At 50.7% G+C, this 57,671-nt stretch carries 58 protein-coding genes, 1 tRNA gene, 1 other RNA gene and 1 riboswitch (1 of these 61 running past the window's edge); of the genes, 38 read left to right on the top strand and 22 right to left on the bottom strand.

Annotation, left to right across the window (positions count from 1 at the left end; genetic code table 11):
* From AC1DF0_RS29085 to AC1DF0_RS29060, 6 genes are all read right to left on the bottom strand, one after another.
* Positions 1-65, bottom strand: partial view of a YhjD family protein gene (locus tag AC1DF0_RS29085; RefSeq protein WP_477576868.1) — the start only. Its footprint begins 274 nt before the window's first position; 65 of the gene's 339 nt are visible here — the first part of the coding sequence; its start codon is at positions 63-65; its stop codon lies off the left edge, out of view.
* 312 nt (positions 66-377) lie between these two features.
* Positions 378-455 (bottom strand) — tRNA-Arg (locus AC1DF0_RS29080).
* On the bottom strand, positions 446-811 hold the full coding sequence (locus AC1DF0_RS29075) for a hypothetical protein (RefSeq protein WP_477576866.1): 366 nt from the start codon (positions 809-811) through the stop codon (positions 446-448). Before AC1DF0_RS29075 ends, AC1DF0_RS29080 begins: the two co-directional genes overlap by 10 nt.
* A gap of 328 nt (positions 812-1,139) precedes the next feature.
* Positions 1,140-1,856: a cysteate racemase gene (cuyB, locus tag AC1DF0_RS29070; protein WP_477576864.1), complete on the bottom strand. Its 717-nt coding sequence runs from the start codon at positions 1,854-1,856 to the stop codon at positions 1,140-1,142.
* Between the two features lie 44 nt (positions 1,857-1,900).
* Positions 1,901-3,394 carry a Mur ligase family protein gene (locus AC1DF0_RS29065; RefSeq protein ID WP_477576862.1) on the bottom strand — a complete coding sequence of 498 codons (1,494 nt, stop codon included), beginning with the start codon at positions 3,392-3,394 and terminating at the stop codon, positions 1,901-1,903.
* Between the two features lie 28 nt (positions 3,395-3,422).
* Positions 3,423-4,598 carry a carboxylate--amine ligase gene (locus AC1DF0_RS29060; protein ID WP_442050145.1) on the bottom strand — a complete coding sequence of 392 codons (1,176 nt, stop codon included), beginning with the start codon at positions 4,596-4,598 and terminating at the stop codon, positions 3,423-3,425.
* A 316-nt stretch (positions 4,599-4,914) separates the two neighbouring features.
* On the opposite strand from AC1DF0_RS29060, the gene AC1DF0_RS29055 reads away from it, so the two are divergent.
* A complete protein-coding gene (locus tag AC1DF0_RS29055) occupies positions 4,915-5,109 on the top strand; it encodes a Spo0E family sporulation regulatory protein-aspartic acid phosphatase (RefSeq protein WP_442050144.1) in 195 nt (64 codons plus the stop codon).
* On the opposite strand, the gene tadA is transcribed toward AC1DF0_RS29055, so the two are convergent.
* Positions 5,110-5,574, bottom strand: a complete 465-nt coding sequence (tadA, locus tag AC1DF0_RS29050) for a tRNA adenosine(34) deaminase TadA (RefSeq protein ID WP_442050143.1) — start codon at positions 5,572-5,574, stop codon at positions 5,110-5,112.
* Positions 5,575-5,851: 277 nt separating this feature from the next.
* On the opposite strand from tadA, the gene AC1DF0_RS29045 reads away from it, so the two are divergent.
* Genes AC1DF0_RS29045 through rluF form a run of 3 tightly spaced genes read left to right on the top strand, consistent with a single transcriptional unit; the run spans position 5,852 to position 9,199 of the window.
* The gene (locus AC1DF0_RS29045; protein ID WP_477576859.1) at positions 5,852-7,693 is read left to right on the top strand and encodes an ATP-binding protein; all 1,842 of its coding nucleotides are present in this window, start codon (positions 5,852-5,854) and stop codon (positions 7,691-7,693) included.
* A gap of 26 nt (positions 7,694-7,719) precedes the next feature.
* A complete protein-coding gene (locus AC1DF0_RS29040; RefSeq protein ID WP_477576857.1) occupies positions 7,720-8,487 on the top strand; it encodes an NAD(P)H-binding protein in 768 nt (255 codons plus the stop codon).
* A gap of 7 nt (positions 8,488-8,494) precedes the next feature.
* Positions 8,495-9,199, top strand: coding sequence for a 23S rRNA pseudouridine(2604) synthase RluF (gene rluF / locus AC1DF0_RS29035; protein WP_442050140.1), 705 nt, complete (start codon positions 8,495-8,497; stop codon positions 9,197-9,199).
* Positions 9,200-9,275: 76 nt separating this feature from the next.
* Here rluF and AC1DF0_RS29030 read toward each other — a convergent pair whose 3' ends face one another.
* Complete coding sequence (locus AC1DF0_RS29030; protein WP_442050139.1) at positions 9,276-10,103, bottom strand: flagellar motor protein MotB; 828 nt, start codon at positions 10,101-10,103, stop codon at positions 9,276-9,278.
* Complete coding sequence (gene motA, locus AC1DF0_RS29025) at positions 10,087-10,887, bottom strand: flagellar motor stator protein MotA (protein ID WP_442050138.1); 801 nt, start codon at positions 10,885-10,887, stop codon at positions 10,087-10,089. Before motA ends, AC1DF0_RS29030 begins: the two co-directional genes overlap by 17 nt.
* A gap of 244 nt (positions 10,888-11,131) precedes the next feature.
* Here motA and AC1DF0_RS29020 point away from each other — a divergent pair, with 244 nt between their 5' ends.
* Entirely contained in the window at positions 11,132-11,425 is a 294-nt protein-coding gene (locus tag AC1DF0_RS29020) for a hypothetical protein (protein ID WP_442050137.1), read from the top strand.
* A gap of 177 nt (positions 11,426-11,602) precedes the next feature.
* Positions 11,603-12,841: an EAL domain-containing protein gene (locus tag AC1DF0_RS29015; protein ID WP_442050136.1), complete on the top strand. Its 1,239-nt coding sequence runs from the start codon at positions 11,603-11,605 to the stop codon at positions 12,839-12,841.
* Positions 12,842-12,856: 15 nt separating this feature from the next.
* Here AC1DF0_RS29015 and AC1DF0_RS29010 read toward each other — a convergent pair whose 3' ends face one another.
* Positions 12,857-13,330 (bottom strand): GNAT family N-acetyltransferase, encoded by a 474-nt coding sequence (locus AC1DF0_RS29010; protein WP_477576893.1) that lies wholly within the window; start codon positions 13,328-13,330, stop codon positions 12,857-12,859.
* A gap of 147 nt (positions 13,331-13,477) precedes the next feature.
* On the opposite strand from AC1DF0_RS29010, the gene AC1DF0_RS29005 reads away from it, so the two are divergent.
* Complete coding sequence (locus AC1DF0_RS29005) at positions 13,478-14,704, top strand: MFS transporter (protein WP_477576854.1); 1,227 nt, start codon at positions 13,478-13,480, stop codon at positions 14,702-14,704.
* Between the two features lie 125 nt (positions 14,705-14,829).
* Here AC1DF0_RS29005 and AC1DF0_RS29000 read toward each other — a convergent pair whose 3' ends face one another.
* From AC1DF0_RS29000 to AC1DF0_RS28990, 3 genes are all read right to left on the bottom strand, one after another.
* Complete coding sequence (locus AC1DF0_RS29000; RefSeq protein WP_477576852.1) at positions 14,830-15,306, bottom strand: C40 family peptidase; 477 nt, start codon at positions 15,304-15,306, stop codon at positions 14,830-14,832.
* Positions 15,307-15,309: 3 nt separating this feature from the next.
* Positions 15,310-15,503, bottom strand: a riboswitch (cyclic di-AMP (ydaO/yuaA leader).
* Positions 15,504-15,855: 352 nt separating this feature from the next.
* Positions 15,856-16,683: a hypothetical protein gene (locus AC1DF0_RS28995; RefSeq protein ID WP_442051997.1), complete on the bottom strand. Its 828-nt coding sequence runs from the start codon at positions 16,681-16,683 to the stop codon at positions 15,856-15,858.
* Between the two features lie 27 nt (positions 16,684-16,710).
* Positions 16,711-18,729, bottom strand: coding sequence for a M1 family metallopeptidase (locus tag AC1DF0_RS28990; protein WP_477576851.1), 2,019 nt, complete (start codon positions 18,727-18,729; stop codon positions 16,711-16,713).
* A 107-nt stretch (positions 18,730-18,836) separates the two neighbouring features.
* Here AC1DF0_RS28990 and AC1DF0_RS28985 point away from each other — a divergent pair, with 107 nt between their 5' ends.
* The 7 genes from AC1DF0_RS28985 to AC1DF0_RS28955 all read left to right on the top strand — a co-directional run bounded on the left by AC1DF0_RS28985 (position 18,837) and on the right by AC1DF0_RS28955 (position 23,411).
* Positions 18,837-19,358: a YwhD family protein gene (locus tag AC1DF0_RS28985; protein ID WP_442051999.1), complete on the top strand. Its 522-nt coding sequence runs from the start codon at positions 18,837-18,839 to the stop codon at positions 19,356-19,358.
* Positions 19,359-19,613: 255 nt separating this feature from the next.
* A complete protein-coding gene (locus AC1DF0_RS28980) occupies positions 19,614-20,198 on the top strand; it encodes an RNA polymerase sigma factor (protein ID WP_442052000.1) in 585 nt (194 codons plus the stop codon).
* Positions 20,195-20,752: a zf-HC2 domain-containing protein gene (locus AC1DF0_RS28975; protein WP_477576848.1), complete on the top strand. Its 558-nt coding sequence runs from the start codon at positions 20,195-20,197 to the stop codon at positions 20,750-20,752. Before AC1DF0_RS28980 ends, AC1DF0_RS28975 begins: the two co-directional genes overlap by 4 nt.
* A 263-nt stretch (positions 20,753-21,015) precedes the next feature.
* A complete protein-coding gene (locus AC1DF0_RS28970; RefSeq protein WP_477576846.1) occupies positions 21,016-22,035 on the top strand; it encodes a hypothetical protein in 1,020 nt (339 codons plus the stop codon).
* The gene (locus AC1DF0_RS28965; RefSeq protein WP_477576845.1) at positions 22,032-22,712 is read left to right on the top strand and encodes a hypothetical protein; all 681 of its coding nucleotides are present in this window, start codon (positions 22,032-22,034) and stop codon (positions 22,710-22,712) included. The genes AC1DF0_RS28970 and AC1DF0_RS28965 overlap by 4 nt, the downstream gene beginning before the upstream one ends.
* A gap of 162 nt (positions 22,713-22,874) precedes the next feature.
* Complete coding sequence (locus AC1DF0_RS28960) at positions 22,875-23,063, top strand: hypothetical protein (RefSeq protein ID WP_337102274.1); 189 nt, start codon at positions 22,875-22,877, stop codon at positions 23,061-23,063.
* A gap of 153 nt (positions 23,064-23,216) precedes the next feature.
* A complete protein-coding gene (locus AC1DF0_RS28955; protein WP_442052004.1) occupies positions 23,217-23,411 on the top strand; it encodes a hypothetical protein in 195 nt (64 codons plus the stop codon).
* 60 nt (positions 23,412-23,471) lie between these two features.
* Here the strand turns inward: AC1DF0_RS28955 and AC1DF0_RS28950 are convergent, their stop codons facing one another.
* From AC1DF0_RS28950 to AC1DF0_RS28920, 7 genes are all read right to left on the bottom strand, one after another.
* Entirely contained in the window at positions 23,472-23,942 is a 471-nt protein-coding gene (locus tag AC1DF0_RS28950; RefSeq protein WP_477576843.1) for a VOC family protein, read from the bottom strand.
* Positions 23,943-24,088: 146 nt separating this feature from the next.
* Entirely contained in the window at positions 24,089-24,439 is a 351-nt protein-coding gene (cyoD, locus tag AC1DF0_RS28945) for a cytochrome o ubiquinol oxidase subunit IV (RefSeq protein WP_442052006.1), read from the bottom strand.
* Between the two features lies 1 nt (position 24,440).
* Positions 24,441-25,079 (bottom strand): cytochrome o ubiquinol oxidase subunit III, encoded by a 639-nt coding sequence (gene cyoC, locus AC1DF0_RS28940; RefSeq protein WP_442052007.1) that lies wholly within the window; start codon positions 25,077-25,079, stop codon positions 24,441-24,443.
* Positions 25,079-27,049: a cbb3-type cytochrome c oxidase subunit I gene (locus AC1DF0_RS28935; RefSeq protein ID WP_477576840.1), complete on the bottom strand. Its 1,971-nt coding sequence runs from the start codon at positions 27,047-27,049 to the stop codon at positions 25,079-25,081. The genes cyoC and AC1DF0_RS28935 overlap by 1 nt, the downstream gene beginning before the upstream one ends.
* Before the next feature lie 38 nt (positions 27,050-27,087).
* Positions 27,088-28,086 (bottom strand): ubiquinol oxidase subunit II, encoded by a 999-nt coding sequence (cyoA, locus tag AC1DF0_RS28930; protein ID WP_442052009.1) that lies wholly within the window; start codon positions 28,084-28,086, stop codon positions 27,088-27,090.
* Positions 28,087-28,383: 297 nt separating this feature from the next.
* Complete coding sequence (locus tag AC1DF0_RS28925; RefSeq protein ID WP_337102267.1) at positions 28,384-28,671, bottom strand: hypothetical protein; 288 nt, start codon at positions 28,669-28,671, stop codon at positions 28,384-28,386.
* Between the two features lie 347 nt (positions 28,672-29,018).
* Positions 29,019-31,037 (bottom strand): transglycosylase domain-containing protein, encoded by a 2,019-nt coding sequence (locus AC1DF0_RS28920; RefSeq protein ID WP_477576891.1) that lies wholly within the window; start codon positions 31,035-31,037, stop codon positions 29,019-29,021.
* Between the two features lie 358 nt (positions 31,038-31,395).
* Here AC1DF0_RS28920 and speE point away from each other — a divergent pair, with 358 nt between their 5' ends.
* Together speE and speB are read left to right on the top strand one after the other, a co-directional pair.
* Positions 31,396-32,223, top strand: a complete 828-nt coding sequence (gene speE / locus AC1DF0_RS28915; RefSeq protein ID WP_337102260.1) for a polyamine aminopropyltransferase — start codon at positions 31,396-31,398, stop codon at positions 32,221-32,223.
* Positions 32,224-32,264: 41 nt separating this feature from the next.
* The gene (gene speB, locus AC1DF0_RS28910) at positions 32,265-33,134 is read left to right on the top strand and encodes an agmatinase (RefSeq protein WP_442052010.1); all 870 of its coding nucleotides are present in this window, start codon (positions 32,265-32,267) and stop codon (positions 33,132-33,134) included.
* Between the two features lie 150 nt (positions 33,135-33,284).
* On the opposite strand, the gene AC1DF0_RS28905 is transcribed toward speB, so the two are convergent.
* Positions 33,285-33,932: a GntR family transcriptional regulator gene (locus AC1DF0_RS28905; RefSeq protein WP_475824597.1), complete on the bottom strand. Its 648-nt coding sequence runs from the start codon at positions 33,930-33,932 to the stop codon at positions 33,285-33,287.
* Positions 33,933-34,183: 251 nt separating this feature from the next.
* Here AC1DF0_RS28905 and phnD point away from each other — a divergent pair, with 251 nt between their 5' ends.
* The 8 genes from phnD (at position 34,184) to argS (ending at position 43,340) form a co-directional block, all read left to right on the top strand.
* Positions 34,184-35,164 (top strand): phosphate/phosphite/phosphonate ABC transporter substrate-binding protein, encoded by a 981-nt coding sequence (phnD, locus tag AC1DF0_RS28900; protein ID WP_477576836.1) that lies wholly within the window; start codon positions 34,184-34,186, stop codon positions 35,162-35,164.
* A 68-nt stretch (positions 35,165-35,232) separates the two neighbouring features.
* The gene (phnC, locus tag AC1DF0_RS28895; protein ID WP_442052013.1) at positions 35,233-36,045 is read left to right on the top strand and encodes a phosphonate ABC transporter ATP-binding protein; all 813 of its coding nucleotides are present in this window, start codon (positions 35,233-35,235) and stop codon (positions 36,043-36,045) included.
* A complete protein-coding gene (gene phnE, locus AC1DF0_RS28890; protein WP_442052014.1) occupies positions 36,045-36,839 on the top strand; it encodes a phosphonate ABC transporter, permease protein PhnE in 795 nt (264 codons plus the stop codon). Before phnC ends, phnE (AC1DF0_RS28890) begins: the two co-directional genes overlap by 1 nt.
* A complete protein-coding gene (gene phnE, locus AC1DF0_RS28885) occupies positions 36,839-37,672 on the top strand; it encodes a phosphonate ABC transporter, permease protein PhnE (RefSeq protein WP_442052015.1) in 834 nt (277 codons plus the stop codon). The genes phnE (AC1DF0_RS28890) and phnE (AC1DF0_RS28885) overlap by 1 nt, the downstream gene beginning before the upstream one ends.
* A 194-nt stretch (positions 37,673-37,866) precedes the next feature.
* A complete protein-coding gene (locus AC1DF0_RS28880) occupies positions 37,867-40,086 on the top strand; it encodes a bifunctional 2',3'-cyclic-nucleotide 2'-phosphodiesterase/3'-nucleotidase (protein WP_477576833.1) in 2,220 nt (739 codons plus the stop codon).
* Between the two features lie 508 nt (positions 40,087-40,594).
* Positions 40,595-41,104, top strand: a complete 510-nt coding sequence (locus tag AC1DF0_RS28875) for a DNA-deoxyinosine glycosylase (RefSeq protein ID WP_442052017.1) — start codon at positions 40,595-40,597, stop codon at positions 41,102-41,104.
* Between the two features lie 83 nt (positions 41,105-41,187).
* Positions 41,188-41,655 carry a YwiB family protein gene (locus AC1DF0_RS28870; RefSeq protein WP_442052018.1) on the top strand — a complete coding sequence of 156 codons (468 nt, stop codon included), beginning with the start codon at positions 41,188-41,190 and terminating at the stop codon, positions 41,653-41,655.
* Complete coding sequence (gene argS / locus AC1DF0_RS28865; protein ID WP_477576830.1) at positions 41,655-43,340, top strand: arginine--tRNA ligase; 1,686 nt, start codon at positions 41,655-41,657, stop codon at positions 43,338-43,340. The genes AC1DF0_RS28870 and argS overlap by 1 nt, the downstream gene beginning before the upstream one ends.
* Before the next feature lie 33 nt (positions 43,341-43,373).
* Here argS and AC1DF0_RS28860 read toward each other — a convergent pair whose 3' ends face one another.
* A complete protein-coding gene (locus AC1DF0_RS28860) occupies positions 43,374-44,510 on the bottom strand; it encodes a S8 family peptidase (RefSeq protein WP_442052020.1) in 1,137 nt (378 codons plus the stop codon).
* Between the two features lie 407 nt (positions 44,511-44,917).
* Here AC1DF0_RS28860 and rpoE point away from each other — a divergent pair, with 407 nt between their 5' ends.
* From rpoE to AC1DF0_RS28790, 14 genes are all read left to right on the top strand, one after another.
* A complete protein-coding gene (gene rpoE, locus AC1DF0_RS28855; RefSeq protein ID WP_477576828.1) occupies positions 44,918-45,496 on the top strand; it encodes a DNA-directed RNA polymerase subunit delta in 579 nt (192 codons plus the stop codon).
* A 322-nt stretch (positions 45,497-45,818) separates the two neighbouring features.
* Positions 45,819-47,423 (top strand): CTP synthase, encoded by a 1,605-nt coding sequence (locus AC1DF0_RS28850; RefSeq protein WP_442052022.1) that lies wholly within the window; start codon positions 45,819-45,821, stop codon positions 47,421-47,423.
* Between the two features lie 220 nt (positions 47,424-47,643).
* Positions 47,644-48,042, top strand: coding sequence for a response regulator (locus AC1DF0_RS28845; protein ID WP_337102246.1), 399 nt, complete (start codon positions 47,644-47,646; stop codon positions 48,040-48,042).
* Between the two features lie 372 nt (positions 48,043-48,414).
* Positions 48,415-49,683, top strand: a complete 1,269-nt coding sequence (locus tag AC1DF0_RS28840; protein ID WP_442052023.1) for a UDP-N-acetylglucosamine 1-carboxyvinyltransferase — start codon at positions 48,415-48,417, stop codon at positions 49,681-49,683.
* Between the two features lie 98 nt (positions 49,684-49,781).
* The gene (rho, locus tag AC1DF0_RS28835) at positions 49,782-51,122 is read left to right on the top strand and encodes a transcription termination factor Rho (RefSeq protein ID WP_442052024.1); all 1,341 of its coding nucleotides are present in this window, start codon (positions 49,782-49,784) and stop codon (positions 51,120-51,122) included.
* Positions 51,123-51,143: 21 nt separating this feature from the next.
* The gene (locus AC1DF0_RS28830) at positions 51,144-52,397 is read left to right on the top strand and encodes a radical SAM family protein (RefSeq protein ID WP_442052025.1); all 1,254 of its coding nucleotides are present in this window, start codon (positions 51,144-51,146) and stop codon (positions 52,395-52,397) included.
* A 163-nt stretch (positions 52,398-52,560) separates the two neighbouring features.
* Positions 52,561-52,758, top strand: a complete 198-nt coding sequence (gene rpmE / locus AC1DF0_RS28825; protein WP_307208422.1) for a 50S ribosomal protein L31 — start codon at positions 52,561-52,563, stop codon at positions 52,756-52,758.
* Positions 52,759-52,911: 153 nt separating this feature from the next.
* Complete coding sequence (locus AC1DF0_RS28820; protein ID WP_337102241.1) at positions 52,912-53,253, top strand: hypothetical protein; 342 nt, start codon at positions 52,912-52,914, stop codon at positions 53,251-53,253.
* Between the two features lie 88 nt (positions 53,254-53,341).
* Positions 53,342-53,609, top strand: an RNA gene (ffs, locus tag AC1DF0_RS28815) — signal recognition particle sRNA large type.
* 261 nt (positions 53,610-53,870) lie between these two features.
* The gene (dnaX, locus tag AC1DF0_RS28810) at positions 53,871-55,676 is read left to right on the top strand and encodes a DNA polymerase III subunit gamma/tau (RefSeq protein WP_442052027.1); all 1,806 of its coding nucleotides are present in this window, start codon (positions 53,871-53,873) and stop codon (positions 55,674-55,676) included.
* Between the two features lie 33 nt (positions 55,677-55,709).
* The gene (locus AC1DF0_RS28805) at positions 55,710-56,021 is read left to right on the top strand and encodes a YbaB/EbfC family nucleoid-associated protein (RefSeq protein ID WP_442052028.1); all 312 of its coding nucleotides are present in this window, start codon (positions 55,710-55,712) and stop codon (positions 56,019-56,021) included.
* 61 nt (positions 56,022-56,082) lie between these two features.
* On the top strand, positions 56,083-56,682 hold the full coding sequence (gene recR, locus AC1DF0_RS28800) for a recombination mediator RecR (RefSeq protein ID WP_307208436.1): 600 nt from the start codon (positions 56,083-56,085) through the stop codon (positions 56,680-56,682).
* A 133-nt stretch (positions 56,683-56,815) separates the two neighbouring features.
* The gene (locus tag AC1DF0_RS28795; protein WP_442052029.1) at positions 56,816-57,064 is read left to right on the top strand and encodes a DUF2508 family protein; all 249 of its coding nucleotides are present in this window, start codon (positions 56,816-56,818) and stop codon (positions 57,062-57,064) included.
* Positions 57,061-57,324, top strand: coding sequence for a pro-sigmaK processing inhibitor BofA family protein (locus AC1DF0_RS28790; protein WP_442052030.1), 264 nt, complete (start codon positions 57,061-57,063; stop codon positions 57,322-57,324). The genes AC1DF0_RS28795 and AC1DF0_RS28790 overlap by 4 nt, the downstream gene beginning before the upstream one ends.
* Positions 57,325-57,671: the final 347 nt, after the last annotated feature.

Raw genomic sequence — 57,671 nt, 5'->3', positions numbered from 1 at the left:
TCTTTAATCAGCCCATTGGACTCCCTAACGGGATACTGCTCTGTTACATAAGCGTTCATAGCCATTCGATCGTCACCTCATTTCCATTATATGCGAACACTTGTTCTCTAGTCAATGGAGTGTAGTAAAGACATCTTATGAGCTGTTATATGCAGGCAGGATAAGGAAAATGGGGTGGCTAGATGACTGCTTGGGAGAGCGTGTTGGATATTTATGATATTTTTTTAATCATAATTACCACAAAATATTAGTTTTTAAACAGCGTTGGTACGGTATTGTTCAGAGTTTCCTATTGAAAAAAAAGCCGTCTTTTGGTCTGTTCGAAACAGACCGAAAACGGCTCTTGTGTATAAATGCTGCAATATTTAAAAGAATAATGGCGCGCCGCGGGGGGATTCGAACCCCCGACCCATCGTTTAGGAAACGATTGCTCTATCCTGCTGAGCTACGGGCGCAACACTTCACATTTTAACATGGGTGAAGTTGGAGGCGCAAGTGATCGCTTTATTGCGGGATGATTCGAATGGTCTTCACTTCGAACGGGCAACCGTGCAATGACATGCCCGGAGCCGTCTTCGGCTATCTTCACCGTGTCGAAAATAATATTGGCATTGGATGAAGTGAGCAAGATGAAGAACGTTCCGACTGCGCCGGCTGCTTGCGGAATAGGCGTATTGAGCTCTAACGCTTCACGAATGACCGGATTGTTGATGAAGCCTTCGCTCCAGACATGGAACGTATACGTAAATTCATGCTGACCGACATCTGCCGTCGCATCAGGGTCCGAAGGAGCGCGAAGCAGCGGTCGCAAAGTGGACCAGCTGTGCTGGCTTACCTATAACGGTCGGCGTCATGCGGCCTTGAGTAATTTAATGCCCGTAATGTCGAGCTTCGACTTAAGGTGGAGGTATAAAGCGTCATAGGTAACGAGCGAGCTATCCTCTGGAATCCGCAGCTGCAGCTTATCGAGAGGGAGCTGTAAGCGCACCGGTGAGCTTACAGTGGTGAAGTAGCTAGTGTGTTTGTGCTGTAAGAGCACGTGTGCTCTTACAGCGTAAGGGTCTGGTGTGGCAGTGGTGGTCGAGGAGAGCGCCAAAGAAAAAGAGCGGTGCAGGGATTAATCCCTGTACCGCTCTTAGTTATATCTCTGTGATCGTCTGCTTGCCGGAACGCACAATCGATTGGTCCACGAGTACCTGCATGGCGTCGATGCTGATTTCCATCGTTTGTTTGCTAATCGGTATGCACGACAGCTCCGTGCAAGCGATAATGACGCAGTTGCAGCCTTCTTGGTAGACGAGCTCGTTAATGATGCCTTCAAGAACGGCCGGATCGACCTCCAGATTGCTTTTTACCTGATTATAGATAATGTCCATCACGAGCTCTTGAATCGCTTCATTCGGCTCATGGAGCTTCATATTGTAGCTCTCGCAGCCCGCCTTATAAACACCGCTGTTAATAGTGCCGGTGGTCGCCAGTATACCGATCTTGCTATTGTCGCCGTATTTGGCATGAATGGCCTTCAACGTTTCGTCGACCATATTAATAATAGGAACGGTGGTCATTTCCTGCATCTGATCGTAGAAGTAATGCGACGTATTGCACGGAATGGCGATATGCGCCGCCCCAGCCAGCTCGAGCAGCTTGAAGTCCTTCTCGATCGCCTCCAAGAACAGCTCTCCTTGTCCGCTAAGAATGACACTCGTACGGTCAGGCAGCGTCACATGATTCAGAATGATCATGTTGATATGCTCTTGATCGCGGTCGGCTGCCGTATGCTCAATCACCTTATCGAAGAAAACGGAGGTTGCCTTCGGGCCCATTCCGCCAATGACGCCTAAGCTTTTATGTTCCATTGCTCTACCCACTTTTAAAATGAATTAGTTGTCCATGCGGCGGATTAATTGGCAGCGGATCTGTCCTCGAGCTGCTTCAGAGCGATCTGAGCGCCGGGATCCATGCCCTGACAGCCTGCCAACAGCACTAAGTCGCGAGATGCTGCATGGGACAGCCCTTCAGCAATCGCGTCAGGCAATTCGTCATACAGCCGTACACGGATGCTCGCTTGCTCCATGACGTCGAGGAATACTTGCGTCTCCTCATCGGTGACAAAGTCCTTGCTCGTCACATGCGAAATACTCCGCGTAGCAATGATCTCATCAAGCTCCAAACGCTTCATCCACTGGACAATCGTCTCGGCGTTTTCCCGATTGACGGTAGGTCCGCGGCTGCCTCTAATGGCATAGACTAGATGAAGCTTATCGTAATCCATGAACTTCACCGTCTCCAGCGTGACATGGATATTGCCTGGATTGGCGAAATGATCGTCAATAATCATAAAATCATTTTCATATATGAATTCGAACCGGCGCTCAACGCCGGCGAATGTACGCATCGTCGCTTGAATGGTTTCAACGGGAATGCCGCAGAGCAGGGCCACCGTAATGGCCACCATCGAATTATAGACGGAATGCAGACCTGGTACAGCAAGCTGAATATCGAATTCACCAGCCGTATGCCAAGTGCCATCCACTTGGAACGGCTTCACAATCTCGTATGTATAACGTGCGCGTCCCGTTGACAGATCGAGATTTTTGCAATAAATATGGCCTTCCTTGCTCTTCACGCCGAACGTCACGACGCTTGCTTTCGTCTTATCCGCGAGCGATGCCGAGTAGGAATCGTCGAGATTGAGGACGGCGTAGCTGTGCTCGCCCGCATTCGTGATCAAGCTGGATTTGGCCTCGAAATATTGTTCGAACGTTCCGTGGGAGTCGATATGCTCCCGGCTTAAATTGTTGAATGTCACAATGTCGTAATCGACGCCCTCGACTCGGCGAGTTTCCAGCGCGGCGGAGGATACCTCCATGCTAACATGCGAAACGCCCTTATCGACCATTTGCTTCAAGTAATGCTGCAGGTCAAGCGATTCCGGCGTTGTCAGCTCCGACGGGATAGAGACATCGTCAACCTTGATGACAACCGTACCGATCAACCCCGTCTTGAGACCATGGTTCTCTAGGATGGCATTGGTCATATAGGAGGTCGTTGTCTTGCCGTTCGTCGCCGTTATGCCGATCATCTTCATCTTGTCGGCAGGGTTGCCGTAGAATGCCGCGCCAAGCTGCGCTAAAGCGATTCGGCTGTTCGCTACGCGAATTTGCGGTATGTCGAGATCGAAGTTGAACTCTTCGACGACAGCAGCGACAGCACCGTTCTCTACGGCGTTGCCGAGATACTTGTGGCCATTCGTTTGGTAGCCGTTGATTGCGACGAACAAGTCGCCCGGCTTGCACTTCTGGGAGTGGTAGCTAATTCCCGAAACCGTTATATCCTTCGGATGCAGCGTATCTAAAGTTGCGGTGGATGTCAGTAGTTCCCGTAACAGAATCATTTAAACGCACTCCTTTGTCCGAATCGATTCATGTTCTGCGTAAAATTTTGCCGGTAATCATGCGAAGGAATCCGAAGGCAGGCTTCGGATCGCTCCATGACCAGATAGCTGGTGCTTTGGGCTTGAACAGCGACTTGAACACTTGGCCGACGGTTAGCTGCTTCGTGCGAACGTAACCTCTGATGGCTAGCAAGTCCTCGTAGAAATACCAGAACACGCGGTTCGTGTCCTTCTTGAGCGCGCTTGGCGGCTGCGGCGAGCCTGTCAGTTCCATATATGTGAGATAAGGAATGTTCATTCCGACTTTGTAGAGCAGGTTGTTCAAGTTAGTGATGCGCACGTTGACCTCGATCAAGTAAAACTGACCGGTATCAGCGTCTTTTTTGAACTCAATCTCGGCGAAGCCTTTCCATTTCATCTTCTCTAGGAAGGGAGCGCCGATATCATGCAGCTCCTGTACATACTTCTGTCCMGTGTACACCGAAGCGCCGAAGTTGATCGGGAACTGGCGGTACTTCTGGCAAGTTACCCAGTTCGTCACCTTAGAATCTTGATTCAAATACGCGTCATAGGTGTACATATGATCATCGAAGCCTGGAATAATGCGCTGCACGATGACTTCTAGTCCTGCTTGCTTCGACTTCTCAAGCGCCTCAACGAGCTGCGATTTGTTGTCAACAATGAACAGCTTCTTCCTGAACTTCGCGACGAACGAAGGAGAATCTGTCGGCTTCACGACACAAGGATATTTCAAGATCGATTCTACTTTTTCGAAAAATTGGTCTTCGTCCACGCGGACGGTTTCCGGGACAGCAACGCCGTTCTCGCTCGCCAGACGGTGCAAAATTTCTTTGTTCATTAGGTTCGTGTAGATGCCTGGAACATCTTGCGGAATGAGGTAGAACTCGCGCAGCTCCTCCAAAAATTCATCCACTACCTCAACATAATTGTCGTGGCAAGGAATGAGCACTGGAGGCGCAGACTGCCCTTTGGCGTAGTCCTTCAGAAATTGAATGAAAGCCTTCTTATCATTCTTATAATGAGGGGCAATCAGCCGCTCTGAACAATACTTGGACTGAGCACCGTAATTATGATTGTCTGTGTAATCGACAGCAACCGTATGTATTCCATTAACGCCGAGGCAACGAATCGTACTAAGGCCGATATAATAATTGCATCCTAAGATGACTGCTTTATTGTTCATAGAAAAGGCACACCCCGCTTAATTTGCTTAAATAATTTTACTGCATACTTCCTTATAATACAAATGGATTTATTAGCAATAATAGGCGCCTTAATCGGTTTTAAACGTAAACAATTATAAATTGATTTTCTTTCACTATAAACAGAAATAGGAAATTAGAACTATTAAAGGGTGAAAAATAAAGCGCATATGTCGAATAATAAATGAAAATTGCTGGTGATCGTCGACATGATTTTACAAACTCCTTAAAAGTCTAGGAGTATAATAGAACTATTACCACACGAGTGCTATATAAGGAGCGTGCCCCGAAGCGAATATGGACAAATACAATCTGCTACAACAATTGCATTCGCTGCGGCTTAAGCTTCATGAGATTGCTGAGGCACGAGGCAGCTTGACTGACCCCGACGTTCTGGCGATCAGCGAAGAGGCTGATCAATTGATCGTAGAACTGCAATATCTACAGCGGGAAGAGCTGACATACAGTTCTTCCAGGCAATCGAATATATGATTATTTCTCCCTCAATTTGCGGAAGAACTGCGTTAGCAGCGAGGCGCATTCTTGCTGAAGAATGCCGCTCGTCAGCTCCGTTTCATGATTGAAGCGCGGCTCTTGAAGCAGATTCATAAGTGTACCTGCACAGCCGGCCTTCGGATCGGTTGTGCCATAGACGACACGTTTCACACGCGACTGGACGATTGCGCCTGCACACATCGGACAAGGTTCCAATGTGACGTAGAGCGTACAGTCCAGCAATCGCCATGCGCCGATGCGTTCTGTGGCGTCGCGGATTGCGACCATCTCCGCATGGGCGGTTGGATCGTTATGCGTCTCTCTTAAGTTATATCCCCTTCCGATAATCTCATTATTACGAACGATAATAGCCCCGATAGGCACTTCCCCGATCTGCTCAGCTTTTCGGGCTTCTGCGATAGCTTCCGTCATCCAGGCCTGATCTTCCAGTTCTCGTATCATTTTGGTAAATTTCCTTTCGATAATCGTAGTTTATTCTGCGAACAAATATTCCGTTGTTAACATGCAGTGGATAGAATTGTGTATAAAATAATAGTTATCCACAAACTTATGCACATTATATCAACTTCTGTGTATAACTCATGTGAACAGTGGGTATAAGCTGTCTATAAGTAATCGACTTTTATGCGATATCGCTATTTTTATAAATTGCTAGTTAATGGAATAGTTCCTAGGAACTGCTCCGAAATGATTACTGAACAAAAGGATGTGTCTATCGTTGTCGATTAAGATGAAGTTTTCACTTATGATTTCTCTTATTGTACTCTCGATTTTCATTGTCTACAGCATGTTGAACGAATATGCTTGGATACGCAGCATACGGGAAGAAATGAAGCAGGTCATGCTGGACACATCCATACAGGTAGCTGTATCCATGGATGCCTTCGAAACGAGCTCGGATGGCGGGTCTCTAGAATTGAAGAGTAGGGTAGAAGGCAAAGACATGTTCGACCTGGTACAGAAATTAAATAACAATATCAAAGAGATTACCGTCTTCCATAATAACTCGCAGGAAATATCGGCGGGCACGTATGCTTACAATGATGCTACCAACGATAGCCCATTTGTGCAAGAAGCGAGAGACAGTGAATTTGTGTTTCGCAAAATGACCATCGACGACAAAACGTATTATCGAAGCTACTATTCGAACGAGAAGCTTGGAAGCTATACAATCAGTATCGTCTATGACGGCAAAGGCATTCAGGATCTCGTTGGAGAGAAACGAAATGATACGTTAATCTACTCCGCAATCGTTACGGTACTCGTACTATTAATTAGCTATTGGCTTGTAGGCGTTATGATACGCCCGCTCAAAGATATTTTATGGAAGGTTAATGAGGTGTCATCCGTAAGGTTCCATCAGCCGATTCAGATTCGGCGCAAGGATGAATTCGGTTTGCTCGCTTTGAAGGTAAATGCCATGTCGCAGAACTTAAGCATCTATATGGACAAACTGCGCAAGGCGTTCGAAGAGAATAGACGGATGAAGGAGCATCTGGAGTCGTTCATTAATCATACTAGCGATGCGATCCATCTGTTGGAGCTGGATGGCACGATTATTCAGGTGAACCGCGCTTTCGAGCTGCTTTACGGTTATGAGGAAGAGGAGGCGATTGGACTTGTATTCCCGATCTTGCCCGATTCACACCGTGACGAGCTGGAACAGATGCTCAGTCAGCTCGTCGCAGGCAGAGTTCTTCCGGCCAAGGAAACCATGCGAATGACGAAGTCGGGAGAGTTGATCCCGGTGAGTATTACCATATCGCCAATCCGCGATTCAGATGGGACAATCCGCGCCTTCGCAAGCATTTCTAGAGATATGCGCTCCCGCAATAAGATGGACGAGCTGCTGCGGCGCTCCGAGAAGCTAACCACGGTCGGACAATTGGCGGCAGGGGTCGCGCATGAAATTCGGAATCCGCTTACAACACTGAGAGGTTTTCTCCAGTTGCAGCAGCAGACGAAGCAGCTTAATGTGTCTCATGTAGGTCTGATGTTATCGGAGCTGGACCGAATTAATCTTATTGTCGGCGAGTTCCTCATCTTGGCGAAACCGCAGGCCACGAAATTTGTAACCAAGGATATGCGCAATATTTTAAATGATGTTGTTGCTTTGATGAATAGCGAGGCACATCTGCACAATATCGAATTTAAGTCGCTATTCACGGAAGAAAACTGTCTCGTTTCATGTGAAGAGAATCAATTGAAGCAAGTATTCATTAATCTGCTGAAAAACGCGATCGAGGCGATGCCGACAGGCGGCCCGATCCATATTCATATTACGAATCGAAAAGGGATCGTTTCGATTACKATTACAGACGAAGGTGTCGGCATTCCGGAGGAGATGATCTCGAAGATCGGCGACCCGTTCTTCACGGGGAAGGAATCGGGCACGGGACTTGGTATTATGGTCAGCCAGCGAATTATTCTGAATCATAAAGGGAATCTCGATTTTCAAAGCCAAGAAAATGTGGGAACAACGGTGCATGTGTCGCTTCCGGCTTTGAAACCTTTGACGGAGGACGGTATACTAGAAGCATCATTAACCGAGGGTATGTAGATGCGAAGTGCGAGGGAGAGGATGCAATGAGCGCTGGGCCTCGTGACGATAGAGAGGGCTATAGCTGTGTGCTTGCAGGTGCGACCGGGCTTGTTGGCGCTGCGCTGTTACGACAGCTGCTGGCGGATCCGAATACTAGAACGGTGACCGTGCTCGTTAGGCGGCCGCTGGATGCTGCTGCAACGGCGGGACTTGAGGCCATGAGGTCTAAGCTGCGAATAATTGTAGCGTCCTTCGATGATATCGATCTAGCGATGCAGGACGTAGAGGCCGATATTGTCTATTGCGCGCTTGGAACAACGATTAAAGCGGCGGGCTCGCAGGAAGCGTTCCGCACGGTTGATTTGGAATATCCGCTCGCGCTGGCTCGCTATGCGAAACGAGTGAATGCATCGCAGTTCGCTGTTATTACGGCGATGGGATCTTCCAAGAGCTCGGCCTTCTTCTACAGCCGAGTAAAGGGCGAGCTTGAAGAGGAGCTTGCGAAGCTGGAAATACCGCTGCTCCATATTTTCCAGCCGTCGTTTCTGCTTGGGCACCGGAAAGAAAAGCGGCTAGGCGAGACGGTAGGGACGTGGCTGGCAACGGCGCTTGGCTTCACGATGGTCGGACGGCTGCGCAGGTATAGGGCGATTCGCGGCGATGTAGTGGCTGCTGCAATGCTTCGGGCTACTCGAATCGCATGGGCGGAGCAGCATGGGCAAGGGCAGAATAGGACCGTTCAGCGGAGTCCTGAAGTGAAGGTATATGCTTCGGGCGACATTGCTGAGTTAGGGCATATACAGGCGAGGTGACATGCAGATGAGAATTAACAAGTTTATTAGTGAGACGGGCTATTGCTCGCGCCGCGAGGCGGACAAGCTGGTGGACAGCGGCCGAGTTACGATTAATGGCGAGACGGCCATGCTCGGCAGCCAAGCCGAGCTAGGCGATGATGTGCGCGTGGATGGACGACGGATTGGCGAACAGAAACGGCATGTATATATTGCGTTGAATAAGCCTGTTGGCATTACTTGTACGACTGAGCTTCATATTAAAGGTAATATCGTTGACTTTATCGGTCATGAGGAACGCATATTCCCGATCGGAAGACTCGATAAGGATTCCGAGGGCCTCATTCTGCTTACGAATGATGGCGATGTCGTGAACCCGATCCTGCGTTCGGAAGGCAAGCATGAGAAGGAATACATAGTAACCGTTGACCGTCCTATTAACGATTCCTTCGTTCGAGGCATGTCGGAGGGAGTGCGCATACTCGGCAGCATGACGCTGCCTTGCAAGGTAACGCGTGTGACAGACCGCGTATTCCGCATTATTCTGACCGAAGGAAAGAATAGGCAAATTCGTCGCATGTGCGAGGCGTTCGGCTATCATGTCAGGAAGCTTCAGCGTGTAAGGGTTATGAATATTCAGCTTGGCGGGCTCGCATCCGGGAAGTGGCGTGATCTAACGGAGGCGGAGAAGTCGGCGTTATTCCGGACGCTGGGGTATGAGGTAAACAGCTAACCTTATCTATGTTAATTTCGATGAAAGTATAAAGCCCCGACAGGCTGCGATTAAGCAGCTTGCCGGGGCTTCGTATTTATTTGGCGGCTGGAATGACTTGCTGATTAGTTGGATCGGCGACGGTATGCGAGATCGATACTTCGACCCGTCTATTCTTCGCTTTGCCCTCAGTCGTCTTATTGTCGGCAATCGGCTGATACTCGCCATAGCCGACGGCTCTGAATTGTTGAGGCTTAAGCTTTTTGTTCTCCAGCAAAATATCCATGAACCGAATTGCCCGCATCGAGCTTAAATCCCAATTGGACTTGAAGAAGACGGTCGAAATGGGAGTCGTATCGGTATGGCCGGATATGATGACTTCGTAATCGGGATATCCTTGCAGCATCTTGCCGATGGCTATGGCAAGCTCTCTCGATTCCGGCTTGACGGTCGCCTGTGCAGGAGCGAATAGCGCATTGTCGCTGATCGTAATCATGAGCTGGGACATATTGAGCTTTGTCTCCAGATCGGTTGTCAGGCCGTTTTTATCAATATATTCGTCAAGCTGCTTCTTCAGCTTCTCGAGATCCTCTTGCTCTTGCTTCAAGGCAGCCTCGCGAAGCTTCTGAGCATCTTGTTCTTTCTGATCCTTCGGATTATCGTCTTTTTTGATTTGATCTTCCTTCGGCTTATCAGGAGAATCGCCTTCCGGCGTGATTGCCGGACTATCGAGTATGCCGCTGCCGCTATTAAGCGCGATGCTGAACGCCTTGGACATTTCCTCGAACTTCTTCACATCAACGGAGTTCATGGAGTACAGAACGATGAAAAGTGCAAGCAGCAGGGTCAGCAAGTCGGCATAAGGGATGAGCCAAGATTCGTCTACATGCTCTTCGTGATCGTCATGCTTATGCTTTCTGCTCAACGGCGCCTTCCTCCTTCTCCCTCAGTTTTCTTCTTTCTGTTGGAGTGAGGAATACGGACAACTTCTGGTTAATCGCAATCGTCGATACGCCGGATTGAATGGACAGCAGACCTTCAACCATCATTAGGCGGATTTGAATCTCGCTCTTCGACAAACGCTTTAATTTGTTGGCAATCGGATGCCATAAAACATAACCTGTGAATATACCAAGCAAAGTTGCGATGAAAGCGCCGGCGATCGCATGAGCCAGCTTCTCCATGTCGCTCATGTCGGCAAGTGCCGCGACGAGACCGACAACGGCGCCGAGTACCCCGAGCGTAGGCGCATATGTGCCCGCTTGCGTGAAGATGAGCGCGCCAGCTTTGTGGCGATCTTCGGTAGCGGCAATGTCTTCAAGCAAGACGTCGCGAACGAAGTCTTGGTCGTTGCCGTCGATAATCATACGCATGCCGTTCCGGAGAAACGGATCTTCGATATCGTCGACCTTCGCTTCAAGCGCAAGCAAGCCCTCGCGGCGCGTGATCGATGCCCATTCCATAAAGTTAGCGATCAACTGATCGCGTTGCATAAGCTTTTGTTCGGAGAAAACCATTTTGAACAGTTTGCCGATTTTTCCGAGCTCAGACATTGGGAAGGCAACCATGACCGCTGCAATTGTACCTAATATGATAATCATGAATGCGGCCGGATTGGCTAGAGACGATAAATGAGCGCCTTTAAACACCATACCTCCCAGAACAGCGACAAGACCTAGTACAATACCTATAATTGTTGAATTTTTCATCATACACCCCGTCCAGTACGTATTCGAATTAAATATTCTAGCGTTTACGCTTGTCTACTTTCTATTATTATCGACAAATAGGGTGGCTGAGATTAGAGTAAACGAAACGATTTGGGGCGGAAGACGTTTAATATTGTCGAAATGATGTAAAATAAGAGTATAAGGCCATATGCATTCGGGATTGAAAGCCCATCGAAGACATGCGGAGCAAAACGACACTAATAATAGAAGGCAGGTTATGAATATGGGAGTAAGACATGCAAGAGAATATGCGGATATATTGAAAGAGTTGACGGAGGCTGTAGCAGAGATTGAGAATAGCTACACGTTTTTTGAGATGGAAACCGAGGAATGGGAAGCGCTGCATGAGGATGACCGTCATGAGGTAATGGAAGCGCTGGCTGACGATGTGTTTTTCGGACTGGGCGAAAATCCGGAAATTAAGGTCGGCGAAGGCGTCATTACTTACAACAGCAAGCATCATATTATAGAAGTATCTCAGAGCAATCAGGTTACACGCATAGTTAGACTGATCTAAGTCAGCTTTTCTCCGGTTGTTGTTAGATTGCTACTATATTATAGATGTATCATTCGACAAAATAGTCGGGATGGCAGTTAATATGTCGCTTCTTTACATTTTATGTCGATTCATTTACAATGGTACTCATTAATATGGTAGATAATATAACATGCGAGTAACACAAAGGAGAGCGCTATGAGTGATGGTCACACTACAATAGCACTACCAAAAGCGCTAGGTCTACAAGACGAAAAGCTAGCAGCCTACTATCAGCCGATCATAGCGATGGATACTCGGCGAATTATGGGCTATGAGGTGCTGGCTAGAGCGGTAAAGGGAGATTCTGTTCGCAGCTTGGGGCCTTTCTTTAGTGATGAAACGGTGCCCGATGAGGAGCATATTCTCGTGGATCGGCTGTTGCGCGAGCAGGCTTTTGCCAAGCTGGGTCAGATGGATGAACCTCCTATGCTGTTTATTAATCTAAAGCCTTCTTGGATTTATCGTTATGAGCAATCCGGAGAGCTGTTCACGTTGTCTCTGCTTAAGAAATACGGTATTGACCCAAGGAAAGTCGTTATTGAGATTACGGAGCAGAGCTTCCAAGGCTCAATGGAGGTGCTTCGCACCGTTGTAGACCTCTATCGGGAGCAAGGTTGTCAGATTGCAATTGATGATGTAGGCAGCGGTTTCAGCAGTTTCGACCGTATTGCTCAGATTCAGCCTAACTTGCTGAAGATCGATATACATATGATTAAGAGGAGCGCAACGCATGACGGCTACTTCGGCGTGCTTCGCTCCTTCTCAGATATGGCGGAGCTGATCGGCGCCTCCTTGCTCGTGGAAGGCGTCGAGACGAGAGAGGATCTTGCAAGGGCGATTCGAGCAGGCGCGCGTTATGTGCAAGGGTTCATGTTCGCGAGGGCTGAGGCGGACTTCCGCGATCCCGATTGCTTCGCTCCAATTATTGTAGAGGAGCTGGAGCGGCATCTGCTGCATCACGTCATCTCGGAGCGCGATTGGCAAGTCAAGGCTGAGCAGCTTGCGAAGCAGCTCGCGCATATCGTGGATACCTCCGATGGCATTACGGAAAATAATGACGATTGGGCTCTGCGGCTTCTGCCGGAGCTGGACACGAGCTATATTCGCGTGTACTTGTGCAATCAGGACGGCATTCAGCTATCGGCGAACTATTTCCGCGAGTCTGACGGCTCATGGCGGAGCGAGGACCAATTTCGAGGCGCGAACTGGTGCTGGCGGCCGTACTTCGTTCCGAACATCGTACAGATGAACGAGGATCGAAGATCGATTGTATCGAGAGCTTATACGGATCTCGATACACATGCATGGATTCGGACGATATCGGTGCTTGTTGGACCTGGACTTATTTTATTCGCGGATGTAATCGATATAGAGCACGGCACGCAAGCGATATAATAGCATTCAGAGCTGTTAGCTCTGGATGGGCTCGAACACCATGCAGTGGCATTCGGCGTAACCGTTCTGAGAAGGACGGGCATACGTATCGGTAATGCGGAAGCCCGCCTGTTCATAGGCGCGTACGGCTCGCGTATTCCAAGCGAGTACCTCTAAGTCGATCTCATGCTGAGGCATTCTTCTTCGCGCTTCAAGCGCAATTAGCTTAGCGAAGGAAGGACCTAAACCCCGGCTGCACAGATCAGGGTGAAGGCCGAGTCCGAGCCTGGTTACGCCGGTCATGGGGAACAACTGGGCGAAGCCGATCAGTCTCGAGCTATCGTCAACGATTGCTATATATTGCTGCGCACGCAGGACGGGATCGCCGAATTCGATTTCGTCCTTTTGCATTTGCTCCCAAGTTGGCCAGTGGTAGACATCGTAGGGAGGCTCATAAATCCAATTACATATTTCGACAGCATGCTGTATTTCCAGCGGACATATGGTCATTTGAATCGGATAGCGTTTATAATGAGAAGAATGGTTTAAATTATTCAATATCTTATAACCTCCGGATGGAGCAAATGAGTTGGATACGTATGACTAAGTATATCAGATAGGCGCCAGAAGGCGCGCGGACATAAGGAGAACTACGGCATGAAGAAGTTAATATGGATCGGCTGTCTGTCTTACTTGGTAATCGGTATTGCGCATGTGGTAGGCGGATCGATATTGGAGCAGCTGATTGATCATTATGGGCTCACGTACAAAGACGGCGGACAATGGATTATGAATCAATTTCTCGGCTTCCTGGTCGGTGTCATACTGGCTCCCTCCATCACGGCAAGAATCGGCAAGCGAGGCGCGGTGCTTATTGCGCTTGGCGCGCTTACTTTAAGCGAGGCCGCTTACAGCCTGCTTCTTCCCTGGGGCTGGATGCTGGCCGTCGCTCCTCTCGCGGGGTTCGGCTTCGGCATGACGGAAGCGGTCGTCGGCGCGATGATCATCGACCTTGCTAAGGGCAAGGCTTCGGCAATGAGCCGGCTAGAAACGTTTTTTGGCGTCGGCGCACTTATTATACCGGTTGCAGCCGCTTATTTGATCGCTCAGAACGTATGGCAGGTATCGTTCCCGATACTGGCGGCACTGTCGGGCGTTACATTCGTATTGTGGCTCACGATGTCCTTCGGCAAGCTGGACGAGCAGATCGGATTTCAACCGCCGAAAGCAGCGGTGAGCAGCAGCATGGAGCAAGGGGCGGCAGGTGCAAGAACAGGTATATTCGGTTATCCGCGCACTGCGCTTCCGTTCTTGCTGCTGTCGGCAGCGTTCTTCATGATCTACGTAGGCATGGAGATGAGCTTCTCCAATTACTTGCCTTCCTTGCTTATTGAGCGTTCGCAGGTAAATGAGTCGAGTGCTGCGGCAGCGCTCAGCCTGTTCTGGGCAACAATGGTGTTCGGACGTATATTTGCAGGCACGTTGGCGGAGAAAATGGGGTATGCGAAGTATTTGTTTATTGCTACTGGCGGAGCAACGATCGTGTTCGCATTAATGGCGCTCATGGGTCAGCTCAGCTGGATGCTCTTCTTCGTCGCTTTAAGCGGTCTGTTCTTCTCGGGTATATTCGGTATCGCCCTTGTCTATGCGAATGCGTTAATCCCAGGCATGACTGAGCGGACGACGAGCTTGCTCGTAGCATGCGGCGGGCTTGGCGGGGCAATCTTCCCTCGCGTTACCGGCTGGTTCATGGATCGATATGACGGCGGGGTTACGCTTTGGTATGTAAGCGTACTGGTTCTGATCATGCTGCTCGTACTGGGCGCAATGCTTGTGCTAGGCAGAGGGCAGTCGCAGCGGCGCGATGCTGTGCGTAATAAATAGAAAGTAATAGCACCCCAACAGCCTGCAGGCTGTTGGGGTGGCCTATTTTGTCAGAAAAACAACAAAGCCGCAGACTGTTGTCGCGAGTGGACGAACAGACTGCGGCTTTGTTGTAAAGGGTGAAACTATTTTGCGTCGGCGTAAGTGGTAAATGCTTCCTCGCTAAGAATGCGACGTGCTGTCACATAACGAGGTTTGTAGTAAGTGGAATCGAGCTTGTCGACTACAACGCCGCGGCTAACCGAAGCGTGTACAATGTTGCCGTCCCCTATGTAGATGCCGACGTGGGAAATTGCGCCGTTGTTTCCGCCGCTTGTGTCGAAGAACACAAGATCCCCGGCAATCAGGTCATCTTTAGCGACCTTCGTGCCAACTGTTGCTTGATCGGAGGAAACGCGAGGAAGATCGATGCCCATCTTAGCGAACACATAGCTCGTGAAGCCGGAGCAATCGAAGCCTTTCGCGGTAGTTCCACCGCTTTTGTACGGAGTACCAATGACGTCATTGATAAATCCGTTCATTTTGGAGTCTGCGAAAACGCTTCCCGCTTGAACAGCGAGCAAGAGCGCAAGCCCCAAAAGCATTACGGTAACCTTTTTCAATTGTGAAACTCCTTCCGGTGCCGACGAGGTTAGCTGTGGGGTTCGGTTGAAGGTTCCCTATGATTCCTCAGGCGCTACGAACAAGTCGATGATATCCTCTTCTACAGAGGCGGTATGACTTATAGCCGTGGCGTCGGAATCAATTCACCCAGAGTGGTTCCCCCGTTTTCCGCTAGGAAATTAGGCAGTTTTGTTTTGCTCTTGACAATTATTCGATTTTTTTCATTCATCTCCTGCCTTTCTAACAAAATTCTAATAATTCTCATGTAATCTTTTGACAAACTGCTTCGTATAATCATTTTTCATGTAATAATAAAGCCTCAACTAGGACCGAGGGACTAAATAATCGATACTCGATTTCATTTATTATGTGGATATTCTGTAAAGTATGACCCCAAGGTACTAATGGTGAGAGGATTCTCATCTTTCTAGCAAAAAAGGCTGTCGCCGTCATTAGTAGGATGATAACGTAAAAACCCCCGAATTCGCCATAATAGGACAGGCGTAGATTCGGGGGTATTTGAGCTAAAGCGGGCTAAGATAATGAAGCTACTTGGATTGCAGGCATTCGTATTGAGCGGCAATGGTCCATACTCGGACGAGCGTTCGCACCAAGTTGTAGCCTTGATGAAGGATGAGTGCGAATAGTCCGGCCCATAGCAGCGATACACCGGTGATGAGAAGTCCTAATCCGGCTCCGATGGCCCACATAACCAGCGAGATGGCAGCGAAGGAGACGATATGCCTCAGCGCGCGCCCGAGCGAGTGGAGGATGCCTTCTTTTGAGGCGGCGCCAAGCTGCATGGCCAGGAAGAGCAGATGCAGCAGCACGCCCCAGAACAGCCATAGTCCAGCGCCGGGAAGGACGGATTGCAGCAGGTCGACGTTCGATCCGCCTTGCAGGTATGCGTCGAGCGCATGAGGCAGCACCCAGAATCCGGGAGCAAGTGCTAGCGCGGCCTCCGCCCAGTGGAGCAGCATGACCGGTTTCCAAGCTTTGCGAATGCCTTCTACAAATTTAGTGCCGCCGCCGGCCGCGCCTTCGCCTCGCGTACTAGAATGGTGCAGCGAATAGAACAGTCCGGCATTGAACAGGGGAGTCAGCAACATGCGGATGGCGAACAAGCCGCCTAGCATCCATACATAAGGCGTAAGGATGTCGGTCTTCAGCAGTTGGAACTGCGCCTCGGTCAGGAAGAGGTGAACGGCTGTATCAGACGGGTATGCAGCTGGAAACCGGCGCAGCAAGGGCGAGACGACCGAATCGATAAATCGATAGAGGAAGAAGCCCCATAGCAACTGATACAGAAATAACAGAATGATGAGGTGGAAGTGCTTGACCGCAAGCTGCCAACCTTGCTTCATATACATTTTCATATTCGATCGCTCCTTGCGCGCTTATACTTACCAGCTCAGCGTACCTAACAATCCCTCGATCAGCTTCGATACGCTGATGCCCCACCGGATGCGCGTCTTGTCCGGCAGATCGGCTTGCATATAGTTGTTGATGAGCTTGTTGTCGAGTACGTTCGAATGCTCGGAATCGATCATCGCCCATTGCAGAGGAGCCGTATGCACTTGCGTAATCTGGACGTGGGAGTCGTCGGCATCCCATAGCTTTGTCACCGTCGCGCCGTCCGTGAACTGCAGCGTAATCGGGATTTGACCGCTTACACCGCCGTTCCGCTTGACGAGCACGGTCGATTCATAGAGCTTCTGGCCGTCCTGCTCAGTCGGTTTCACTTGAATCGATTCGACCGAGTAGTCGGACATTTGGTTCGCGTACACGTATCCGCTGAAGTAGTCATGCCACTTCGTCTTCGTTACCTGTTCGACAACACGCTGGAAATCGGCAGTCGAAGGATGCTTGAATTTGTATTTTTGAAAATAGGTCCGCATAATCTTCGCCATTGTCTTGTCGCCAACCTGATGCTGGATGCCGACAAGGACAAGCTTCGCCCGCAGATAGACGTTCTCCGCATATTGATTATGGCTGCTATAAGCCCACGACGGCTGCTTAAGCGGCGCAGGGTCCGTCATATAGCTCGCTTCAATTCTGAGGTTCGGCTCAAGTCCGTAGGCGGACTCCATGACCATATCCTCGGCATAGGAGGTGAAGCCTTCGTCCAGCCAAGCTTCCTCGAATTCATTGGAGGCGACCATGCCGTACCAATATTGGTGGCCGATCTCATGAACGACGGTACGCTCGAGGTCGTAGCCGGGATTCGCCTTCTCGGCGGCGAACGCGGTGACGAGCGTCGGGTATTCCATGCCGCCTGCGCCATTGCCGCCCTTCGGCGGGACAACGATCGACAGCGTGCTGTAAGGATATTCGCCGTACCACTGCGCGTACTTGGAGAGCGCGGACTTGGCCGCATGCATGTAACGCTCCTGGAGGTCGGCATGCAGCGGGTCGAGGTACAGCTTAATACGAACGCCCGGCACGCCTTTATCCGAGAAAGCTTCCTCCGCGAAGACGAAGTCGGGCGATGCCGACCATGCGAAGTCGTGAACGTCTTCCGCGTAGAATTGATACGACTTTCTTCCATTGCTGCCTTCAGCCGTCTTCGTTTGGAAGCCTGTAGCTGCAACGGTATAAGACTCAGGTACGTTGATCTTCACGCTGTAAATGCCGAAGTCGCTATAGAACTCGGAATTGCCGTGGTATTGATGAACGTTCCAGCCTTCGGCGGTACGTCCTCGCGTTCCCGCCGTTTCGTAGACTGCTACCTTCGGGAACCATTGGCCCGCCATGACGAAGTTGCCGGAGTAGCCCATACGGGCGAACACTTCGGGCAGCTTCACCTCGAAGCCCATGCGCAGCGTCACGGTCTTGCCTGGCGCAACGGGCTCCAGCAGGCGGAGCTTGACCAGCGTAAGATCGTTGACGTTGCCGTCATCGGGCTGAACGTAATGGAGGCGAGGCAGCAGGTTCTCCCCCTCAAGCGTCTGAAGCGACAGCAGGTTCATGAAGCCGAGGCTGTCCGCCGTAGCCTTGTCCTCGCGCAGCTTGCCGCCTGACTCGCTCATGAACGTTGTTTTCTTGGACAGGAAAGCGTTCGGGTACAGATTGAAGTAGAGCTCGGACACCGCTTTTTTGCCGGGATTGGTCCAGGTTACGATCTGATCGCCGTCCAAATGCCGAGCGTCCTCGCGCAAGCTGACGTTAATGTGGTACTCAACTACACGCTTGCTGAGCGATTGCGGCTTAGGCGCTGCGCCCGTGTCGGGCTGCTGCTGGGCGGGCGGCTTGGCCGTTTTTTGGGCAGAAGCGGGCGGTGGCTGCTTGGCATTCGCCGCGGGAGCTAATGCATAGGTATACTGCGATTGCCAAGCATTCCCGAAGCCGTACTGCACAGACACGCCGAGCAGTACAATTCCGAGTATAACTAATAAGATTCGTTTGACGTTGCGTGGAGTCATTGAACGTTTCCCTCCCGTTGACAAGCATCTACAGCATGTATATGTTTGCTTTTAGAGGATTATTAGCTAAAATGTAATTATTGTACGGGGAAGGTGTGAATGCAGGGATGGATGATCAGAATCAGCAAGACCAGCCAGAGAAGAAAGAGAAGAAACAACTGTCGCTCAACGTTGTGAGCAACAAAAAACATAAAGGTTTCGGAGCCGGATCCATCGATCTGAGCCAAGTATCCTGCATCATTATCGATAACGGAGAGGCCTATATCGATGTAGGCGCGATGCATGCGAAGAGCAAGATCGAGCGCGGCATTAAGTTTACGCCGAACCGGGAAGATACGCCGAACGGCCGCCAATGCTGGATCGTATGGGTAGCGGTGGATCGCAATGAAGAGGGCGCTTATTATGCAGGCGCTACGGCTTGCGAGATGTGGATCGATACGGAAGCGCGCCGCGGGTGGAAGATTCTCGCCGATCACGTCAACAAGCTGGATTATTCATTGAAGCGCCGTATCGTTCTTGGCGAGCTTGGCGATGTGGAGAAAGCCGCGTTGCGCAAGCTGCTCGTGGAGCACAACGCCGAGTGGTGGAATCGTTCGACGGATGAGCTCAAGCAAGCGCTCGAGGCATAAGGGATAGCGTAAGAGGGCGATAGCCCATTGAAGGGGAGAACCTCACCGTTCGCAGCGATTATAATCCTGCGAATGGTGAGGTTTTCCGCGTTGAGGGTCAACCTTACAGCATGAGGTTGGGAGTGCGACTATGTCCGTAAGTGCATATATGCTCTTACAGGGCGAATATACGGCGAGAGGTTATCTTCGCTTAGGCGCGAAAAAACTTTTTTTAAAAAAAGTGCAGGGTACAAGGCAGTCTCTGTCGTCTATTGTATGGGGAAGGAGGAGAGCGACATTCAGGATACGGATTGGATCAAGGCGGTACAGAGCGGCGGGCCCGAGCATTATCGACCGTTCGTACAAGCTTATGGTCCGTATATATACAAAACCGTCTATGCCGTGCTGCATTCGCCGCATGATGCGGAGGATGTGACACAGGAAGTGCTCCTTCAAATCTATCGCTCCCTCCCGGAATGCCGATTAGACGGATTGAAGACATGGATTACACGAATAGCAGTTAATCGTGCGATTGATTACAAGCGCAGCCGAGCAAGGAAACCCGAGGAGCTGTTCGAGAGCGAGGCGAACCTGCGGACCGAGGAGCAGCTGCATGATGACAGCAATGTTCCCGCCGCGGAATCGATCGCGCTGGAACAAGAACATTTACGGCATATTCGTGAGCGGGTGGACGAGCTGCCGGGAAATTATCGCGAGGTTGTCACCGCTTATTATATGGAAGACAAATCGTATGAACAGATTGCGGTCGAAACCGGATTGGAGCGCAAGAGCGTCGAATCCAGGCTGTACCGAGCGCGAAGCTGGATGAAGAAGCATTGGCGAAGGGAGGATTTTGAATGAACAAGCATATAGCAAGCAGAGAAGGTGCAGATGGGACGGACGATCATGTAGCCGAACCTACGATGAGAAGTTATGTGGAGCATCGTCTATCGGAGCAGGAACGCGAGCTCGTTGATGGGCATTTGGCTGAGTGCGAACATTGCTTGCAGCGCTTTATGGATGCGGCCCAGGCCACGCATGCAGAGAGTGAGCTGTTGCTGCCGGATATGGACATATTGGAGCAGCGGGTCATTGCACAGCTCCATGCAGAGAGTGAAGCTGCAGCTGCTGTCAAGGCTGTTCAGTCATCACCCCGCCATGCTCGCCGCCGTTCTTGGCTGCAGCATCCGGTCGCTCAATATACGATAGCAGCATCCATTACACTGCTGCTTCTAGGTACAGGCACATTTGCCGGGCTATCCGACAAGCTGTCCAGGCTTGATCAGGAGGCCGTAATTCAACCTCCTCAGGCGACAGAGCACTTGCCGTCGCTTCCTTCCGAATCATGGTCGGATCGTATGGTTGATCGAACTGGCTCTTGGTTGGATGGCATTCGAGAGAGCAGGTACAGGTAAGCAAGAGCGTATGTACGGTTTCGCTCGATGAAGATAGATGCACGGGAGTACGATGAACAGAGAGGTAGGAATTTAGAATGAATAAAAGCCCGTTAGCTGCTTTTTTACTATCATTTTTACCAGGAGTAGGTCATGGTTACTTAGGCCGTCCCGTCCGGTTCGTATTATATGGAGGATCGTTTTTCGGAACTATGTTCTTCATGTTCCTTTTTGGCATATCGAACAATTTGGATGAGGGCTTCGCTTTCTTTGGATTCTTTGTTATGGCGGTCAGCTGGTCTATCAATATGCTCGATATGCTTATAACGCTGTTCTCAGGCCGAGTGAATGCCGGATCGCCGGCGGTGCCTCCGATGCTTGGCTCGTACCCGAGTCAAGCAGGGGCGGAATCAAGCTTCAATCCGTATGATCAGGCTCAGGCATATCATATGCAGCATCAGCAGCAGCAAKAGAAGACGAGGACGATTCTGCTTTCCTTCCTGCCTGGTCTTGGTCATATGAGTCTCGGTCTGATGCAGCGCGGCATTACGTTTCTCATATCGTTTATCGGGTTGTTCGTTATTATCGTGTTTCTGAGTGTAGTGACCAGTAAGGCAGCGCTACTTATTTTCCTGCTGGGCCTTCCGATTATTTGGATTTATAGCTTATTCGATGCGATTCAGCAAATGCATGCGAAACAGCGCGGAGAGCGTATGGAGGATCGCGCGGTGTTCGAGGAGCTTGAGGCGCATATCGCCTCGGGACGCAAAAGCAAGGTGCTGGCGATTGCGCTATCGATTTTCCCTGGTGCAGGCCATCTGTATCTGGGTCTTCAAAAGCGCGGCCTGCAATTGATGGGGGGCTTCCTGCTCACCGTCTACATTATGGACAATCTCAGATTGTCATTGTTCTTCTTCTTATTGCCATTGTTCTGGTGCTTCGCATTCTTCGATGCGCTGCAGCAGACGTCACGCTACGAGCGTCAGACGCTTAGCGACGAGCCTGTATTGACGCAGCTTGTACCGTACCAACGCTGGTTCGGTTTCGCATTGCTTGGTTTTGGCGCGTATTACTTGCTCGACCGTGTAGCTGCGGAAGTGGCATCGAGATATTCCAACGAAATTTACACCCAATACTTGCAACTGAAATATATGATTCCGACGGCGGTCGTCGCTTTCGTTATGATTATCGTCGGCATGCGGCTTGTGTTTGGCGGTAAAACCTATTCCGAGGGGCGGCATGATACGATGGCACCGCCACCGCCGCCGCCGACTTTATCCAAGCAAGAGGAGGATATGCAATGAATGCGTTAGATACGTTGAACCGTCCCCTTCCCGATGGAGGGATTCGCACTTGGCGAGTAGGCTCCCTATCGATGGGTGTTACGCTAATGCTGATTGGTGCGGCGCTTGCCGCATCGCTTTGGCAGAACATTCAAGCCTATGAAATGCTGTTATGGGTTGCGCCGATCGTGTTCATCTTGCTTGGCTTGGAGCTGCTATTATATTTGAAGTTCTCCGGAAGCGACCTTGCCATCGTCAGATATGATTGGGTTAGCGTGTTCTTTGTAGGCCTTATTGGCACCGCAAGCCTCGGGCTTGCGCTGCTGATGTCTACCGGCCTATTCGATGAGCTGCAACGCGGCCTGCAAACGACGCAGCGATCGGTCTTCGTGGAGCCGCATTCGCTGCAAGTGCCGGATAACGTGAGTAAAGTCATCGTGCAATCGATTGGCGGGGTTGTGCTTGGAGAGTCGGATACGCGCGAGGCAAAGCTATTCGGACAGATTCGCTATTGGTCGGCTGAACCGATTAGCGAACCGGACAAAGAGCTGATGCAGACGACGGTTGTCGGCAATACGCTCTATATTATGGTCGGCACGCTTGATCGCAGAGACGGCGGTCTCGTTACCGATACATACGACTCGCAGCTCACGCTCGTCTTGCCGAAGGGACTAGAGGTTGAGCATCGGGGTTACTAGTTGGTAGAGAGGCTTGGTTCATAGCCGCATTCGATTTAAACCATTTATTCCCTTTCGGACGGCATGCAGCGCCGCTACAATGGAGGCAAGGGAAGCGTGCCGAACAGCATTCCGGGCTGTCCCGGCAAGGCTCCGCATCTGTCTGCAAAGGGGTAATAGGCAATGGCCAAAACAAAAAGAGGCAAGGCGCTCTGGAATGATCCTACGCGTGGACGCGGTACATGTCCGGCATGCAGCAGCACGAGAATCAAGCTGCTTTATTCGAGAACGACATCCGGCAATAAAGCGGTTAAAGTGTGCAAGAAATGCGCGAATGCACCGCAAGTGAAGATCGATGCCATTACGGTATAGCTTCGAATGAACTCGCATTCTCCCCAAGGAGTGCGAGTATTTTTTTTCCGAAGGTACGAAATATGGAATATTTACGATTCTTTTATCCTAAACTCATAATAGATTCATAGTGAAGCGTTATCATTTAGACATTGAGCTGATGGAGGGATGGATATGAATGCTTCTTACGTCAACGAATGGCTGGACGAATACAACGATTATATGCGTCTTTATGGAATGTTCGGCGACCAAGCGTATAGGGATAGAGCCAAAGCGGCGCTTGATCATCTCCAAATGAGAGTGAATCGGGAAAAGCAGCTTCAACGCTTCATGTATAAAATGATGAACAGCAAGACGCTCGCCAATTGATTGTGCTGAATGGAAAATAAGGGCTGCCGTGCACATAGGCAGCCCTTATTCGATTGTTCGTTAGGCCATATGAAAGAGATGCTTTTTGACCTTCTCCGCTTCTTCCGGCGTGCGATGGATATGGACAACCTCGTTGACATCGAATTTGTTGCCGTCCGGATCGTAGAACACGAAGTTAATGCCGCAGCTGCCCCGATCCTCTAGCTCCTCCGTACGTACGCCGTTTTTCTGCAGACGGTCGTACAGCTGCTCGATTTGTCTGACCTCGAACGTAAGTCTGAACATTTCATAACCTTTCTTATTAGGGAATTGGTTATCAATGACTCCATCGGTTTCCACCAAGTGAAGCCACTGCCCATCGGAAAGCTTAAGAATGACTTGGAATTCGGCCGGATTGTAAGGCACGGCATACGCCAGGCCGAAATTTCGTTGCCACCATTCGGCGGAGCGCAACGGGTCCTTGACCGGTACATAATTCGAGCATACACATTTTAATACATTAAGAGGTTGCTGATTCGACGCTTCAGACATCTCGATCATCCCTTCTATGGTCACTGTCTTGTCATTTAATAAACGAAACCTGGAATGAAATCCAAACAGCAGTTGTAAAAAAAGAGAAGAGGCTGCACATAAGTTCGCTTATGTGCAGCCTCTTTAATTGTGTCTATGCGCTGCTCTTAATGAGCAACCGTATTGTAAGTCATAATCCAGATCGAACCTGCGACGATCGTAAGCAGGATGACTAGGCCGAAGATGAGCGCCATCAGATTGAAGCGCGGCTTCTCTTCATCGCGGATATGCATGAAGAAGAAGAGCTGAACGGCGAATTGGAGCACCGCCATGATAAGGATAAGCAACGTTGTACCGGACTTGCTCAGCAAGTCGTTCATGACGACGACAAGCGGGATGATCGTAAGCACGATCGAGAGCAAGAAGCCGATGACGTAGGACTTCATCGTGCCGCCATGCTCATGCGAGCCGTGCTCGCCGTTGCCATGCTGCACATCGTGCGCGTTATGATTCGCCATCCTACATCACCCCCATCAAGTAAACGATTGTGAATACGAAGATCCATACGACGTCAAGGAAATGCCAGTACAAGCTGATAATGCCGACCTTGCGCTTCGTAACCGGCGTAATGCCGCGGCGTGACAGCTGCAGCATGAGCGCAACCATCCAGACGAGACCGACAGAAACGTGGAGTCCGTGCGTGCCGACAAGCGTGAAGAATGCCGACCAGTATGCGCTAGTTCCGATATTCGCTCCCTCATGAACGAGGTGAATGAACTCGGTAACCTCCAAGGCGATGAACGATGCGCCTAGAAGCGCTGTTATAGCGAGCCATAGAATAAGCCCGCGCTTGTTGCCCCGGTTCATCTCCAGCACGGCGATACCGCTCGTGAAGCTGCTCGTAAGCAGGATGAACGTCGAGATAATGATGCCGTTCAGCTCGATCAGCTCGCCCGGCGTAGGTCCTGCTGCCGTGTTGAAGCGCAGCACGACGAACGTCGCGAACAGAGTGCCGAACAAGATAACGTCTGTAATAAGAAACAGCCAGAAGCCGAACATTTTCATCGATTCTTGATCGTGATGGTCATGGCCGTGGTGCTCGTCATGGTGACCGCCGCCGCCATGGGCTCCCGCTGTTTTTGAAATCGCGTGTGCCATTATTTTGCCCCCCTTAGAGCAGCTTCCGTGCGCTCGATTTCATCGACAGGAATGTAATAGTCGGTGTCGTAGGTGAACGAACGGGCCAGCAAGCAGGCTACGATGCCGATGAAGCCCGGTATCGCCATCCAGAGCCAATCCCAGACAAGGCCGAAGCCCAATACGAACCAGCAGACGGACATAATGAACGGAATGCCCGAGTTTTTCGGCATATGAATCGGTTCAAGCGGTGCTAGCGCCGGTTCAGGCTCGCCAGCAGCGCGGCGCTGCTTCGTTTCCCACCAGTCATCCTGGCTTTGTACTTGCGGTATTCTTGCAAAGTTATAGAGCGGCGCAGGCGATGGAATCGACCATTCGAGCGTTCTGCCGTCCCAGTTGTCGCCATTGTCGACTTTCTTAAAGAATTTAATGCTGTGCGCGATTTGCCATACTTGGAACAGGAACGCGATACCCATTAAGAAACCGCCGACAGTAGAGATGACGTTAAGCGGCTGCCAGCCCATGTCGAAGTCGTACGTGTTGACGCGGCGCGTCATGCCCATGAGGCCAAGCGCGTATTGCGGCATGAAGCAGACATAGAAGCCGATGTTCCAGAACCAGAATGCCCATTTGCCGAGTCCCTCGTGAAGCTTGAACCCGAACATTTTCGGCCACCAATAGTATAGCCCCGCGAAGTAACCGAATACGACGCCGCCGATTAATACTTGGTGGAAGTGGGCGATCAGGAAGTAACTGTTGTGGAACTGGAAATCCGCTGGTGCTACGGACAGCAGAACCCCGGTCATGCCCCCGATAACGAAGCACGGAATGAATGCGACCGACCACATCATCGGCGTCGGGAAACTTAGCTTGCCTCGGTACATCGTGAACAGCCAGTTGAACACTTTGACCCCTGTCGGGATCGCGATCAGCATCGTCGTAACGGCGAAGAACGCATTGACGTTCGCGCCGGAGCCCATCGTGAAGAAGTGATGCGCCCATGTGAAGAACGAGAAGAAGCTGATCGACATAAGAGCGAATACCATCGACTTGTAGCCGAATAGCTTTTTCTTCGAGAACGCCGATACAACCTCGGAGAAAATACCGAATGCCGGCAAAATAACGATATATACTTCGGGATGTCCCCACATCCAGATGAGGTTGATGTACATCATCGGGTTGCCGCCGCCGTCGAGCGTGAAGAAATGCGCGCCGAGGTAACGGTCAATGAAGAGCAGGAACAGCGTAACGGTCAGAATCGGGAAAGCGAAAATAATCGTAATACACGAAGACAGGACGGACCAGACGAACATTGGCATTTTCATCAATGTCATGCCAGGCGCGCGCATCTTCAGAATCGTAACGATAAAGTTAATGCCTGTTGCCAGCGAGCCGATACCGGAGATTTGAATACCCCAGATATAGAAGTCTTGGCCGAGGCCGGGACTGCCTGACAGCTCGGATAGCGGCGGATAAGCGAGCCAGCCCGCATCCGGCGAACCGCCGATGATGAATGATACGTTGAATAGCATCGCCCCGAAGAAGAACATCCAGAAGCTTAGGGAGTTCAGGAACGGGAATGCGACGTCGCGCGCGCCGATCAAGAGCGGAACGACGATATTGAATAAGCCGAACATAAGCGGCATGGCCATGAACAAGATCATAATTACGCCATGCGTCGTGAAAATTTGGTTATAGTGCTCGGCCTCTAGAAATTCGAGCTGCGGCGCAGCGAGCTGAAGCCGCATGAGCAGCGCATCGACGCCGCCGCGGAACAGCATAAGGATGGAGGCAATGATATACATGATGCCGATTTTCTTATGATCGACGCTCGTTAGCCATTCGGTCCAGAGCCAGCGCCATTTTTTGAAAAAGGTGAGTACAAATACGATCGCCACGACCGACAGTCCTATCGATACTTGCGCCCCTAGAATAAGCGGGTCGCCCGTAACGAAAAACTCGGATGCGAACTCTTTTATTTTGTCCAACATGAGGGGACCTCCTACATTAATGTAATTGTGCTTAGGGGTTAATGCCCCTCATGGTTCATATGTTCATGATCCATATTTGTGCTGTCAGCTTCATCGTTCGCATCTTTTGCATCTTTTGCATCTTTTGCAGATGCGGTATCCGTCTCGCTGTCTTGTGCAGCAGCACCGTGATGATGACCGCCCGCGCTGCCTTCCTCTACGTACTGCGTAACAATCTTGTCGAACAAGCCTTCAGGGAAGCTGGAAAACAGCTGTGTCTCGGACGTGCTCGGCTCGGTCAGCTTCTCGAAGCCTTCCATTGTAAGCGCCGGAGCAGTGTTCTTCACTTCTTGCACCCAAGCGTTGTAATCCTCTTCGGTCGTCGCATCGACTTGGAAAGTCATTTGCGCAAAGTCTTTACCCGTAAAGTTGGCGCCGGTGCCGAAGTAGCTGCCTTGCTCGTCAGCTTGCAGGAACAAAGTCATTGCCATGCCTGACATGGAGTAGATTTGTCCGCCTAGCTGCGGAACCCAGAATGAGTTCATCGCCGTATCGGATGTAAGCTGGAAGCGTACCGGTACATCCTCAGGGATTTTCACGTAATTAATCGTTGCAATGTTCTCGTCCGGATATTTGAATAACCATTTCCAGTCGAGCGAAGTTACTTGAATCGTAATCGCTTCTTTCTCGGAAGCGATCGGCTTGGAAGGCTCCAGATCATGCGTATATTTCACGGTTACAGCGGCTAGCGCAATAATAATGACGATCGGAATGCTCCACCAGATGACCTCGAGCTTCGTGCTGTGCTCCCAATTCGGTCTATATTTAGCGGTACTGCCTTTCTTATCGCGATATCGCCATACAATAATCGCCGTTAAGATCAGCACGGGTACGATAATGACCGCACATAGTATGGTGGATAAATAGATGAGATCCTTCTGGGATTCCCCAATCGGTCCCTTCGGATCGAGTACAATGAACTGCTCGCCGCAGCCGGAGAGCGTGACGGCCATCAGCAACAAGAGTACAGGTGTCAGCATGCGAATAAACGGTCTCATAACGGTTCAACTCCTCAAAATGACTGCTTACGCTTAAGATAGCAGATATGAAGAACAAATACTCCATGGTTAACAATTACGTCAACAATTCGTCTTTTTTCCGTAATAGAAAGTTCACCTGTTAGACACCAGTTACTTTTAACCAGTATATTTGCGCTTTCAATTGGTTTTATAACGCAAAAGAGCCACTTCTTCGCAAGGAAGAAAGTGGCTCTCTGGCAAGCTCAACATAGGAAAGGGAGTTTCTCGCTCCGGTATTCTGGTTGTTAAGCTTCTAATTGTCGTTACTTATGGAGCTCAAACCTGAGGATCATGATGATCCTTCGTCGTCTGATCTTGATTGAGACGCGCATGAACGAGTCCGATTGCCGTACCGATGACATAAATATGAACGCTGCCGATTAGAAATCCGATGCCGACCATAAGTCCGACATTTTGATCGCTGAAGTGGCTAAGATTAACGAGGCAGAGCAGAAAGCCGATACCGAGAATACCCCAGGCAATGGCAGTCATTGCTTTGACAAGACGTTTGACATCTGATTTAGTCGGCTGCGCGTGGCTGATTGATGCAGTTTTCGTCGTCATATTCAACACTCCCGAGTCATTGTAAGTGCTTACTTGCTTTTACTATACCACAATATGTCTGCGTTGTTCAAAGAAATTTCACTTTTTCATCATATTTCCGTCAAAAATAAACGAAGATCAGGGGTTAGCGGACTTGTAATCGTCAAAATGAACATCTGCGCCTATCGAATAAACGCAAAATATGGCGGTTTTATGACTTTGCCGTCTATATGTTGTAGGAGCGGGAGTATCCTAATTAGTTTATGCCGATAGCGCATCGCGTATGCCGACCCTGCATGAAAAAACCCCTGATCGTATTTCGATCAGGGGTTGGGCTAACTGTACTGCCCGCTGCAAGCTTGTTTAGCTTAATCTGTCCACCAACGTTTAAGGTCTTGCCACCACGAGTGGCGTTTCGCCGCTCCAGCGCCGTCGTCCTTGCCTGTGCCGCCTTCTTGTCCAGCGGATGCAGGAGCTCCGCACACTTCCGTCGGCTCCGTGCCGCTAATGAACGTCTCCAGTCTGCGTGTTGGACAAGTGTCGAGCGCCAGCTTGCCGCTCTCCGGTTCGATATAGACGTTCACGACGCCCGCCGGGATCGGGAAGATCTTCGGCGGTACAGTTGCTAGCGACTGCTCCGTGAACCGGGCGAAGATCGGCGCGGCTAGATGCGCCTCGGCTACCGACAAGGTGCGATCCTTGTCATAGCCGACCCATACCGCGGTTGCAAGCTCCGGCGTGTAGCCGACCAACCATGCGTCGGCAGCCGTTGTTCCCGTCTTCCCGGCGACGGGACGCTTTATTATAGAAGAAACGCGGTAGCCGGTGCCGCCTTCGTCGAAAACACTCTCCATGAGGCTGGTCATTACGTATGCCTCGGCAGGCGATATGGCTTGCTGGCTCTGCTGCTTCGCTTCATATATAAGGTTGCCCTTGCGATCTTCAATTTTGATGATCGCGACCGGCTCGGTATGGACGCCCGCATTCGCGAACGTACCGTAAGCGGAAGCCATCTCGAACGGACTGACGGGGAACGTTCCGAGCGCAAGGGAAGGCACGGGCTGCATGTTGCTCTTAATGCCAAGCTTCCTTACCGTATCGATAACCTTGTCGGCTCCGACGGTCATGATGGTGTTAACAGCGTAGATATTATCTGATCCTGCGAGTGCCCGCCGCATGTCGATGAACTCGTTCGCGTATTTGTCGTTATAGTTATGCGGCTCATACGTTTTGCGCCCTTCATCGAATGTGAAGATGGTCGGTTCGCTTTTGAAACGGGTCACCGGCGTCATATAACCGCTTTGCAACGCGGTCAAGTACAGGAACGGCTTGAACGATGAGCCGGGCTGACGGGTCTGCGCGAATACACGGTTGAACTGGTTCGTCTTATAATCACGTCCTCCGACCATCGCCTTAATATAGCCGTTGCGCGGATCGATAGCGATGAGCGCCGCTTGCTGCTCCGACTTGCTTGGCATCGTCTTCTTGATTGCATCTTCGGCTGCTGCTTGCGCTTCTGGATCGAGCGTCGTATAAATCGTAATGCCGCCTTCGTTCAGCAGATGCTCGTCGATGCCAAGCTTATCGACCGCGACCGAACGGATATAGTCGCGGAAGTACGGGGCGAAACCTTCGCTCTGCCCGGCTTCAAGCGACTGGAAGTTCAATACTTCTGCATAGGCGCTGTCGGCCTGCTCCTTCGTAATCGCTCCGCCCTCCATCATCGCATGGAGTATGGCGTGCTGCCGATCCTTCGCGTTCTTCATATCGAGAAAAGGCGAATAGTATTTAGGTCCCTTCGGAATGCCGGCGAGCATGGCGCTTTCAGCTAGCGACAGCTCCGACGCATGCTTATCGAAATACATTTTAGAAGCTGCCTCAATGCCGTAGGAGCCGTGTCCGTAATAAATTTGGTTCAAGTACATGCCAAGAATCTCGTCCTTGGAATAGTTCATTTCGAGCTGCACCGTATACATGGCTTCCTTCATCTTGCGCTGCCACGTACGCTCATGCGTCAGATACAAGTTGCGCGCGAGCTGCTGCGTTAGCGTGCTGGCGCCTTGTCGTGCGGACATGCTTTGCACGTTGACCATGACGGCTCGCGCCATACCCTTCACGTCAAAGCCGCTATGGTCATAGAAACGCCGGTCCTCAATGGCGAGCGTTGCTTCGATTACGTAATGCGAAATATCCTCGAGCTTAACGGAGCGTCGATTCTCTCCCGCGTGGAACGTATCGATCACGTTGCCGTTCAGATCGAGCATCTGCGACGTCTGACTGATGCTCGCAGCTGGCAGCGACTGCGTTCGCAAGAATATAAGAAGTCCGCCGGCGAGCGCGGCAAAGATGGCGAACAGGACGGCGGAACGCTTCAGCCATTTTTTCATATGGAGTATTTGAGGGAGAAATCTCTCGGCCAGTATCGGCATGGATGGCAAGCGGCGCGGCTTGACCGGTCGTTTGGAAGTCTTAGTCACGTAAGCGTACTCCCTTCAGCGAAAAGCTTCACTTTTCCTTAGTATGGAAAAACGAAGAGGTCGCTATTCATTAGGGGAACGTGGAAGGGGAATTAATTTGCGTGCATTATGGCAACGATAAGAAAAACTTCTATCGAAGTCACTCGAAGGTACGGGGATTTCGCGAAATGTTAAGCTGGCCGCATCACCCATAGAAATACTTGTAGCAAAGGGCAGTTTTTACTATAATACAGTGTGAACTATTGAAGGAAAGAAGGGATTCATCACGATGGAGTTGTGGTATACGGAAAAACAAACCGAAAGCTTCGGCATTACTGCTAAGATTACAAAAACGTACGTAACCGAACAAACGGACTTTCAACAGCTTGATATGATCGAAACCGAAGAGTTCGGCACGATGCTCGTACTTGACGGCATGGTCATGACGACGGTGAAGGACGAGTTCGTATATCACGAAATGGTMGCCCATCCTATCCTCTACACGCATCCGAATCCGGAGTATGTTCTTGTAGTTGGCGGCGGTGACGGCGGCGTTATCCGTGAGGTGATGAAGCACCCGCAAGTGAAAAAGGCCGTTCTCGTTGACATTGACGGCAAAGTTATCGAATACTCCAAAAAGTATTTGCCGACGATCGCAGGCGAGCTCGACAACCCGCGTGTCGAAGTGCTTGTGAACGACGGCTTCATGCATATTCACGATCACAAAAACACGTACGACGTTATTATGGTCGATTCCACTGAGCCTGTCGGCCCTGCTGCGAACTTGTTCACCCGCGGTTTCTACCAAGGCATCTATGACGCGCTTAAGGAAGACGGTATCTTCGTAGCACAGACAGACAATCCTTGGTTCAAGGCTGACCTGATTCAAAGCGTGAACAAGGACGTGAAGGAAGTATTCCCGATCGTGCGCGTATACGGGGCTAACATTCCGACTTACCCGAGCGGTCTGTGGACCTTCACGATGGGCAGCAAGAAATATGATCCGCTTCAAGTGGATGAGGCATCGATACCAGAGATCGATACGAAATATTACACACCGCGCTTGCACAAAGCGGCATTCGTATTGCCGAAGTTTGTGGAAGACCTTATTAAGTAAGCGAACGGCTGTACGACTGCAGCTTAGAAAGGATTACACTCATGAAATTGGATCAAAAATATTCCGGCAACGTATTCATCTTGAGCTCGGAGGACTATGAGGCCTCCAAGGCGGTCATCTACGGCATGCCGATGGACTTCACGGTCAGCTTCCGTCCTGGCTCGCGCTTCGGCCCTCCGCGCATCCGCGAGGTGTCGATCGGCCTTGAGGAATACAGCCCGTATCTTGACCGCAGCTTGGAAGACATTACGTATTTCGACGCAGGCGACTTGCTCCTGCCATTCGGCAACGCGGCGCGCAGCCTTGAAGTGATCGGGGAATTCGTAAGCGGCGTGCTGGCTGACGATAAAATGCCGGTAGGACTTGGCGGCGAGCATCTTGTATCGTGGCCGATATTCCAAGAGGTATACAAGAAATATCCGGATCTGGCGATCATCCACTTCGATGCGCACGCCGATCTTCGCGAGTCGTACGAAGGCGAGCCTTTGTCCCACTCGACGCCGCTTCGCAAAGCGGCAACGCTTATGGGCGGCAATAACATTTATCAATTCGGTATCCGTTCCGGTTCCCGTGAAGAGTGGCAGTATGCTCGCGAGAACATCAACTTCCACCCGTTCGAGGTGCTTGAGCCGCTGAAGAAGGTGCTTCCTGAGCTGGCTGGCCGTCCGGTATACCTGACGATCGATATCGACGTGCTTGATCCATCTGCTGCTCCTGGTACAGGTACGGCGGAAGCGGGCGGCATTACGTCGAAGGAATTGATCGAGGCGGTTCATGCAATCGCTCGTTCCGGCGTGAACGTCGTTGGTTGTGACCTTGTCGAGGTGGCACCCGCTTACGACCCTACGGAACAGACGCAGATCGTTGCGGCGAAAGTGATTCGCGAAATGCTGCTTGGCTTCATTAAATAACGAATGAATCATATATTATTAAGAAGCTGCCATGGATTCTCGTATCCGTGAGCAGCTTCTTCTCGTTATTTCTCTTCTTTTGCCAACAGGAGAAGGACCGGTACGCTTCGAATAACGAGGCATGCCGGTCCTTTTTTATTGATCATTTTATTAGAATTGGCCTCGATCGAACATGCGGCTGCGCGCGTATATGAAAGCGCCCTTTGCCAGCTTGCGGGCTTGCTCTTCGTCGCCGGCAAGCAACGCGTCGTAAATCGACTTGTTCAACTGATTGGCGGAATAGTGTTTAATATGCGGCGTCAGCTTAAAGTTAATGTAAGAAGCCATCGTAATTTTGTCCACGTACATATCCAGCTGCGACGTCATAGCGGTGTTGTTGATGGACGATACGAGCGTCCGCATGAACAGCATAGAGTTGTTGATATAGGTATAGTAATCACCCGCTTGCTCCGCTTCGAATTGACGGTCCAAATACTCCTTCAGCAATTCCATCGGAATATGATTTTCCCTCTCGCTTCGAACATCAATGGCATAGACGACGAGCGCCAAGATGGCCTCGTACATATCAAGCAATTCCTTGCCGCTTACTTCCTTCACCAGCACGCCTCGATTTTTAAGAGCGACGACGAACCCTTCCGATTCCAAGTGCGTTATGGCGTTGCGGACCGGTGTCCGGCTCATCTGCAACTCCTCGGCAAGCTCATTCTCTGACAACAGCGTGCCGGGCATGAGGTTGCCGCCGACGATTCTTTCTCTTAATTTCGTATAGGCCGTATTCACAAGCGATTGCGATGCCATGGCGCATATTCCTCTCGAATTCATAGTTCTCTAGAACGGATTAACATCATCTTAACAGTCCATCTTTCGTCTTCGCAACACGATTTCGAAATTAACAAAATCTCAAAATAGCGCAAACATTCCATTGACACTTTTCGAACATTGCATTGACATTCAACTTGTATCCTAGTTGTGTACCACAGTAGAGAAAGCGTGAGAGAAGATGCGAGGAATGCTAAAATAGCGCCCGCGACAAATTAGGAGGATGTACTGTGCTGAAGAAGATGGGATTACCGATTGCTCTAGTAATTACTGCGTTAATGGTGGTGCTTGCTGGGTGCGGACAGAACGCTAACAACAACTCTGCTGAAGTAAACGGCGGCAATGGTGGAAATGGCAGCAATAGTAGCAACAGCGAAGCGGAGACAGCGGTTGAAAGTGAATGGCCGGACGTGCTGCGAATCGGCAGTCTTCCAATGGAAGACGGTGAAGCTTCCCGTAACACAGATCAATTCGCGAAGGATCTTGGCGAATATTTGAATATTAAAGTAGAAACGTTCGAGGGCGAAGATTACAACATGATGATCGAAGCGATGCGTTTCAAAAAAATCGACATCACGACGTATGGCCCTTTCGGATATATTATCGCGACTGAGAGAAGCGGAGCAAAGCTTCTCGCGGAAATGAGCAACGGACCAGGAACGGAAGGAACGAGCGTTATTATCGTGCCGAAAGACTCCCCCGCTCAATCGATCGCCGATTTGAAAGGCAAGAGCTTCTTGTTCGCCGACCCGGCGTCCACGACGGGCCATCTGTATCCGCGAGCTACGATTATGAAGGAATTGGGCATTACGAACGAAGAGGTCGACACGTTCTTTAGCAACGTATCGTTCTCCGGCGGCCATGATAAGTCGTTGCTTGCGATCGCTAATGGCGATGCCGACGGCGCTGCAACATGCAGCCAGTGCATCAAGATGATTGCTTACGCCGGATTAATTAAGGCAGAGGACGTGCGAGTTATTGGCGAATCCGAGCCAATTAAGGGCGGCGGCGCACTTTCATACCGCGGCGATCTCCCAACGGATCTTGTCGAAAAAATCCGTGAATTCGCACTCGGCTATGCCGAGAAAAATCCGGAGTACTTCAAAGCGCTGGGTGTAGCTGGCTTCTTCCCGGGTGAGGAATCGGATTTCGACGGCGTTCGCGAAGTAGCGAAGCTGCTGAATATGTCGCCGGAAGAGATGTTGAAGTAAGTAGAACGTAATAGCGCTAACAACAAGCGCGCGAATATAAATGAGTGATGAAGCGGAGGACAATGGAAATGACATTGCTGCAGGTTGAGAACTTGAAGAAGGTATATGCAGATGGAACGGCAGCGCTGAACGGTATTGACTTATCGGTGGAGGCAGGTGAATTCATCGTCGTCATCGGACCGAGCGGAGCGGGCAAGAGCACGCTGCTTCGCTGTTTGAACCAAATGGTCCAGCCGACGTCGGGCAAGGTGCTGTTCCAAGGAACGAACACGACCGGCGTAAGCGGAAGAAAGCTGCGCGAAATTCGTCGAAGCATGGGGATGATCTTCCAAGGCTTCAATCTTGTCGAGCGATTGTCTGTGCTCACCAACGTTCTTCACGGCAGACTCGGTTATATGAGCGCGTGGCGCGGTGCGTTTGGTCTGTTCACGAAGCCGGACGTAGCGGAAGCGACCCGTCTGCTACAGCGCATCGGGCTCGGCGAGCAGATCCATAAGCGCGCCGATGAGCTTAGCGGCGGACAGCAGCAGCGGGTAGGCATTGCCAGGGCGCTGGCGCAGAAGCCGCAGCTTATATTGGCAGATGAGCCTATAGCGAGTCTAGACCCGGCTTCATCGGAAATCGTAATGAACAGTCTTTATACGTTCTGCAAGGAGGACGGCATTGCTTGCTTGTGCAATCTGCATCAAGTCGATGTCGCCAAAAAGTATGCGACGCGCATTATCGGCATCTATAAAGGTACGAAGGTGTTCGACGGTACGCCTGAACAACTGACGGATGAGATGATCGACTTTATCTATAATCAGCATAACGATAAAGCAAGCGATATATCGGAAGCCGATGCTAGACTGGCTCGCGCCCTCAAGAAGGAGACGGCGTAATGATGAAGGCTGAACAGCTGCAGAGAGTACGCCGCGGCAAGCGGAATCAGCTTATTCTATTCCTTGCCTTTCTTGCGGCATTAACGGTATGGTCGGCAATCGGGACGAACTTTACGCCTAATGCGCTATGGAGCGGAATCGGCGACGGGGCGAGATTCCTGTTCGTCGATCTTATGCCGCCGAAGACGGCGGAGCTGCCGAGTCTGATCGGCCCGGCTCTGGACACGATATATATGAGTTTCGTCGCTATGGTTATTGGCGCGCTTATCGCCAGCGTGCTGTCTATTTTTGCCGCAGCTACGACATCGCCACATCCGGTGCTGCAAGTGGGCATGCGGGCAGCATCCGCAATGCTTCGCAACGTGCCGGTTATTATATGGACGATCCTGCTCGTTGCTTCCTTCGGGCTGGGCAAGCTAGTCGGAACGATGTCGCTTATTATCGTTTCTATCGGCATGCTTGTCCGCTGCTTCGCGGAATCGCTCGAGGAGATCGATATGGGTCAAGTGGAGGCTCTCCGCTCGACGGGAGCAAGCTACACGCAAGTCATTACGCAAGCGGTGCTGCCGCAATTTCTGCCAAGCCTTATTGGATGGTCGTTATTCAATCTGGAGATTAATGTTCGCGCATCGACTATTGTCGGCATGGTAGGCGGAGGCGGCCTTGGTTTCACGATACAGTCGGGACTAAAGCTATTCCAGTACAAGGAGGTCAGCATGGCGGTGCTGCTCGTGCTGGCGATTGTACTGGCAACTGAGTTTTTGACAAATCGGATTAGGGAGCGGATCATCTAATGGCTACAGCGGCACACACAGGGCAAGCGCCTAAGAACGGGACGCTGCGCGCAAACGGCGAGCGGCGTAGACGGAGCAATCCGCTCCGATGGTATGGATGGTTCGGTGCGGCGTTTTTCGTGTTCAGCCTTATCCAATTACAACTTGATTACAGCCGCATTCTGCCGGGTATTGCGAAGTTTACGAAGACGGCCGGGCTTATGTTCCCGCCGGATGCCTCTCAATGGAAGCATGTGTTGCTGGCGGCAGTGGAATCGATTCAAGTAGCCATTCTGGGAACGGTAATCGGCATCATCGTCGCGTTTTTCCTGGCATTTCTTGCAGCCGACAATATTGCTCCTAACCGTGCCCTCAGCTGGTTTATCCGCAGCTTTGCTTCGCTCCTTCGAGCGATTCCGACATTGATTTGGGCGCTTATCTTTATCGTCGCGGTCGGCATGGGTCCCTTGCCAGGCGTGCTTGCGATCATGGTGCATGCGATCGGCGGACTCATTAAAGTGTTCTCCCAATCGCTCGAGGAGGTCGATGAAGGCGTTATTGAAGCAATGCGCTCAACGGGCGCAAGCTGGCTGCAGATCGTGCTGCAAGGTGTTTTGCCATGCGCGTTGTCCGCGCTACTGGCGTGGTGCGTCATGCGCTTCGAGGGTGATCTTGCCGAATCTACAATATTAGGAGCCGTTGGCGCAGGCGGGATCGGCTTTGAGCTGACGCATGCGATGCGCAGCTACCATTTTGACGAAGCATTGTTCGTTGGATTAGTTATTTTCATGATGGTGTTCAGCGTTGAGCTGGTGTCCAACCGATTGAAGCTGAGGATGCGCAAGCGGGCTTAATGGGGCGATATTTTGTCGATTCCTAAGAGTTGGTAAATGAGAGTGACAATTCAGAATTTTTAAATTATTATATTGTTCGAAGAGATTATAGATTGTCCATCATGAGCTGCAGCATGGCTTTTGTATATAAAGAAGCTTCAAGGCTTGCGCCCGTCGCAGGCCTTTAGCGAATTATTGGACAAGGAGTGAAGGGAATGCAATTGTATCAATCGAAGTGGAAGCGAACGCTGTTCGCCGTCATTTCCTTCAGCCTGGTGTCGCTTCCTTATTCGGTAGCGGCCGAGGCGGATGGAGAAACGACGGTTCAACTGCGGATCATGGAGACGTCGGACATTCATGTCAATGTCATGAATTACGACTACTTCTCCGACAAGTCAACGGATGAGTACGGGCTTGCGAAGACGGCCACGCTCATCAAGCAGACTCGCCAAGAGTCGCCGAACAGCCTGCTGTTCGACAATGGCGACCTGATTCAAGGCAATCCGCTCGGCGATTACATCGCCACCATCGACCCTCTCCAGCAAGGAGAGACGCATCCCGTATACAAAGCGATGAATTTGCTTGATTACGATGCGGGCAATCTTGGCAACCACGAATTCAACTACGGCCTCGAATACTTGAACACTGCGCTTGCAGGCGCAGACTTCCCTTACGTGAACTCCAACATCTATGTCTACGACGGGGACGCCGACGAGACGAACGACAAGAACCTATTCACCCCTTATTTGCTGCTAGACAAAGAAGTGAAGGACAGCACTGGAGCGGCGCATACGCTTAAGGTTGGCGTCATCGGCTTCGTGCCGCCTCAAATTACGCAATGGGACAAAGCCCATCTCGAAGGCAAAGTGGTAGTGAAAGATATCGTAGCCACTGCGAACAAATATGTGCCGGAGATGAAGGCCAAGGGCGCGGATATCGTTATCGCCATTCCGCATTCGGGCTTTGAGGATATTCCGCAAACGCCGCTCATGGAAAACTCCGTTCTCTATTTGAGCAAGGTTAGCGGTATCGATGCCATTCTGTTCGGCCATGCGCACAAAGTATTCCCTGACAAGTCGTTCGAAGGGAAAACAGGCGTGGATCTAACGAAAGGCACGATTAACGGGGTAGCCGCCGTTGAGCCTGGCTTCTGGGGCAACAACCTTGGTATTATCGACCTGACGCTTCAGCAGAAGGATGGCAAGTGGGTCGTTGCCGATTCCAAGTCTTCCGTGAAGCCGATCTTCGATACGGTTAACAAAACGCCGCTTGTCGATGCCGATCCTGCGATCGTAGAAGCCGTGAAGGACGATCATCAGCATACGCTTGATTATATTCGCGGTCCGGTCGGTCAGACGACGGCTCCGATCAATAGCTGGTTCGCCCTCGTACAGGACGATCCATCGATTCAGATCGTAACGAACGCGCAGAAGTGGTACGTCGAGAAGCAGCTTCAAGGAACAGAATATGAAAATATCCCGGTACTGTCGGCAGGTGCGCCATTCAAGGCCGGAGGCCGCCAAGGACCTAACTATTACACGAACATCGACAAGGGCGATATCGCGATTAAGAACGTAGCGGACTTGTATCTGTACTCCAATACCGTTAATGCGGTACTCGTAACAGGTGCAGAAATCAAGGAATGGCTGGAATGGTCGGCTGGGCAATTCAATCAGATCGATCCGGCTAGCACGGCGAAGCAGGACTTGGTTAATTACGACTTCCCGACCTACAACTTCGATGTTATCGACGGCATTACTTATCAGATCGACGTAACGAAGCCCGCGAAATACGAGGCGAATGGCACGCTTAAAAATGAAGGGTCAAGCCGTATTGTCGGATTGCAATTCGAGGGCAAGCCGATCAAGGCGGATCAGAAGTTCGTCGTGGCATCGAACAACTACCGCGCTTCGTCGAGCAAGTTCGCTAATCCGGATGGCAAAAGGATCATTCTCGCTTCCCCGGACGAGAACCGCCAAGTCGTAATCGACTACATTCGCTCGAACAAAACGATCAACCCGTCCGCAGACGGCAACTGGTCGCTTGCACCGATTAATGACAAGGTCAACGTGACGTACAAGACTTCTCCGGATGCGAAGTCGATGGACGAAGCGCTCAAATGGCTCACGTACACGGCTACGACGGAAGACGGCTATGCCGAGTTCAAGCTCGACTTGAAAGCTGCGACAACATCTACGAAACCGGAACAACCTAAGCCAGAGCAGCCGAAGCCAGAACAACCGAAACCGGAGCAACCAAAGCCGGAAGCGCCTAAGCCTGCCCCGGACGTCACTTACATCGTGAAGAGCGGCGATACGCTTTACTGGATTGCGATCAAACACGGCACAACGTGGCAGAAGCTGGCGAGCTATAATAAACTGGCAAACCCGAATCTCATCTACCCAGGTCAGAAGATCAAGATTCCTGCCAAGTAACATTTAACGGTTGAATAGGACGTTTTCCGCTAATGATAGAGCGGGAAACGTCTTTTCTTATAACTGTCCATTTGACTGCGTAAAAGAGGCTGTCGATTAACTGTGACTAACCAATTGTTGTACGATATATCGTATAAAACAACCTTACGGATAGACCAAATGAAGGTTTTTGATCGAAAAATCGTACAAAATCATCGGCTGTGTAGATGGATTAACCACTTTTATATGATAAATCGTATAAGTTTGATAATTTACATCTTGTATAACTGCTCTTGTGTGAAAAATCATATAAATTGAGATCTTATCTAATTGGTTAACAATTAATCGACAGCCTCCAAAATCCACTCCACGTTCCAATTCAGCCGAAATCAACTTACCCACAGTTTCCCACATGTTGTGCACCGATTGTTGATAACTTTGTGGATAACTAAACCATTTACGGCTAGCTGGAGCTGCTTAACTATGGTACGTTTTATAAACTAGGTTAGAGAAGGATGGCGATGTAACGATGCGCATACATTCATTTCCCCCAGTCATCGACGGGCGCGCCCGCGTCCTCATCGCGGGTACAGCTCCGAGCGTGAAGTCGCTGGAGCATGGGCAATTTTATGGTCATCCGCAAAATTACTTTTGGCGGATTATATACGGTCTATTCGATGCGGGCGCTCCCGATTCGATCTATGAGAACCGGCTTCATTTTCTGCAGGAGCATAAGCTTGCCGTATGGGATGTGATCGAATCTTGCGTGCGGGAGGGCAGTCTCGATGTGAATATCAAGGAAGAAGTTCCTAACCGTTTCCCCGACCTGATCGCCGATTATCCTGAGCTTCGCTGTATTGGCTTCAACGGTACGAAGGCTTACGACACGTTTCGCAAATACTACGGAGGCCATGAGAGCTTCCGCGACGTGGCGCTCATTAAGCTGCATTCTTCCAGCCCTATACCAACGAAGCATATGCGAACGCTCGAGGATCGGATTGAGGCATGGAGAGTCATTATGCCTTTTATAGCGGAATAAGATGGCCTCGGCGTTGAAATAAATAGTCTTCCTGTATATAGTAGTTACATACGATTAGACTGATATTAGGAGCAAGCACGGAAATGGGAGACAGCAGGAAAGTACGGATTACGCTGACGAGCACGCAGGACGGGAGCTCATTTAACCATAGCTATACCGGGGAATGGTTCCGCAAGGAGCGGTCGATCTACATCCGATATGCGGAAGCGGCAGATAACGACAATCCGGGTGCAGGCGAAGTGCGGACGCTTATTCGTTATCGTCCGGAGGAGCTGTCGATCGTGCGCCGCGGCGTTGTTGAATCCGAGCAGCTGTTCACGGCCGGACAACGGCGCACAGGCCGCTACCGCTCGGCTGCTATTACCTTCGAGCTGGAGACGGATACGTCGAAGCTGGGTCTTACAGGCGCCGGCGGGGCAGCGAATGTGGACGAGCACGGTTTGCCGACCGGGCTGCCATTCACGCTGGAGTGGGCATATGAGATGCGTGTAAATGAACAATCATCGGGTCGATTCGACATTCGACTCTATATACAGGAGGATACTTATTAATGAAAGCTAATGCGCTTGATCAAATGTATGAAAAGGTAAAAATCGCGATTGCCGATGCGGCGGTAGCGGCCGGCTTGGCAGCCAGAGAGGAACTGCCCGTATTCGTGCTTGAGGTGCCGAAGGACAAGTCCCACGGCGATCTGGCAACGAACGCGGCGATGCAGCTGACGAAGCTGGCGAAGAAGAATCCGCGCCAAATCGCTGAGGCGATTATCGCGCATCTCGATACGGAGAAGGCGTCGATTCAATCGGCGGAGATTGCGGGTCCCGGCTTTATTAACTTCCGTATAGAGAAAAGTTATTTATATTCGGTTATTAGCGAAGTGCTGGAAGCGGGAGATAACTACGGTCGCACATCAGATGGCGGAGGTCAGCGCGTACAGGTCGAATTCGTGAGCGCGAATCCGACAGGCAGCTTGCATCTCGGCCATGCCCGCGGAGCGGCGGTAGGCGATGCGCTCTGCAACGTGCTCGACTTTGCCGGTTATGAAGTGACGCGCGAGTACTACATTAACGATGCGGGCAAGCAAGTTGAGAACCTTGCCGTGTCGATTGAAGCGCGCTACCGTCAAGCGCTGGGCCAATCGGCGGAAATGCCGGAGGACGGCTATTACGGCGAAGATATTATCGGCTTCGCGAAGCTGCTGGCCCGGCAAGAGGGAGACCGTCTGCTATCGCTTCCGGACGAGGAACGATTCACGTTCTTCCGCAGCTTCGGGCTAGAGCGTGAGCTGGATAAGATTAAGCGCGACCTTGGACGCTTCCGCGTCGGCTTCGACGTCTGGTATAGCGAGACGTCGCTCTATGAGAGCGGGCAAGTAGAGCAGGGCCTAGCAGCTCTGAAGGCTTCCGGTCATGTCTATGAAGAGGAAGGCGCAACGTGGTTGTCCACGATGCCTTTCGGCGACGACAAAAACCGCGTTCTCGTCAAAAATGACGGTTCTTACACGTATTTGACGCCGGATATCGCTTACCACCGCAACAAGTATAGCCGCGGCTTCGATCGGATGATCAACATTTGGGGTGCCGATCACCATGGCTATATCCCGCGCGTGAAGGCAGCTATGGCTGCGCTCGGCAACGACCCGGCGAAGCTGACGGTATTGATTGCGCAGATGGTCAGCCTGTTCCAGAACGGCGAGAAGATGAAGATGTCGAAGCGTACCGGCAAAGCGGTAACGATGGAGGATTTAATGGACGAGGTTGGCGTCGATGCGATCCGTTACTTCTTCACGATGCGCAGCATGGACTCGCATCTTGATTTCGATATGGACCTGGCGATCTCGACTTCGAACGAGAATCCGGTGTTCTATGTGCAATATGCGCATGCCCGTATCTGCAGCATCTTCCGCCAAGCGGAGGAGCAAGGCGTTGCAAGCGGCGCTGTTGACACGAGCAAGCTGAACTTCGCGAAGCTGAGCGCCGAGTCGGAGTTCGATCTGCTGCGCAAGCTCGGCGAGCTGCCGCAAGAGATTACGGAAGCGGCTGCTCAGCATGCGCCGCACCGGTTGATTCGTTATGTGTACGAGCTGGCCTCGCAATTCCACAGCTATTACAAAGCGGAGCGGGTCATTACGGATGACGCGGAGCAGTCAGTTGCCCGTCTAGCGCTACTTGGAGCCGTACGCACGGCTATTGCGAACGTGCTGCGCCTCGTCGGCGTATCCGCTCCAGAGCGGATGTAGTACCTCTTCTAACGTGAAAACAAGCCGCAGAGGCTAGGTCTTCTCTACGGCTTGCAATATACGCATCACATCGAGCTCGCCGATTGTTCGGCGGGCTTTGCTGCCTCTTAGGGGCTGTACGGAACGTTTGATAATTGCTTTGATATCGGTTGGCGAGAGGCCGGGCTTCAGCGCAAGCAGTAAAGCTATAGCTCCACTGACATGCGAGGTAGCCATCGAGGTGCCGCTCATTTCGTTGTATTTGCCCTTCAGCCAGGTGGATACGATCTTTTCGCCGGGCGCATAAACGTCGATGTAGGCACCGCGGTTACTGAAGGGAGCGATGCGGCGCATCTTGTTCGTGGCGCCGACCGCAATGGTCTGGGGATAGCGGGCGGGGTAATCGACCGAACGCCGCTTGCCGTCGTTGCCGGATGAGGCAACGATAATGACGCCCGCGTTGTGCGCGTTTATTACCGCGTTAAGCAATGCCTTGCTTCTTGTTTTCATACCGAAGCTCATATTGATAACATCCATGCGGTTTCGGACGCACCAATCGATGCCGAGTATAATATCTGATACGAATGCGCTCCCATTGTGATCGAATGCTTTGACGGGAGAGATAAGGGCGCGCGGCGCAACGCCAATCATGCCTTGAAGCTGGTTGGCTGCGGCAATCGTGCCAGCGATATGTGTCCCATGTCCGTTGTCGTCATGAGGCAGCAAGCTGCGGTTCAGCAGATTAATGCCGCGAGACAACGATTGCCTCAGGTCGGGATGGTTGAAGTCGATGCCGGTATCGATGACGCCGACCTTTACCTTATGGCCTGTCGTTGCTCCCCATGCTTGCGGAGCTTTTATTTGTTGAACACCCCAGGGTATTCCTTTCTCAATGGAAATCGACTTTTGAGCTGGAGCGGCGTGAACGCTTATTTTGCAGTCTTTCTCAATCCAGACCCGCCCTGAGAATTGCTCGAGCGTCTCCCCGGCTGGCAGCATGCAGGAGAGGCTGCGTATAATAGACATTTGTTTTACCTGCTTTAGCGGCGATTCCGCTGGAACATCGGATAACTGCTGCAGGAAGCGTCGGTAGTCGCTCACATGGTGGAAGCGAACAATGCGCTTCGTTGCGGTGGGATCTGCGCAAGCCATCGTGTCTTGCAACGAGCGGATAAATGCGGCGGTGTCCAAATTTGGCTTCCCTCCCGACGGACGATGCTGAGGTATTGTATGAGCAATCGCACCCGTCGGCGTGAGCAACTTGCCCTTTTTATCATAAATAGGCGAGAAACCGTGTCAAATTCCGTCGCTGGACATAGTATGAACTAGGAGTTCTCAGGGGCTCTTACGTCACCGTTATGCATCAGGCATTTGGTGTCGGATGGATACAGTCAGAGCGGAGGGAGTAATCCCTTCGCTTTTTGCATGAACGTCCAAGCTGTGAGTTGTCTTACGCCCATGTGGAGGTCCCGCCGGATGGTGTCAGGAGCCGCTGCGCTATGCCGCTTGCTTTTTTGGACGAAATAGGTTTTACTATACTGTGATAAGCGAGCAATGAATGTGTACATAAATAGATTGGCAAGAAAGGATGTGTCCATATGAGCAGCAGCAATTTTACGTTAAAGCTGGATCCTGAACGTATGAAGGAAATGCCTATGGTCGATTTGGCGTTCGAAGTTCTGAAAGCAGCGAATACGCCTTACTATTACCGTGATCTCATGATGGAGATCGCTAAAATACGCGGTCTTTCCGCGGAAGGTATTAACCAATTCATCGCCCAAGTGTACACGGAGATCAATATTGACGGCCGTTTCGCTTGCGTAGGCAGCAATATGTGGGGACTGAAGCGCTGGTATCCGGTTGAGCGTTCCGAGGATCCGGTAGGCAATGCGAAGCGTACTCGTATTATTAATGACGACGACGATGATGATGACGATCTGTTCGCTGACGAGGAAGAAGATACTTACGCAGCGGAAGAAGAAGATTACGATGTATACGACGAGGACCGCGAAGACTTCGAAGAGGCGGAAGCCGAAGAGGAAGTTGACGAGGAAGTCGTTATCGACGACGAAGAGATTGACGAGGAAGAAGTCGAAGGAGAGCTGGAAGCAGACTCCGAAGACGACGCCGAAGAGGAAGACGAAGAATTTGAAGACGAAGACGAGGACGACAAGTAAACTGGTCTTAGAATTCCATGCGAAACGTCAGATGTTGCCGCTTATGGCCAGCAACATCTGTTTACGCTTKACAGCGCCTATAACGGCAGAGTAAACTATTGCATGGGCTTAAGATTCGGTTAACAAATAACGCATATTTATATGCCAATTGGAAAAAGTGCCCCGTGGCTACGGGTGTCACTTTTTTTGTTTGTGAGGGATGCGTCGGCAGGATATATTCCCACAAACTGGATGGACAAGCGGAAGGTATCCGCATCCATGTTTATCGAGTAAATGGGCAAACCTAAACATTAACCATAGGAGCTTGGAGGGTAACATCACAGTGACCAAATATATATTTGTAACCGGCGGCGTAGTATCGTCCCTGGGCAAAGGCATTACCGCAGCGTCGCTCGGTCGTTTGCTGAAGAACAGGGGTCTCAAAGTAACGATTCAAAAGTTCGACCCGTACATTAACGTAGACCCGGGAACGATGAGTCCCTATCAGCATGGCGAAGTGTTCGTCACCGACGACGGCGCTGAAACCGACCTCGACCTTGGGCATTATGAGCGCTTTATAGACATCAACCTGTCGAAGAACAACAACGTAACGACAGGCAAAATTTATTCCAATGTAATTACCAAAGAGCGTCGCGGCGACTACCTCGGCGGCACGGTTCAAGTTATTCCGCATATTACGAACGAAATTAAGGACCGCGTATTCCGCGCAGGCAAAGAAGCGGGTTCGGACGTCGTAATTACAGAAATCGGCGGTACGGTCGGCGATATCGAGAGCTTGCCTTTCCTTGAAGCGATTCGTCAGATTAAGAGCGACATCGGCCGCGACAACGTGATGTATATCCACGTTACGCTTATTCCATATATTAAAGCTGCAGGCGAAGTGAAAACGAAGCCGACCCAGCATAGCGTGAAAGAGCTGCGCAGCATCGGCATTCAGCCGAATGTCATCGTATGCCGTACGGAATATCCGCTTGCTGAAGACTTGAAACGCAAGATCGGTTTGTTCTGCGACATCGATGCGAATGCAGTCGTAGAATGTCTCGATGCATCTACACTATATGAAGTTCCATTAATGCTTCGTGAGCAAGGTCTTGACGATATCGTCGTCAACCACCTGAAGCTGACAACGAACCAACCGGACATGACGGAATGGGAAAGCCTTGTTAAGCGCGTGAAATCGCTTGAGAAGACGACTGAAATCGCCATTGTCGGTAAATACGTTGCACTTCATGACGCTTACCTCAGTATCGTGGAATCGCTTGGCCACGCAGGTATTGATGCGAACTCCGAAATCAAGCTTCGTTGGGTCAATGCGGAAGAGCTTACGGATCAGAGCGTAGCGGACAAGCTGCAAGGCGTTCACGGCATTCTTGTACCTGGCGGCTTCGGCGATCGCGGCATCGAGGGCAAAATTTCGGCTATCCGTTATGCCCGTGAGAACAACGTTCCGTTCTTCGGTATTTGCCTTGGCATGCAGGTTGCTGTTATCGAATACGCGCGAAATGTCGTTGGACTTGCTAGCGCGAACAGCTCTGAGATTAATCCATCGACACCGTATCCGGTTATCGATCTGCTTCCGGATCAGAAGGATATTGAAGATATGGGCGGCACGATGCGCCTTGGTCTGTACCCTTGCAAAATCGTTCCAGGCTCGCTTGCAGAAGAAGCTTACAACGATGAGCTGGTATACGAGCGTCACCGTCACCGGTATGAATTCAACAATGAATACCGCGAGCGTATTGAGTCGGCAGGATTGCGCATTTCCGGCACTTCGCCAGACGGCCGTCTCGTTGAGATGGTAGAGATGCCTGATCACCCTTGGTTCTTGGCTGTTCAGTTCCACCCGGAATTCACGTCCAGACCGAACCGTCCGCAACCGCTGTTCCGTGGATTCGTACACGCAGCGCTTAAATATTCCGAGCAATAAAGTTGCTTCGACCTTGCCGTACCTATGACGGCAAGGTCGATTTTTCGTTTATTATTGGGTTTATGTAATCGTTGCCTACCCAATGCTGCATCATTTACCACCATCCTACAAGTTTTTCAGTGTAAGAGAAGGATTATTTACCCACCTCAGCGAATATATTAGCGATTATGGAAGAGTTGGCCAATTATTGGGCTGAGCTCAGTTGCGGGGGGAATTAGCGTTGGAGAAGAAGAAGGTATTGATCGTCGATGATCAGAACGGCATCCGAATATTGCTGATGGAAGTATTCAGCAGCGAAGGCTACGATACGTTTCAGGCGTCTAACGGCAAGCTGGCTTTAGAAATCGTCAAGCGAGATGCTCCCGACCTCGTATTGCTGGACATGAAGATCCCTGGCATGGATGGACTGGAAATTTTGAAGCATGTGAAGACGATTAATCGCGATATTAAAGTTATTATGATGACGGCCTACGGCGAGCTCGACATGATTAAGGAAGCGACCGATCTCGGTGCCTTAATGCATTTTACGAAGCCGTTCGACATCGACGAGATGCGGATTGCGGTTAATGCAGAGCTGCAAGGCGGCAGCTCTTCGAGTCGATTCGCTATCGGGTCATAAATCGTTTTTACGAACGGCATCGTCGCTTGCTAGCGGCGATGCCGTTTTTTTAAGATTTCTAATCATGTGTAGGATTACGCCGTTCTGATTGGGATGTAGCCTCTACTAATACGCTTGCGCGCTTCCGTCACCCTCACCGGAAGGAGTTTTATTCACTATTCCGAAACGCATTATGGTATAATGGCTCAGAATGACGTTTGGCAGCGCGTATAGAGAGTTTGCTTACCGCGCGAATGGTCGCTGGAATACCATATCCAAGCTGTTAAGACGACAGCCAAGCGTAAAATTAGGAGCATAGGACAACATTCCGCCTTATTGAGTTCGGCGGTTTTCCTTTGTTCTCTTCCAATCCACGGGAGGATTAATATATTGATGGAGAAATTGATGATACGCGGTGGACAGCCGCTGCGGGGCACCGTACAGATTAGCGGGGCGAAGAACAGCGCCGTTGCGCTGGTGCCGGCATCTATACTAGCAGAGTCTGAAGTTGTACTTGATAATTTGCCGCTTATTAGCGACGTTGCTGTATACAGTGAAATATTGCAAGAGCTTGGAGCAGTCGTATCGCGGGATAATGATATGATGCGGATTGACCCTACCCATCTGAAGGCCAAGCCGATGCCCAATGGCAAGGTGAAGCTGCTTCGTGCTTCCTACTATTTGATGGGCGCAATGCTTGGCCGTTTCGGCGAAGCGACGATCGGTTTGCCGGGAGGCTGCAACTTCGAGCCAAGGCCAATCGATCAGCATATTAAAGGCTTCGAGGCGCTTGGCGCCACGGTTACGAACGAACAAGGGTCTATCCACATTTCGGCCAAGGAGCTGCGCGGCGCGAAGATTTATTTGGACGTTGCAAGCGTTGGCGCGACGATTAACATTATGCTGGCGGCCTCACGGGCCAAAGGATTAACCGTCATCGAGAATGCAGCCAAAGAGCCTGAGATTATTGACGTAGCTACTCTCCTGAGCGCTATGGGTGCGAAGATCAAGGGTGCGGGAACGGAAACGATTCGGATTGAAGGGGTCGAGAGCCTGCACGGCTGCCGTCATTCCATCATTCCCGATCGAATCCAAGCCGGTACGTATATGATTGCCGCTGCTGCAACGCGCGGCGATGTCTTGATTGACAACGTCATTCCTAAGCATCTCGAAGCGATGACTGCAAAGCTTGAAGAGATGGGTGTCGAGGTGCATGAGATGGATGAATCGATCCGCATTGTTGGATCGCATGAGTACTCACCCATTGATGTAAAGGCGCTTGTCTACCCGGGCTTTCCTACCGATTTGCAATCGCCGATGACGACGCTGCTAACGCAAGCCAAAGGGGTTAGCATTCTTACGGATACCGTATATGGCACACGCTTTAAGCATGTTCCTGAGCTCTCTCGTATGGGCGCGAATATACGGGTCGAAGGACGATCGGCCGTTATAGAAGGCGGCAGATTGAATGCTGCGAAAGTGAAGGCTGCCGATTTGCGTGCAGGAGCTGCGCTTGTTGTAGCGGCATTGACAGTCGAGGATGGTATTACGGAAATCTCCGGAGTGGAGTACATTGATCGAGGTTATGACAATCTAGTCGAAAATCTAAGACGTTTAGGCGCAGATGTATGGCGTGAGCAAGATACTTCAGTAGAAGACTAACTAGCAGAAGCAGGGGCGCTGTGGAATAGACGGCGTCCGATTCGGCAATGATGGATAATCAAGCAATTATAATGAAAACTGAATAGAGTGGTGAGAACATGACGGACCTTCAGATCGCGGATCTGGAAGAGATGAAGCTGACCGAATTGTACAAACTAGCGAAGCAATATCAGATCGCTTATTATGGTCAGTTGAAGAAGAAAGAACTAATTTTTGCAATATTGCGAGCGCAAGCGGAAAAAAGCGGACTTATGTTTATGGAAGGCGTATTAGACGTTTTATCGGAGGGTTTTGGATTCCTGCGTCCTATTAATTACTTGCCGAGTAAAGAGGATATTTATATTTCTGCTTCCCAAATTCGTAGATTCGACCTTCGTAACGGCGATCTCGTATCCGGCAAATGCCGTCCTCCTAAAGAAAACGAACGTTACTTCGGTCTGCTGCAGGTAAATGCCGTTAACGGTGAGAACCCTGAAACTGCAGCCGAACGCCTGCATTTCCCTGCCCTTACTCCTCTCTATCCTGATAAGAAGCTTGTGCTAGAGACAGCGCAATCCAAGCTGTCTACGAGAATGATGGATTTGCTTGCACCGGTTGGACTTGGTCAGCGCGGACTTATCGTAGCGCCGCCGAAGACAGGTAAGACACTGTTATTGAAGGAAATTGCGCATAGCATTACGGAGAATCGTCCCGATATCGAGCTGTTCGTACTCTTGATTGACGAACGCCCGGAAGAAGTAACGGATATGCAGCGTTCTGTGAAGGGCGAGGTTGTTGCGTCGACTTTCGACGAGCTGCCTGAGAATCATATCAAAGTGGCGGAGCTTGTGCTTGAGCGCGCGCTGCGACTTGTCGAGCACAAGAAGGACGTCGTTATTTTGATGGATAGTATTACACGTCTGGCTAGAGCTTACAACCTTGTTATTCCTCCATCGGGCCGCACGCTGAGCGGCGGTATCGATCCTGCTGCATTCCATCGTCCAAAACGTTTCTTCGGATCTGCGCGCAATATCGAAGAGGGCGGAAGCCTTACCATATTGGCTACTGCGTTGATTGAGACGGGTTCGCGTATGGATGATATCATTTATGAAGAATTTAAAGGTACGGGCAATATGGAGCTTCATCTCGACCGTAAGCTGTCGGAACGCCGTATTTTCCCTGCTCTCGATATTCGCAGATCGGGCACGCGCCGCGAGGAAATGCTGCTCACGAAGGAAGAGCTTGAGAAAGTATGGTCGATTCGCCGCAATATGAACGATTCGCTTGAATTTGTGGACAACTTCTTGAAGAAGCTGGCCGATAGCAAGAACAATGAGCAGTTCCTCATGTCGCTGGATACATCCGCGGATGCGAAACCGGAACGCCCAAGCATAAAAAGCGGCAGTACGTCGACTACCGGCCGGCGCCCAGCGCCAAGAACCACGACGCACGGATCGTAAGGCCGCAGGAAGGAGAACATCATGAATCTCGTATATGCGGATGAACATGGAAATGTATTCGACCATCCCGATTATATCGGGCTTGGCCGCAGCGGCGATATGATCGTCGAAATTATGGAAGAAGAGCTCATTCCGCTCCCTAATGGAGCGACGCTTGTAAGTCTTCCTTTCACGAAGCCGATCGGACTGAACCCAAGCAATGGCCAGATGCAGGTACTGCCTGACGGTGCGCAAGCAGTTGGCGCCTTGCTGCCGCAAGGTTTCACAAGACTTTGCTTGCCCGGCTACGTGAAGGCCGACAAGAATGAGAAGCTGCCGTTATTCGGCTATACCGCAGTCGTGTGGAAGGACGATCAGTTCTACGTAACGGCTGAACAATGCGACGATCCGGAGAGATGGGATCCGCTTAATTGCGATCGCGATGAGCTCGGTATTCAAGTCGATCGAATTTTGACCAAATATCCGGAAAATCGGTTGTATAAGCATCTGTCTAATTGCGCTCTTGGTTACGAATGCCTGACGTCCTCCAACACGTTCCTCGGACGCTGGGAAGGCGCTGTTCCAGTATCGTATTCCTGCAATGCCGGATGCTTTGGCTGTATATCCGAGCAACCGGACGACAGCGGCTTCGTTGCTCCTCAGACGCGGATGAACTTCAAGCCGACCGTCGACGAAGTAGTTGAGGTTATGCTGGAGCATCTGCGTACGCCGGACGCGATCATTAGCTTCGGTCAGGGCTGCGAGGGCGAGCCGTCCACGCAAGCACGCATCATTGTTGAAGCGATGAACCGTGTGCGCAGCCAGACGTCGAATGGTTATATCAACATTAATACGAATGCCGGGTTAACCGACTTCATGCGCGCAATAGTTGATGCAGGCCTTGATCTGATGCGGGTCAGCACGATCAGCGCGCTGGACGAGCATTACAATGCTTATTACAAGCCGCGCGGCTACACGCTTCAGAACGTGGAGAAGTCGCTTAAGTACGCGACTGACAAAGGGGTATATACTTCCATTAACTACTTGATCTTCCCTGGCGTAACGGATCGCGAGGAAGAGATCGAAGCGATGATCGGTTTCGCGAAGCGCACAGGCCTTAAGCTTATTCAAATGCGCAATCTGAATATCGACCCTGAGAGCTATCTGTCGATTATTCCGAAGGCGCAGGGCGAGATTTATGGCATGAAGCAAATGTTGGAAATCTTCCGCGAGGAACTGCCGGATGTCGTCATCGGATCGTATACGCACATACCGCCAACGGCACTTCGTCGTTAAAATTAAGGGATAGCCTTCCGTCTCGGGACGGAATTGACTTCCAAATCTCGCAATATCAACCGATTGCGCTTATTGCAACTGAAAATCGGTTCGTGCTATAATCCTAGTTGTGTGATTATACTCTGGGCTCGCATGTAGCTCAGGGCGGAAAGAGGTGAACGAGATGAAACCAGCTATTCATCCGACATACCACGTCGTTACAGCAACTTGCGCTTGCGGCAACACTTTCGAGACAGGATCGATCAAATCGACCCTTCGCGTTGAGGTTTGCTCCGCATGCCACCCGTTCTTCACGGGTAAGCAGAAGTTCCTGGATGCCGGCGGTCGCGTCGACCGTTTCAAGAAGAAATACGGCATTTAATTGTCCGAATCATTCGGCCAATATTTGGCAGAATACAAGAGCCTCCCTCAGCCATCCTATGGTTAAAGGGAGGTTTTTTGATTGCAAAATAATAACGGGGCTCTTCATAACCGGATACGCACAGCCTTAGTAACAACAGGAGTTATTGCCGTAATGGCTTTGAGCGCAACGGGCTGCGGCAACCAAACCTCCGACCATATGAAGACGTACGGCCATGATGGATATATGGGCTACTCTAACAGTAACCCGAACATGCCGAATCGATTCGGCACGCTGAATTACAATGTAGACGGCAACTTGATCAAGCAAGTGCTGAAACCGATAGACGGCATTGAGCAGACGCAAATTATTTTCAACGGCACCACGGTGCATGTGAATCTGAACGTTAATGATAAGCTGTCGGACGCAGACGTAGCTAAGGTCCGTGAGAAGGCGCAGTCAGTCGTCCAATACAATATGCCTAGATATAACGTGCATGTCGAGGCGAAGCGGTAGTCGATTGCCAGTTCCTGCAGAGGTTGTCCATAAATTAACGGACAACGTCGGTTGCGCTTTAGTACGGAATCGGCTATACTTATTTTTGCCGTGCTAGACGGGGAGGTAGCGGTGCCCTGTAACTCGCAATCCGCTGTAGCGAGGTTGAATTCCTGCTCGAGGTTATGTCGATATGGGGTTTGGCACTTGCGAGCAGTGTTGACAGTCGGGTCCTCCGCAATGAACGCTTATGAACCCGGTCAGGTCCGGAAGGAAGCAGCCGTAAGTAAGTTAGTTCATGTGCCGGGGGAGTGCCTGACTCGAGCTGTAGTGCAAGGATGCCGCCTGGGTCGCATCTATCGAAGGCAGGTGCACGGTACAACGAACTATCATGCATGCAATAGCCAACTTTACAAATAACATCTTCGATCGAAGCCCGATCTCAAGTCGGCGCACGCGGCCGCAGATGTTTTTTTGGTTATCGGGTTATCGCTATTATTCTAGTAGATTGATAAAGCACTACAGCTTCTGCTTCTTGGTCTAGAGATAGCCCTTTGCTGTGCGTTCATGTATAATAGAGGCATTGGGATTAGAGCTAAGATAAACCATTTATATGCAATCCGAAAGGAAAGGTCTGTGTGTCACATATCGCATTATATCGTGCCTGGCGTCCGCAGACGTTTCAGGACATGGTCGGACAACGGCATATTATTCAGACACTACAGAATGCGATCAAGGAGCAGCGCGTATCGCACGCTTATTTGTTCAACGGCCCGCGGGGGACAGGAAAGACGACTGCCGCGAAGGTGTTGGCGAAAGCGGTTAACTGCGAGCGAGGTCCTGCCATTGAGCCCTGCAACGAGTGCGATGCTTGCCTTGGAATAACAGCTGGACATATTATGGATGTCGTCGAGATTGACGCAGCATCCAACCGAGGAATCGATGAGATTAGGGATATACGCGACAAGGTGCGATATGCGCCATCGGATGTCCGTTACAAAGTTTATATTATAGATGAAGTACACATGCTTACTACGGAAGCGTTCAATGCGCTGCTTAAGACGCTGGAGGAACCTCCGGGCCATGTGATTTTTATATTGGCGACGACTGAGCCCCATAAGCTGCCGGCAACGATTATATCGCGATGCCAACGATTCGATTTCCGGCAAGTATCGCTTGAAGAACAGACGGAACGATTGCTGCAAATTTGCCGTGAAGAAGGCATACAGGCGGAAGACGACGCCATTTCGTATATCGCTCGCTTATCGGAGGGCGGTATGCGTGACGCGATCAGCTTGCTGGAACAGGTATCGGCGTTTGGCGATTCCCATATTACGCTGTCTGCAGCTGTTGATGTGACAGGCGGTATGGCAGCAGATCAATTCTACGAGCTGGCCGATGCCGTCAAAGATCGGAACGTAGCGAGAATCATGCCGCTTGTAGAAAGTCTGATGCAAGCAGGCAAGAGTGCGGATAAGTGCTTAGAGAACTTGATTTACTATTTCCGCGATTTGCTCGTCCTTAAGCTCGCGCCGCAGGGCGGAGCTGTAACGGAGAGAGTGGTCGATACAGAAAGATTCCGATTGATGGCCGATGCTTATACCTCTCAGAGGCTGTTCGCCATGATTGATACGCTTAACAAATATCAGGTCGAGCTTAAGCATGCATCACAGCCTCAGACATTATTTGAGGTTGCGCTCATGAAGCTATGTACGCTTGATGAGGGATTGGGAGCTGGCGGTGAAGGACAGTCGCAGCAAGGTGCTGCTTCTGGCTCCGCTGCGCCATCTGCGGAAGTGAATCGATTGCGTCAGCAGGTTGAGGCGCTGGAGCGCAAGCTGGAGCAAGCGCTTCAGAACGGCATCGCTGCATCTGGAGCTGGCGGAGACGCTGGAGGACGACAAGCAGCGCCGGCAGCCCGAAGCGGTGGGGGCGGCTCGCGAGGCGGAGGCTTTGGCGGTAGCTCGGGCGGTATTGTCCGTTCAGCCGTTAAGCTGGATCGTTACTTGGCGGCTGCGGGCAACGATGACTTTAATCAAGTTCGCATGAAATGGAGCGCCGTGCTCCAGCGTGTGAAGGAGACTAAGATCACGGTGCATGCTTGGTTGACCGATGGCGAACCAGTTGCCGTCGCGGATGACACGCTCCTTATTGCATTCAAGAATACGATGCATAGGGAGACAACCGAGAAGCAAGCGCACCGGGATATCATCGAGCAAATACTGCGTGAATTAATGGGCAAGCCGCTTCAATTCGTTACGTGTATGATGAAGGAGTGGCAAGCAGCCGCTGCTGATGGGGGAGCCTCGAAGCAGGGCGAAACGCTTCAGCTCGAACCCGAGCAAGGCGATGGTCCTGCTGCAGGAGCGCAACGCCCGGAGTGGGTTGAAGAAGCAGTAAGGTTGTTTGGCGAGGATTTGGTCGTTGTGAAAGAGAATACTTAATTAAACTTAATTCTAATGATGAGGTGATTTGGAATGAACAATATGAACCAAATGATGAAGCAAGTAAAGAAAATGCAAGATCAAATGATGAAGGCGCAAGAAGAACTGGAAACAAAGACGCTTGAGGGAACTGCTGGCGGCGGCGTTGTTACGGTTGTTGCAAATGGCCACAAGAAAATTTTGAGCATTACGATCAAGCCTGAAGCCGTAGATCCGGAAGATGTAGAAATGCTGCAAGATCTTGTATTGACGGCAGTTAACGATGTACTAAGTAAAGTCGACGAGCTTGCGAACAAAGATATGGGCAAATTTACTGGCGGTATGAAAATCCCAGGTTTGTTCTAGGAGTTCTAGGAAGCGGGTAGTCGCACCTAGCTTTTGACGCTTGAAAGGAGCTGTAGCATCTTTGTTTTACCCTGAACCGATAGCGAAATTAATTGATGCTTTTACCCGTTTGCCGGGAATCGGTCCTAAGACAGCCGCCCGTCTTGCGTTTCATGTGCTCCGAATGAAGGAAGACGATGTCATTGATTTTGCGAAGGCGCTTGTGAGTGTGAAGCGTAATTTGTTCTACTGCTCGGTCTGCTGCAACATTACAGATACCGATCCGTGCAAAATATGCCAAGACAAGTCTCGCGATCAATCCGTCATATGTGTTGTCCAGGATTCCAAAGATCTTGTTGCAATCGAGAGAATGAAGGATTACCAAGGGCAATATCATGTGCTGCAAGGTGCGATATCGCCAATGGAGGGTATCGGTCCTGAAGAGATCAAGATTGCCGAGCTTCTCAGAAGACTGAGCGATGAACAGGTGCAAGAGCTGATTTTGGCCACGAACCCGAATATTGAGGGCGAAGCGACAGCGATGTATTTATCGCGGCTCGTTAAGCCGTTCGGCATCAAAGTTACACGTATTGCTCACGGTTTGCCGGTCGGCGGGGATCTTGAGTATGCAGATGAAGTAACATTATCCAAAGCCATTGAGGGTCGGCGAGAGCTAAGCTAGATGGCTGCAATAGAGACTGCTTCGAGGAATGATTTCCTTGAGGCAGTCTTTTTTTGTTCTAATTCGGCATACAAGCCTAATACAAATAGGGAGAGCGTAGATGATGCGATAGGACAAGCGGGAGGGGATCGTGATGGCAGCAGAACGACCGGTGACAATTGTAAGCGACTTGGAATGGATAGAAAAGCTGCGTAAGGAAATAGCAGAAGCGCATCGAGATTGGGAAAATGCGAATCGCTTCTTCGAGTATGCTTCAGGCGAGGATCAGGTGGATTATGCGATCTATGCGATCATTTCAGCTGAGAAGAGATACGAAATGCTTCTTCGACTTGCAAAAAGGACATGTAAACATTGGCCGCAATGGGGAGGATTGATGAAATGAAAACAATTTGGTTAGCCATGTTCGTTGTATCATCGTTATTGCTTATCATGGTATTGCTGCGCAATCGACTGTCATGGGGGTGGTTGCGAGGCTTTGGCCTGCACCTGGTACTTGCGGCAGCATTGCTATACGTGCTTAATGCAACTGAGGTTATACCGGGGCTGCACGTTCCGCTTAATCCGATAACGATTGGGACGGTCGTCGCGCTGGGCGTGCCCGGAGTAGCTTTAATCGTTGGGTTGCAATGGGTGGTCGTATAAGCTCTGCATAAAGTTTAGGCAAAAGGTTGACGCCGTCTGTCGATCTATGCTACATTATATCTCGCGCCTAGAACAGTAGTAATGAAGGCCAAGAAAACTTTTTAAAAAAAGTGCTTGCATTAAACTGGGCGAATGTGATATATTATAAAAGTCGCCGCTGAGACAAAGCGCCGACACGAAAGAAAAGATTGTTCTTTGAAAACTGAACAACGAGCGAAACTGCCAGTTAAGAAGCTTCGGCTTCTGACTAAAGCAATAAAAAAGTTTTTGAGCAAGTCAAACACCTTTATGGAGAGTTTGATCCYGGCTCAGGACGAACGCTGGCGGCGTGCCTAGCGGCGTGCCTA

Source organism: Paenibacillus sp. 05T425 (genome assembly GCF_056396205.1).
The sequence above is the reverse complement of the archived record's forward strand: the minus strand, read 5'-3'. Positions and strand labels throughout refer to the sequence as shown.

Bases quoted from the DNA above. Each gene is read 5' to 3' on its own strand.
- cuyB (WP_477576864.1), bottom strand. From the start codon at position 1,856: ATGGAACATAAAAGCTTAGGCGTCATTGGCGGAATGGGCCCGAAGGCA.
- AC1DF0_RS29065 (WP_477576862.1), bottom strand. From the start codon at position 3,394: ATGATTCTGTTACGGGAACTACTGACATCCACCGCAACTTTAGATACG.
- AC1DF0_RS29055 (WP_442050144.1), top strand. From the start codon at position 4,915: ATGGACAAATACAATCTGCTACAACAATTGCATTCGCTGCGGCTTAAG.
- tadA (WP_442050143.1), bottom strand. From the start codon at position 5,574: ATGATACGAGAACTGGAAGATCAGGCCTGGATGACGGAAGCTATCGCA.
- AC1DF0_RS29040 (WP_477576857.1), top strand. From the start codon at position 7,720: ATGAGCGCTGGGCCTCGTGACGATAGAGAGGGCTATAGCTGTGTGCTT.
- rluF (WP_442050140.1), top strand. From the start codon at position 8,495: ATGAGAATTAACAAGTTTATTAGTGAGACGGGCTATTGCTCGCGCCGC.
- motA (WP_442050138.1), bottom strand. From the start codon at position 10,887: ATGAAAAATTCAACAATTATAGGTATTGTACTAGGTCTTGTCGCTGTT.
- AC1DF0_RS29020 (WP_442050137.1), top strand. From the start codon at position 11,132: ATGGGAGTAAGACATGCAAGAGAATATGCGGATATATTGAAAGAGTTG.
- AC1DF0_RS29015 (WP_442050136.1), top strand. From the start codon at position 11,603: ATGAGTGATGGTCACACTACAATAGCACTACCAAAAGCGCTAGGTCTA.
- AC1DF0_RS29010 (WP_477576893.1), bottom strand. From the start codon at position 13,330: ATGACCATATGTCCGCTGGAAATACAGCATGCTGTCGAAATATGTAAT.
- AC1DF0_RS29005 (WP_477576854.1), top strand. From the start codon at position 13,478: ATGAAGAAGTTAATATGGATCGGCTGTCTGTCTTACTTGGTAATCGGT.
- AC1DF0_RS28995 (WP_442051997.1), bottom strand. From the start codon at position 16,683: ATGAAAATGTATATGAAGCAAGGTTGGCAGCTTGCGGTCAAGCACTTC.
- AC1DF0_RS28990 (WP_477576851.1), bottom strand. From the start codon at position 18,729: ATGACTCCACGCAACGTCAAACGAATCTTATTAGTTATACTCGGAATT.
- AC1DF0_RS28985 (WP_442051999.1), top strand. From the start codon at position 18,837: ATGGATGATCAGAATCAGCAAGACCAGCCAGAGAAGAAAGAGAAGAAA.
- AC1DF0_RS28980 (WP_442052000.1), top strand. From the start codon at position 19,614: ATGGGGAAGGAGGAGAGCGACATTCAGGATACGGATTGGATCAAGGCG.
- AC1DF0_RS28975 (WP_477576848.1), top strand. From the start codon at position 20,195: ATGAACAAGCATATAGCAAGCAGAGAAGGTGCAGATGGGACGGACGAT.
- AC1DF0_RS28965 (WP_477576845.1), top strand. From the start codon at position 22,032: ATGAATGCGTTAGATACGTTGAACCGTCCCCTTCCCGATGGAGGGATT.
- AC1DF0_RS28960 (WP_337102274.1), top strand. From the start codon at position 22,875: ATGGCCAAAACAAAAAGAGGCAAGGCGCTCTGGAATGATCCTACGCGT.
- AC1DF0_RS28955 (WP_442052004.1), top strand. From the start codon at position 23,217: ATGAATGCTTCTTACGTCAACGAATGGCTGGACGAATACAACGATTAT.
- AC1DF0_RS28950 (WP_477576843.1), bottom strand. From the start codon at position 23,942: ATGTCTGAAGCGTCGAATCAGCAACCTCTTAATGTATTAAAATGTGTA.
- cyoD (WP_442052006.1), bottom strand. From the start codon at position 24,439: ATGGCGAATCATAACGCGCACGATGTGCAGCATGGCAACGGCGAGCAC.
- cyoC (WP_442052007.1), bottom strand. From the start codon at position 25,079: ATGGCACACGCGATTTCAAAAACAGCGGGAGCCCATGGCGGCGGCGGT.
- AC1DF0_RS28935 (WP_477576840.1), bottom strand. From the start codon at position 27,049: ATGTTGGACAAAATAAAAGAGTTCGCATCCGAGTTTTTCGTTACGGGC.
- cyoA (WP_442052009.1), bottom strand. From the start codon at position 28,086: ATGAGACCGTTTATTCGCATGCTGACACCTGTACTCTTGTTGCTGATG.
- AC1DF0_RS28925 (WP_337102267.1), bottom strand. From the start codon at position 28,671: ATGACGACGAAAACTGCATCAATCAGCCACGCGCAGCCGACTAAATCA.
- AC1DF0_RS28920 (WP_477576891.1), bottom strand. From the start codon at position 31,037: ATGAAAAAATGGCTGAAGCGTTCCGCCGTCCTGTTCGCCATCTTTGCC.
- speB (WP_442052010.1), top strand. From the start codon at position 32,265: ATGAAATTGGATCAAAAATATTCCGGCAACGTATTCATCTTGAGCTCG.
- AC1DF0_RS28905 (WP_475824597.1), bottom strand. From the start codon at position 33,932: ATGGCATCGCAATCGCTTGTGAATACGGCCTATACGAAATTAAGAGAA.
- phnC (WP_442052013.1), top strand. From the start codon at position 35,233: ATGACATTGCTGCAGGTTGAGAACTTGAAGAAGGTATATGCAGATGGA.
- phnE (WP_442052014.1), top strand. From the start codon at position 36,045: ATGATGAAGGCTGAACAGCTGCAGAGAGTACGCCGCGGCAAGCGGAAT.
- phnE (WP_442052015.1), top strand. From the start codon at position 36,839: ATGGCTACAGCGGCACACACAGGGCAAGCGCCTAAGAACGGGACGCTG.
- AC1DF0_RS28880 (WP_477576833.1), top strand. From the start codon at position 37,867: ATGCAATTGTATCAATCGAAGTGGAAGCGAACGCTGTTCGCCGTCATT.
- AC1DF0_RS28875 (WP_442052017.1), top strand. From the start codon at position 40,595: ATGCGCATACATTCATTTCCCCCAGTCATCGACGGGCGCGCCCGCGTC.
- AC1DF0_RS28870 (WP_442052018.1), top strand. From the start codon at position 41,188: ATGGGAGACAGCAGGAAAGTACGGATTACGCTGACGAGCACGCAGGAC.
- argS (WP_477576830.1), top strand. From the start codon at position 41,655: ATGAAAGCTAATGCGCTTGATCAAATGTATGAAAAGGTAAAAATCGCG.
- rpoE (WP_477576828.1), top strand. From the start codon at position 44,918: ATGAGCAGCAGCAATTTTACGTTAAAGCTGGATCCTGAACGTATGAAG.
- AC1DF0_RS28840 (WP_442052023.1), top strand. From the start codon at position 48,415: ATGGAGAAATTGATGATACGCGGTGGACAGCCGCTGCGGGGCACCGTA.
- rho (WP_442052024.1), top strand. From the start codon at position 49,782: ATGACGGACCTTCAGATCGCGGATCTGGAAGAGATGAAGCTGACCGAA.
- AC1DF0_RS28830 (WP_442052025.1), top strand. From the start codon at position 51,144: ATGAATCTCGTATATGCGGATGAACATGGAAATGTATTCGACCATCCC.
- rpmE (WP_307208422.1), top strand. From the start codon at position 52,561: ATGAAACCAGCTATTCATCCGACATACCACGTCGTTACAGCAACTTGC.
- AC1DF0_RS28820 (WP_337102241.1), top strand. From the start codon at position 52,912: ATGGCTTTGAGCGCAACGGGCTGCGGCAACCAAACCTCCGACCATATG.
- AC1DF0_RS28805 (WP_442052028.1), top strand. From the start codon at position 55,710: ATGAACAATATGAACCAAATGATGAAGCAAGTAAAGAAAATGCAAGAT.
- AC1DF0_RS28795 (WP_442052029.1), top strand. From the start codon at position 56,816: ATGGCAGCAGAACGACCGGTGACAATTGTAAGCGACTTGGAATGGATA.
- AC1DF0_RS28790 (WP_442052030.1), top strand. From the start codon at position 57,061: ATGAAAACAATTTGGTTAGCCATGTTCGTTGTATCATCGTTATTGCTT.